Source organism: Burkholderia sp. BCC0397 (assembly GCF_902832865.1).
GTDB lineage: Bacteria > Pseudomonadota > Gammaproteobacteria > Burkholderiales > Burkholderiaceae > Burkholderia.
In genome coordinates this window covers 1-57,142 of sequence record NZ_CADFDL010000004.1, presented here as the reverse complement: position 1 = coordinate 57,142, position 57,142 = coordinate 1, and the positions used below count along the sequence as shown (strand labels likewise).

The window sequence follows — 57,142 nt, the reverse complement described above, 5'->3', positions numbered from 1 at the left end:
ACACACGCGGATGCGCGGACTCCGCAACCGAATCCAGCGCATTCTGCAGCAGGTTGTGAATCACCTGGCGCAATTGCGTCGCGTCGCCGCGAATCACCGGCAGCGACGGCGCGAGTTCGGCGACGATCGGGTTCTTGCCTTCGCCGACGCCGTACAGCCCGAGCACCTCGCTCGCCAGTTCGTTCAACTGCAGGTTCGCGAGCACCGCCGGCGGCGTGCGCGCGTATTCGCGGAAATCGTCGACCATCCGCTTCATCGCGGCCACCTGGTTCACGATCATCGTCGCGCCGCGCTTGAGCACGTCCGCATCGGACGGCGCGAGCTTGTCGGACAGCTTCATCTGCAGCCGCTCGGCCGACAGCTGGATCGGCGTCAGCGGATTCTTGATCTCGTGCGCGAGCCGCCGCGCAACCTCGCCCCACGCGACCGAACGCTGCGCGGAAATCACGTCGGAGATGTCGTCGAACACGACGACGTAACCGGACGTCTGCGGATCGTCGGCCTGCCCTTCGACCGTCGACACGAGACGCGTGCCGCGCACGAGCAGCGTCAGCGGCTCGGTTTCGCCCGGCACCTCGATCGCGAACTGCTGCTGCCAGTGACCGCGATCCCCACTGCCGCCGTCGGACGCCGCCTCGCGATCGGCGAACGCCTTGCGCACCATCGCGCCGAACCCGGCGGCCACGCCGATCCGGTCGAGCGTCGTGCCGATCAGCGAGTTGAACGGCTGCCGGAAGATCCGCTCGGCGCCGCGGTTGGCCGTCGTCAGCCGGAACTGGCGGTCGAGCACGAACACGCCGGCCGTCAGGTTCGCGAGGATGCTCTCGAGATACGTCTTCGAATGCTCGAGCGCGATGCGGTTCTTCTCGACCGCGAGCCGCGCCTCGGACAACTGGCGCGTCATCGCGTTGAACGACTGCGTGAGGAAGCCGAGCTCGTCGCGCGTCTTGATCTCGCGCTTCGGCGTGTAGTCGCCTTCCGTGATCTCCTTCGTGCCCTGCGCGAGCAGGAACAGCGGCCGCGCGAGCTGCTGGCCGAGCGCGAGCGCGAGCATCATCGCGATGAAGGTCGCGAGGAACAGCGCGAGCGTCAGCGTGCCGATGTACATCTTGCGCAGGCCCGTGCGGCCGAGCGACTTTTCCTGGTACTCGCGGTACGCGCGCTGCACGGCGTCCGCGTTGTGCGCGAGCCCGGGCGGCACCGGCTGCGTCAGCTGCAGGAATCGCTCCGCCGGCTGCAGCAGCGACGTCGTCGCATCGGGAATCGGCCGCACGACGCGCAGCCGCAGCGGGCCCTTCGCGCCATGCGCGCGCGGGTCGCCGTCGACTTCGCCCTCGATCGCCGCATACGCGCCGTGTTCGCGCGCTTGGCTCAGCATCAGCGGCGTCGGCAGGTCGTCCGGAATCAGCGCCGCGAAATTGCCCGACGCCTGCGCGACGATGTGCAGGTCGGGCGCCGCGCCCGAGCCGCCGCGGCTCGGCTCGACGATCGTCGCGTCCTGCATGCCGAACTGGTCGCGCAGCCGCAGCAGCGTGAGCGTCGTGCCGTTCGTGTTCGCATCGACGCTCGCGAGCTGGTCGGACATCAGCCGCGCCTTCGTCTGCAGATCGGACAGCGACGCATCGAGCATCCCGCGGCCGAGGTTCAGCCCGGCCGTCAGTGCCGTCTCGACGTTCACGTCGAACCACGATTCGATGCTGCGCGACACGAACTGGTACGACACGATGTAGATGATCCCGCCCGGCACCACGCCGACGAGCGCGAAGAACACCGCGAGCTTCGCGAGCAGCCGCGTGCCGAACTTGCCCTTCCTGAGGCGCACGACGATCATCCCGATCAGCCCGAGCACCACGAGCAGGAACACGAGCGCGACGACGATGTTCGTCGCGTACAGCCACGAGTAGTAACGGTCGAAGAATTCGGTGTTCGCGCTCGCGGCCGCGAGCAGCACGAGCAGCAGCAGCGCGGTCAGCGCGACGGTCGAGACGATCACGCGAATGAGGAGGCTCTTCCCGCTGGCCGCGCGGCGTACTTTATTTAGCACGTTCGGTCACCGTGAAGTTGAAGCGCTTCCAGTCCGACCCGAGCGTCCAGTCGCGGTTGTTCACGGCATCGACCTGGAACGGCTTCGGCATCAGCGCCGTATCGAGCTGCATCCGCACCGACGCCGTGTAGGTTTCGCCCGCGCGCACCTGGTTGCGGTCGATCACGTGCCACGACGTGATGTGGCGGATCACCGCGAGCGCATCCTTCAGCGACGGGAAGCCGAGTTGCAGGCCGCCCGTCGACACGCGGTACTCGCGCGTGAGCGGCTGGAACGACAGGCGGATCGTCTGCGTGACCGCCACCGGCTGCTCGTCGAACCAGTACCAGCGCGCGCGGCTCAGTTCGAAATCGGTCGTGAAGTAAAGCGGGATGCCCTTGTTGACGGCATCCTCGAGGTTCGGATTCAGCTCGAAGTCGAAACGCGCGTCCAGGCTCCAGCCGCTTCCGTCGGACTGGAGCGACGCGCGCTGCACGGCGATCGATTCGGCATGCGCCGGCCGGACGACGGCCAGGCACAGCGTCAACGCGACCAGCAAGACGGCCGCGAGCCGAAATGGAAAAAGGTGTTTGATCGTCACCGTTTCTGAAACCGCGCGTAGAAAAATCCGTCGTGATCGGTGTTCTGGTCGAGTGCGCCGGCGGCCGCCCGTCCCTGCACGCCGCCCGGCAGCAGTTGGCCGGGGGCGTCCAATCGTACCGCATCTTCGCAGGCCGCTTCAAACCAGCGGGCCTGCAATTCGCCTTCTTCGGGGAAGATCGAACAGGTCACATAAAGCAGTTCGCCGCCCGGCTTCACGAGCGGCCACAGCGCCGACAGGATGCGACGCTGCTCCGCGACGAGCGCCGGGATGTCGGCCTCGCGGCGCAGCCAGCGGATGTCGGGGTGCCGCCGCACGATGCCGGATGCCGAGCACGGCACGTCGGCCAGGATGCGATCGAATGGGCGCCCGTCGTACCACGCGTCCGGCGCGCCCGCGTCGCCGACGCACACGTTCGCCGCGAGCGACAGGCGCACGAGATTCTCGCCGATCCGCGCCGCACGCGTCGCGTCGCTTTCGAGCGCCACGACGTCCGCATCGGCGAGTTCGAGAATATGGCCGGTCTTGCCGCCGGGCGCCGCGCACGCGTCGAGCACGCGCATGCCGTCGCGCGCGCCGAGCCACTCGGCCGCGAGCTGCGCGCCGGCGTCCTGCACCGACACCACGCCGTCGGCGAATCCCGGAATGCGATCCACCGGCAGCGCCGACGCGAGCCGCACCGCATGCCGGCCGATCGCGGTCGCGTCGATCCCGCTCGCACGCAGCGTGTCGAGATACGTATCGACGCTCGCGCTGCGCGCATTCACGCGCAGCGTCAACGGCCCCTGACGCTCGCCGGCCGCGAGGATCGCCTGCCACGCGTCGGGCCAGGCGCGCTTCACCGCATCGACCCACCACGCACGGTAATTCCAGCGCGCGACCGGGTCGTCCTGCATCGCCGCGACGAGTGCGTCGCGCTCGCGCAGGAAACGGCGCAGCACCGCGTTGACCATTCCCTTCGCGAACGCGCATTCGCGCCGCGCACCGATGACGGTGACGGCCTGGTCGACCACCGTGAACGCCGGGTACGCGGCCTCGTCCGCCGGGTCGAGCAGCAGCGCGAACGCGCCGGCGAGCACCGCGTGCACGTGCGCGGGCGGCGCCTTGCTGACGAACTTGCCGATCAGCCAGTCCGCGCTGCCGAGGCGGCGCATCGTCCGGTAGGCGACGTCCTGCGTCGCGCCGCGCGCGAGTGCCTGCGCACCGGACGGCATCTGCACGAATACCGCCGACAGTGCCGCCGGCAACGCGGTGCCGCGTCGCACCGCATCGACCGCCTGCGCGGCCGCGTCGAGCGCGAAGCCGAGCGAATCGGGCGCCAGGTGCAGCGCGGCCAGGCGCGCCGGGCGGCCAGAAGAAGTCGGAGCGGAAGAACGGGGTCGTGTCATCGGTGCGGAATCGGCAAACAGGCGCGGCAATCGGGTGCGGCAAGCAAATGCGGCAAACGGCGGGATCGCAGCCGCCACATGGCCCTGCGATCCCAAACCGCGCATTGTAGCGTGCGGCCATGCTGTCCCTTTGGCCCCTTTACGGCGCGCACAAACGAAACACCCCGCAGCGCAAAGCATGCGGGGTGGCGGGGCGGCCCCCGCGCGGCAACGACCGCGCGGTACGCCGGGGGTCAATCGAAGCGGCCGGTGCGCGCCATCTCCATCAGGCGCGCGATGCGCTCCTCGGTGGCCGGGTGCGTCGAGAACAGGTTCTGCAGGCCGCCGCCATGCAGCGGGTTCATGATCATCATCTGCGCGGTGGCCGGATGCGCCTCGGCCGCCTGGAACGGGATGCCCGCCGCATAGCGATGGATCTTGTCGAGCGCGGTGGCCAGCGACTGCGGATCGCCGGAAATCTGCGCGCCGCCGCGGTCGGCCTCGAACTCGCGGGCCCGCGAAATCGCCATCTGGATCAGCGCGCCGGCGATCGGGGCGAGCAGCGCGACCGCGATACCGGCGATCGGGTTGGCCGGCCGGCCGTTCTCGTCGCGCCCGCCAAAGAACATCGCGAAGTTCGCGATCGCCGAGATCGCGCCCGCCATCGTCGCGGTGATCGTCGAGATCAGGATGTCGCGGTGCTTCACGTGGGCGAGCTCGTGCGCCATCACGCCGCGCATCTCGCGCTCCGACAGCACGCGCAGGATGCCCGTCGTCGCGGCGACCGCCGCGTGCTCGGGGTTGCGGCCCGTCGCGAACGCGTTCGGCGCATCCTCGTTGATCAGGTAGACGCGCGGCATCGGCAGGTTCGCGCGCGTGGCCAGCTCGCGCACCATCCGGTAGAACTGCGGCGCCGTGTTCTCGTCGACTTCCTGCGCGTTGTACATGCGCAGCACCATCTTGTCCGAGAACCAGTACGAGAAGAAATTCATGCCGAGCGCGAACAGCAGCGCGATCGTCATGCCGCGCGAGCCGCCGATCATCCCGCCGATCACGATGAACAGGGCCGTGATCCCGGCCATCAGCATCGCCGTTTTGACCCAATTGAACATACCCACTCCTTATCCGTCAGGGGACCCGCCGCGCTTTACAGCGCACGGCAGAAAATTGTAAGCGATTTGTTAGATAAGGTCTTGCCGGAAAAATTCAATCTCAATGTTGCGAGCTTGCAAGACGCAGGCCGAGGCCGACGAAAGCGCTGCCGACCGTGCGGTCGAGCCACTTCTTGACGCCCGGCTTGCCGGAAAAGCGCTGCGTGACGCTGCCCGCCACCCACGCAACGAGGCTCGTCCAGACCGTGCTCATCGCGACGAACACCGCGCCGAGGGTCAGGAACGCCCATGCCTTGTGCGGGCTATCGGCCGACACGAACTGCGGGAAGAACGACACGAAGAACAGCACGACCTTCGGATTCAGCACGTTGGTCCAGAAACCCTGCATGAACAGCTGGCGCAGCGGCTTGGCGGCCGCGGCCTGCGCGGCTTCGGCGCCCGACGGCGCGGCGGCCTGCTTCGCGATGATCATCCGCACGCCGAGATAGATCAGGTACGCGGCGCCGACCAGCTTGATCACCGTGAACGCGGTAGCCGACGCCGCCAGCAGCGCGGTCAGGCTGAATGCACATGCCAGCGCGTGGACGCAGCAGCCGGCCGAAATACCGAACGCCGACATCAGCCCCGCGCCGCGCCCCTGCGCGACGCTGCGGCCGACGATGTAGGCCGTATCGGGGCCGGGCGTGATGTTCAGCAGGAAAACCGCGAACACGAAGAAGCCGAAATGGGTGATGCCGAACATGAAAACCTCGAAACCGGAGAGCGCAGGGAAATTCTACGCGTGCCTGCGGCCCCGCGCGACTCGGCCGTCCGGCCAGTTGCGCGGCGCCGGCAAACCGGGTCGAATGGCACTCAGGCCGTGTCTCAGTCGACGTCGGGCAGCGCGAACCGCTGGCCCGCGGCGAGCGGCGAACCGGCGAGGAATTCGCGCGCGGGCAGCCGCTTGCCGCCCGGCTTCTGCAACTGGGTGACACGCAGCGCGCCGCTGCCGCATGCGACCACCACGCCTTCCGGCGCGGCTTCGACGATCGTGCCGGGCGCCGCGTCGCCGCGCGCCGCCACGGGCTCGGCCGCCCACAGCTTGATGGCCGCCCCGTCGAGCGTCGCGACGCCGCCCGGGAACGGATCGAACGCACGCACCTGGCGCGCGAGTACGTCGGCAGGCTTGCGCCAGTCGAGCGACGCTTCGTGCTTGCCGATCTTTTCCGCGTAGGTCACGCCGTCGGCCGGCTGCGGCGTCGCCGGCAGCGTGCCGTCGCGCTCGAGCCGCACGAGCGCGTCGACGATCAGCCGCGCGCCGTCGGCGGCGAGGCGGTCGTGCAGCGTCGCGGTCGTATCGTCGGGCGCGATCGCGATGCGCGCCTCCTCGATCATCGCGCCGGTGTCGAGGCCGACGTCCATCTGCATCAGCGTGACGCCCGTCTCGGCGTCGCCGGCCTCGATCGCACGATGGATCGGCGCAGCGCCGCGCCACCGCGGCAGCAGCGACGCGTGGATGTTGATGCAGCCGGCGCGCGGGATGTCGAGCACCTCCTGCGGCAGCAGCAGGCCGTACGCGGCCACCACCATCACGTCGTGCGGCGTCGTGCGCAGCAGCTCGATCGCGTCGGCCGCCTCCGCCGGGTACTTGCCCGCGCGGCGCAGCGACGGCGGCTGCGCGACGGTCATCCCGTGCTCGACGGCGTAGCGCTTCACGGCGCTCGCCTGGAGTTTCATCCCGCGCCCGGCCGGGCGATCGGGCTGGGTGAGCACGAGCGGCACCGGGAAACCGGCCTCGTGGATCGCGGCAAGGGCAGCCGCGGCGAATTCCGGCGTGCCGGCAAAAATCACGCGCAACGTATGGGTCATGACAGCGTTCGGGGTCGGGCTGAGCGTACGCGCATTACATCGCGCGTTCGAGTTTCTTCATCTTCGTCTTGATGCGCGTCTGCTTGAGCGGCGACAGGTATTCGACGAATACGCGGCCCATCAGGTGATCCATCTCGTGCTGGACGCACACGGCGAGCAGGCCTTCGCAGTCGAGCTCGAACGTCTCGCCCTGCTCGTTGAGCGCGCGCACGCGCACGTGGTCGGGGCGTTCGACTTCGTCGTAGATGCCGGGCACCGACAGGCAGCCCTCTTCATAGATCTGCTTCGCGTCGCTCGACCACACGATCTCCGGGTTGATGAACGCGCGCAGCTCGTTCTTCTCCTCGGAGATGTCGATCACGATCACGCGCTCGTGCACGTCGACCTGGGTGGCCGCCAGGCCGATGCCGGGCGCTGCGTACATGGTCTCGGCCATGTCGGCGACGAGCTTGCGGATCCGGTCGTCGACCTTGTCGACGGGCTTCGCGACCTTATGCAGCCGCTTGTCGGGGTAATGAAGAATATTGAGCAAAGCCATGGTGTTCGGTATTCGGTGGAGCGGCGTGCCGCATCGGCCATCCGGCCGGCTGGCGCCGCCGCCGGGATGCAATGAAGATGAGGCGGATGCGTGGCATATCAATGCCGCGGATCGCGCCTCCTGCAATCGGCCGGGCGCCTGTGCGCACGGCCCTGTCGAGTATTTCGGATGATGAAAATTTTATCATGGCGCCACGCACTCCGCTGGCCGCCGCATTCGAGGGCAGCCTCATGTCGCCGCAAGCGCTGACGCCCGCCGCGCTGCGCGCATGGCTGCAGCTCGCGCATGCGCCCGGCCTCCCGCCCGCCGTGCTGCAGGCGCTGCTCACGGCATTCGGCTCGCCGGCGGCGCTGCTGCGCGCGTCCGACGAGGCCATCGGCGCCGTGACCAGCCCCGCCGCCGCGCAAGCCGTGCGCGCGAGCGAGCGCGACGATCTCGATACGCGCACCGAGGCTGCGCTCGCCTGGCTCGACGGGCCGGGCAACGTGCTCGTCACGCTGAGCGATCCGGCCTACCCGCCGCGGCTGCGCGACCTGCACGATCCGCCGCCGCTGCTATATGTAAAGGGGCGGCTCGACCTGCTGCACGCACGCGGCCTCGCCGTGGTCGGCAGCCGCCATGCGACGCCGCAGGGGCTCGCCGACGCAACGCATTTCGCCCACGCGTTGTCCGACGCGGGTCTCGCGATCGTCTCGGGCCTCGCGCTCGGGATCGACGGCGCCGCGCATCGTGGCGGGCTCGACGGCCGGGCGGGCACCGTCGCGGTGATCGCGACGGGCGCCGATCTCGTCTATCCGGCGCGGCACCGCGCGCTCGCCCACGAGATCGCCGCGCACGGCGCGATCGTGTCGGAATGGCCGCTCGGCACGCCGGCCCGCGCCGCGCATTTTCCACAGCGCAACCGGCTGATCGCCGCGCTCGCGATCGGCGTGCTCGTCGTCGAGGCCGCCCCGCGCTCGGGCTCGCTGATCACCGCGCGGCTCGCGAACGAACTGGGGCGCGATGTGTTCGCGCTGCCCGGTTCGATCCACGCGCCGCTCGCGCAGGGCTGCCACGCGCTGATCCGCGACGGCGCAAAGCTCACCGCGGCGCCGCTCGACGTGCTCGAGGAATACGGGCTGGGCGAGCCGGCGGCGCACGCATCAGGCGGCGCGCTGCGGGCCGGCAACCGAGGCCCAAGCACCGGCGACAGCCGCGAATCCGAAGTTGCCGGCGTCGCGCAAGCGGATCGCGCCGTCGCGGCCGCCGCGCCGCCCCGAATCGCAGCCCCGCCACCGGGCGATCCATCGGAACAGGCGGTGCTCGCCGCCTTGGGATACGGCCCCGTGACGTACGAATGGCTCGCAGAGCACAGCGGCCTGTCCGACGACGTGCTGCATGGCGCGCTGCTCGCGCTGGAACTGGCCGGCCGCATCGCGAGCGTCGCCGGCGGACGCTTCGCGCGGCTTGACGCGGCGCCCCCCCCCTCCGCGCGGGGCGTGCTACATTCCCCGCCATAGGGGCGGCCCGGCCGCCGACGCTACCCAAGGAATTCCATGCCCGCGCTGAATCTCGACACCGATGCGGATCGGATCGCCGAGCGCCTCGCCGATCCCGGCACGTTGCTGGTCGCCTGCCTGTGCGCCGAGTGGTGCGGCACGTGCCGCGACTACCGGAGCGCCTTCGACCAGCTCGCCGACGCGCATCCGGACGCCTGCTTCGCCTGGATCGACATCGAAACCCATGCCGACCGGCTCGACGATCTCGACGTCGAAAACTTCCCGACCATCCTGATCGAGGATGCCCATACCGCACGCTTCTTCGGCACGGTGCTGCCGCACGCGGCGATCGTCGAGCGCATGCTGTCCGACCTGAGCGCGGTGCCCGGTGCGCCGCACGCACCGAAATTGCGCGACGTCCTGAACGTCGAAGCCTGAATTCGCGGGCCGGCGCGGCGGTCTTGCGCAGGTTTGCGCGCCCCGCCGCGCCGGGCGCTTGCCGCCGTTGCAGCCCCCCTCTATGATGAGCCGCTTTTTACACGCCGAGCCGCCGTCGCTGCCGCGTGTGCTATAAAGCCGTCGTAAAAGGGACCCACACCGGCGTACCCGGTCTACCAACACACACCTGTCATGTCCAAAGCACTGATCATTGCGGAAAAGCCTTCTGTCGCGAACGACATCGCACGCGCTTTGGGCGGCTTTACCAAGCATGACGAGTATTACGAGAGCGACGATTTCGTCCTTTCGTCCGCTGTCGGCCACTTGCTGGAAATCGCCGCCCCGGAGGAATACGAAGTCAAGCGCGGGAAATGGAGCTTCGCGCATCTGCCCGTCATTCCCCCGCATTTCGACCTGAACCCGATCGCAAAAAGCGAGTCGCGCCTCAAGGTGCTCACGAAGCTGATGAAGCGCAAGGACGTCGACCGCCTGATCAACGCATGTGACGCGGGGCGCGAAGGCGAGCTGATTTTCCGGCTGATCGCGCAGCATGCGAAGGCGAAGCAGCCGGTCCAGCGCCTGTGGCTGCAATCGATGACGCCGCAGGCGATCCGCGACGGTTTCGCGAACCTGCGCAGCGACTCGGACATGCAGCCGCTCGCCGACGCCGCACGCTGCCGCTCGGAAGCCGACTGGCTCGTCGGGATCAACGGCACGCGCGCGATGACCGCGTTCAACAGCAAGGGCGGCGGCTTCTTCCTGACCACCGTCGGCCGCGTTCAGACGCCAACGTTGTCGATCGTCGTCGAACGTGAAGAGAAAATCCGCCGCTTCATCCCGCGCGACTACTGGGAAGTGCGAGCGCAGTTCGTCTGCGCCGGCGGCTTCTACGAAGGCCGGTGGTACGACCCGAAATTCAAGCGTGACGAATTCGATCCGGAAAAGCGCGACTCCCGTCTGTGGAGCCTGCCCGCGGCCGAGACGATCGTCGCCGCGTGCCGCGACCACACGGGCACGGTCTCCGAGGAATCGAAGCCGTCGACGCAGCTGTCGCCGCTGCTGTTCGACCTGACGAGCCTGCAGCGCGAGGCGAACGGCCGCTTCGGCTTCTCCGCGAAGAACACGCTCGGCCTCGCCCAGGCGCTGTATGAAAAGCACAAGGTGCTGACCTACCCGCGTACCGACGCGCGGGCGCTGCCGGAAGACTACCTGTCGACGGTCGAGTCCACGCTCGAGATGCTCAAGGAGAGCAACAACTATCTGCCGCATGCGAAGCAGGTGCTCGACAAGGGCTGGGTGAAGCCGAACAAGCGGATCTTCGACAACTCGAAGATCAGCGACCACTTTGCAATCATCCCGACGCTGCAAGCGCCGAAATCGCTGTCCGAGCCGGAGCAGAAGCTGTACGACCTGGTCGTGAAGCGCTTCCTCGCGGTGTTCTTCCCGGCGGCCGAATTCCGCGTGACGACCCGGATCACCGAAGTCGCCGGCCATCACTTCAAGACCGAAGGCAAGGTGCTCGTCGAGCCGGGCTGGCTGCAGGTGTACGGCCGCGACGCCGAAGGCGCGGACGCGAACCTCGTGCCGGTGCAGAAGGACGAGAAGGTGAAGACGGACGAGATCGCCGCCGTCGCGCTGGTGACGAAGCCGCCCGCACGCTACTCGGAAGCGACGCTGCTGTCCGCGATGGAAGGCGCGGGCAAGCTGGTCGAGGACGACGAATTGCGCGAGGCGATGGCCGCGAAGGGCCTCGGCACGCCGGCGACGCGCGCGGCGATCATCGAAGGCCTGCTCGGCGAGAAGTACCTGCTGCGCGAGGGCCGCGAACTGATCCCGACCGCGAAGGCATTCCAGCTGATGACGCTGCTGCGCGGCCTCGGCGTGAAGGAACTCACGGCGCCCGAGCTCACCGGCGAATGGGAATACAAGCTGTCGCAGATGGAACGCGGCAATCTCGGCCGCGACGCGTTCATGCAGGAAATTGCCCGCATGACGCAGCAGATCGTCAAGCGCGCGAAGGAATACGATTCCGACACGATCCCCGGCGACTACGCGACCCTCCAGACGCCGTGCCCGAACTGCGGTGGCCAGGTGAAGGAAAACTACCGCCGCTTCGCGTGCACGAAGTGCGAGTTCTCGATCTCGAAGATCCCGGGCAGCCGGCAGTTCGAGATCCCGGAAGTCGAGGAGCTGCTGCAGAAGAAGGAAATCGGGCCGCTGTCCGGGTTCCGCAGCAAGATGGGCCGCCCGTTCTCGGCGATCCTCAAGCTGTCCTTCGACGACGAGACGAAGAACTACAAGCTCGAGTTCGATTTTGGCCAGGACCAGGGCGGCGAGGAAGGCGAAGCGCCCGACTTCTCCGCGCAGGAACCCGTCGGCGCGTGCCCGAAGTGCAAGGGCCGCGTGTTCGAGCACGGCATGAGCTACGTGTGCGAGCACTCGGTGGCGAACCCGAAGACCTGCGACTTCCGCTCGGGCAAGGTGATCCTGCAGCAGGAAATCACGCGCGAGCAGATGGGCAAGCTGCTTGCCGACGGCCGCACGGATCTGCTGCCGGGCTTCAAGTCGTCGCGTACCGGCCGCAACTTCAAGGCGTTCCTCGTGAAGCAGCCGGACGGCAAGATCGGCTTCGAGTTCGAGAAGAAGGAGCCGAAAGCCGCCGCCGCGAAGAAGACGGCCAAATCGGCGACGAAGGATGCCGATACCGTGACCGAAGGCGCCGAAGAGAAACCGGCACCGGCCCGCAAGACCGCCGCACGCAAGACGACGGCACGCAAGACGGGTTCGTGACGGCCCGGCCGCCGGGCGCCGCTTGCGGCGCGCCCGGCGCCGGCACGCAGCCATAAAAAAACGCGGATCGATCGATCCGCGTTTTTTGTTTGTGCCGGCCGTCGCGCTGCCGGCGCCGAGCCGTTACAGCGGCGACGGCACCGCCACGCGCGTGCGCGGCGAGCGCGCAAGACGCGGCTGCAGGTTCGGATCGGTCGATTCGGGCTGCTCGGCACGCATCTCGACGCCGATCGGCGGCAGCGTCGCGCCCTGCGCGGCCCACTGTTCGCCGATCGTCGCGTCGGTCGAGTGGCTGAAATGCTCGACGAGGTGGTCGATGAACGTGCGCACCTTCGCCGGCAGATGGCGCCGGCTCGGGTAGGCGATGTTGATCTCGACCTGCGGCAGCCGGAAATCCGGCAGCAGCCGCACGAGCGCGCCGCGCGCGATGTCGCTGCCGATCAGGTAGCTCGGCAGGATCGCGACGCCCATTCCGAGCAACGCGAACTGGCGCAGCATCGCGGTGTTGTTCGCGACGATCACGTTGGTCGGGCGCACGCGCACTTCGCCGTCCGGCCCCGTGAACACGCGCTCGTCGCCCCAGTATTCGGTCGGCAGGCTCAGGGCCGGATGCTCGGCGAGCTGCTCCGGATGAATCGGCACGCCGTGCTTCTCCAGATAGCTCGGCGTCGCGCACACGGTCATGCAACCGGTGGTCAGGCGCCGCGTGACGATGCTCGCGCTGCGCATCTGGCGCGTGACGACGATGCCGACGTCGAAGCCTTCCTCGACGAGATCGACCTGCCGGTCGACCAGCGTGAGATCCGGCACCACTTTCGGGAAATTCTCCGTGTACGACTGCAGCACCGGGGCGAGGTTGTGCAGGCCGAACACGACCGGCGCAACGATGCGCAGCGTGCCGACTGGCTCGTGATTGCGCGCGACGACCATCTGCTCGACATCCTCGAGCTCGTCGAGGATCTGGCGGGCACGCTCCAGATAGACCTGACCCGACTCCGTCAGGGAGAGGCTGCGCGTGGTGCGGTTAAGCAAACGCGTGCCGAGACGGCCTTCCAGATCGGCGACGTGGCGCGTCGCGACCGCGTTGGAGATATCCATTGCGCTCGCGGCCCGCGCGAAACTGCCGAGATCTGCAACCTTGACGAACACGCGCATCGACTGCAAATGATCCATAAATGACTCCTGCCGCTGTTACAACTTCAAAAAGATGAAGCAAATGCGTAATTCTCCTACGACAGCGGAAATGATGCAGAGTTGCTCAACAAGGGGCCGGTTGACGATAAAAATAGTCAAAAATCCTCGGCCTCTGCGGATAGTTGATCCAATTATTCTGCTTGCAGCAACAATTGGGTGAACCTCGTCGAGTAAGTGGCTGAATCAGGAAGGACGTGTTTGATGCGACACAACAGCGCACCCCTCTGCACGGCGCGCGAGCGGCGCCGGGGGTGGCTGGCGCCGATTGCGGCGGAGCGTAACAACCTGTTAAAAAGACACTACGCAGGCGGCCGACGTAGCATCATGTCGGCCCCGGCCGGGCGGAACGGGCGCGCAAGATGCGCCGCCGCCCCCGCCGCTTTCAACGCGCGACACCCCGTTCACCATGAAAATTGCCATCCTTGACGACTATCAGGACGCCGTCCGCAAGCTGAACTGCTTCGAGATGCTCGCCGACCACGACGTAAAGGTCTTCAACAATACGGTGCGCGGCCTGGGACAGCTCGCCAGCCGTCTGGCGGAAGTCGAGGCGCTCGTGCTGATTCGTGAACGAACCCCGATTACTTCACAGCTGCTCACCAAGCTGCCGAACCTGCGCATGATCAGCCAGACCGGCCGCGTGTCGAGCCACATCGATCTCGAAGCGTGTACCGACCGCGGCGTCGCGGTGCTCGAAGGCACCGGTTCGCCGGTCGCGCCCGCCGAGCTGACCTGGGCGCTCGTGATGGCCGCCCAGCGCCGCATTCCGCAATACGTCGCGAACCTGAAGCAGGGTGCGTGGCAGCAGTCGGGCCTGAAGACGTCGGCGATGCCGCCGAACTTCGGCCTCGGCCAGGTGCTGCGCGGCCAGACGCTCGGCATTTGGGGCTACGGCAAGATCGGCCGGCTCGTCGCCGGTTACGGCAAGGCATTCGGGATGAACGTGCTGATCTGGGGCCGCGAGCATTCGCTCGAAGCCGCGCGCGCCGACGGCTATACGGCCGCCGAGAGCCGCGAAGCACTGTTCGAGCAGAGCGACGTGCTGTCGCTGCACCTGCGCCTGCACGACGACACGCGCGGGATCGTGAAGCAGGAAGACCTGATGCGGATGAAACCGACGTCGCTGCTTGTCAACACGAGCCGCGCCGAGCTGCTCGAGGAAAACGCGCTCGTCAACGCGCTGTCGCACAACCGCCCGGGGATGGTCGCGATCGACGTGTTCGAAAGCGAGCCGATCCTGCAGGGCTACAGCCTGCTGCGGATGGAAAACGTGATCTGCACGCCACACATCGGCTACGTCGAACGCGAAAGCTACGAGCTGTATTTCAGTGCCGCATTCCGCAACATTCTCGCGTTCGACGACGGCGACATGTCGAGCGTCGCCAACCCGGAAGCGCTGACGCCGATCCGCAAGCGCTGACCGCACGGGCGGCGCACGTCGCGCGGCCCCGTTGCTTCATTCCCGATCGTCAGGCGGCCACGCGGCCGCCCGTCATCGCGGCGACACGCGTGAGGAAATGCTCGCCGTCGCGCCGCCCGAGATCGTACGCATGCCGCATCTGCGACGGGCTCGTGTAATCCCAGCTCGAAATCGGTACCTTGCTCGACGGCTGCACGTACAGCCGCCGCTGGTCGCCATGCGCGACCGTGAACATCTGCGGACGCGGATACAGCCGCGTGACGAGCACCAGCACGTCGCCCGGCGACGGGTCGAGCGCATCGACCGGCACGTTGTCGACCATCCCGCCGTCGAGCACCGGCCGGCCGCCGCGCCGCAGCACCGGCGTGAACGGCGGCGTGCAGGACGACTGCAGGATCAGGTCGGCGAGTTCGTCGACTTGCGTGCAGGCCTGCGCGCGCACGAATTCGGGCCGAAAGCCGAGCGTGCGCCCGAGCGTCGGGTGCAGCGTCTTGCGCACGTACTTTTCGATGTTGTACGCGACGAGGCCGGCGGCAACCGCGCTGCGCGCGCCGAGCCAGCGCGGCACGTGCGACACGCCGATGCGGATCTCCGGCGCCGCGGCGAGCTTCGCGAACGGCTCGCCGTAGATGTCGAGCAGCGCCTGGCGGTAGATCCGGTAATGCGGAAACACCGGCTCGCGCCCGAACAGGTTGCCCCAGTACGCGTTCTTCCGGTTGTGCCGCAGCGCCTCTTCGTAATAGCGCATCACCCACGCGGCGTCGCGCGTATACAGCATGCACGCGGTGGCCGCGCCGGCCGAGATGCCGGTGATCACGCGCGGGCGCAGGCCGAGGGCCGGTTGCGCTACGTCCCAGAAGCCGGCCTGCCACCAGCAGCGATTGCCGCCGCCCGCAAAGACGATCTGGTCGAACATCGCGCCGCTCAGCTGACGAGCGCGTAGGTCGACGTCGCATGGACGGCCATCTTGCCGTCCTCGTCGAACAGCTCGACTTCGCCGAACACGAGGTTGCGGCCCATCCGCAGCACGCGTGCGGTGACGAGCACGTCGCCCTTGCGCACGGGACGCATGAAGTTCGTGTTCAGCGACACCGTCGTCATCGGCCGGAATTCGCCGAGCGCGGCCGAGATCGCGACCACCATCGCGGTGTCGGCGGCCGCCGTGAACACCTGGCCGCAAATCACGCCGCCCGAATGGCGGAATTCGCCGGAAAACGGCAGGCGCAGCGTGACGCTGTCGTCGCCGATCGACACGGGGACCAGACCCAGCGAGCGGACCCACGGGGCCAGCAGGCGATCCAGCAATTCGCGGACTGCGTTTTCGTCCATCTTCGAATGTCCAGAAAACGTTGCGCGACCGCCGCGCAACGCGTGTGGCGTCATCATACCGGGAGCGCGCAAACTGCGGCCGCTCGTTACCGCGCCGGCAGCCGCCGCCGTCTTGACGAAATATTTTCAGGAAATTTGCAGAAAGGGCTTGCCAAGCCTGAAATACTCACGCATAATCTTTCTTCTGTTGGGGGCGTTAGCTCAGTTGGTAGAGCAGCGGACTCTTAATCCGTAGGTCGAGTGTTCGAGTCACTCACGCCCCACCAGGAATTCCAAAGGCCGGTCAGCGAAAGCTGACCGGCCTTTTCCGTTTGGGCGCGCCGCATTCGCCGCGCATGCCTTTCGCGGGCTATGCCATCGCACGCCCGTTGTGCATCGTTTCCGCTAGAATCGTCCGACAAATATCACACGACCGGCGCGCAGATATCGTCGTTTGCCCGCCGGCACTGAGAGAACATGGGACGTCAGACATGGAAGCATGTGAACGAGACGCGACCATTCAGAGGGCATGGTTGCGCCAATATCGGCCTGTCCGTCGCGATGGGCCGCTCACCCGGGCACACCCGAATCCGCGCGACGCACGAACCGGATCGCGTCATGCCGGGTAAGGACGCGCTGGTCGCGCTGATGATCGGTGTCGTCCTGTTCGTGCTGGCCGGCGTACTCGCCATCACGGCAAGCGGGGAACCCGGCCACCTGGTCCGCGCGCCGGGCACGGTCGTGCGCATCGTCCAGGACAGCGATGCGATACGCGCGTACCGGCCGATCGTCGCGTACCTCGCGAACGACGGCCAGCGCCGCGAAGTCGCCGGCAATTCCGCGTCGACGGTCCCCGCCTACGACATCGGCGAAAACGTCGACGTCCTGGTCGATCCCGACCACCCCGAGCGCCCCGCGCTGATCGACGATTTCACGCAACGCTGGTTTCCGGCGGCCGTGCCGGCGCTGCTCGCCGTCGCGTCGTTCGCGATCGGCGGGCTGCTGATTGCCGGCGAGCGCCGCCGCCGGCAATCGGAGCCGGCGCAGCCCCGCGCCGCCCGCCAGCCGGCACGGCGCCGCTGGGATGTCGCGATCGTGCTGATTCCGATCGCGATCGGCACAGGCTTCCTTGCCGGCGCCGGCGCGGCCGGCCTGCGTGAGTGGCAGATCGTCCACCACTATGCGCGTTCGACCGGCCATGTGGTCGAGATCGCGAAAAACGGGCGGTCGTCGCGGCCGCGCCCGTCGCTGTATTCGGCCGTCGTCGCGTTCACGACCGACAGCGGGCGGCTGATCACGTTCGCCCAGGGCTCGGCGTCGTCGCACCCGGGCCTGCACGAAGGCGACGCGGTCAGCGTGCTGTACGACCCCGTCACCCCCGAGCGTGCGCTCGTCGACCGCTTCTGGGATCGCTGGGGCCTCACGGCCATCCTGTTCGCGATCGGGGCGCCGTTCCTTGCAGCGGGGCTGTTCGTCGCCGCGACGCTATGGCCCGACCACCGGCCGCACGACACCGCTCAATGACGCACGCGCGGTGCGGCAACCGCCGCGACGCGCGCGTCACCGCTCCCTGAACGCCTCCACCTTCGCGCGATTCCCGCACGTGCGCATGTCGCACCACCGCCGCCCGACGCCGCGGCCGCGATCGACGAAAAACCACGTACACCGGCCGCACTGACGCACACGCGCGAAATCGTCGCTGCGCATCAGATGCTCGAAACCGAGCGCGACCGCATCGATCCAGCGCGACGCGGCACGCGCATCGGGCCGCCATGCGAAGCGGCCGCCGACCGCGTCGAACGCGCTGCGCCCGATCGCCTCGCGAATCGCCACCGCGAGCCGATCCGCCGCGCGCGCCCCCGCGCTGCCGCCGTCTTCGGCCGTCAGGTGCGCGATCGCGATGTACGCGTCGTCGCGAAAGCGGTGCAGCGCCGCCAGCTCGTCCGGGCCGTCCTGCCGCGGATGACGCAGCAGCCGTGCCAAATCGTCCGGCCCCAGCAACCCCGCTTTCCCGGCCCATGCGCGCACGGCCGACCAGTCGACGAGTTTCTCCTCGTCGCGCGTCTTGCCGGTGTCGGCCACCGTGTTGAGGAAGTCGAGCGCCGGATGGCCGCCGACGAAATCGGCCGCGCGCCATTCGTGCCCGTGTCGGGCCGGGTCGGATCGAGTAACCATTTATTTTCACCTATCGGTTTCACATCCGGACAATCCGGCGTAACCTGTTAACAACCAAAACAGGTTAGCACGGAGAAGCCGATGCTCGAACTCCCGAACCGCTTCAATTTCGAAGGCCACCGGATCGCATGGGGCACGCTCGGCGAAGGCCCGCCGCTGGTGCTCGTGCACGGCACGCCGTTTTCGTCGCAGGTATGGCGCCGGATCGCGCCGTGGCTCGCACGGCGCCATCGCGTGTATTTCTACGATCTACTCGGCTACGGCCAGTCCGACATGCCGGACGCGGACGTGTCGCTGGGCCGCCAGAACGCGCTGTTCGGCGCGCTGCTGAATGAATGGAAACTCGTGCGGCCGCGCGTGCTCGCGCACGACTACGGCGGCGCAACCGTGCTGCGCGCGCACTTTCTCGACGGCATCGCGTATGCGGATCTCACGCTCGTGAACCCGGTCGCGATCGCGCCGCAAGGCTCGCCGTTCGTGCGTCATGTCGCGCAGCACGAAGCCGCGTTCACCGGCTTGCCCGCGTATGCGCATCGCGCGCTCGTGTCGGCCTATCTCGGCAATGCGGTCGCGCGGCCGTTGAGCGACGACGCGCTGTCGATCTACCGTGCGCCGTGGCTCACGCCGGCCGGCCAGGCCGCGTTCTATCGTCAGATCGCGCAGATGCGCCAGCGCTACATCGAGGAAGCGGAGGCCCGCTACGCGCCGCCGGACTTTCCGGTGCGCATCGTGTGGGGCGAGGACGATGTGTGGATTCCGCTCGAACAAGGACAAACGCTGGCCGATCGCATCGCGAACGGCCAGCTGATCCGGGTCCCGCATGCGGGCCATCTGGTTCAGGAGGATGCGCCGGAAGCAATCGTCGCCGCCGTGCTCGACGGGTACGCGCCGGGCTGAGCCGGCACCGCATCACGCGTCAGAACGCCGGCACGCCTTGCGCGAGCGTCGCGACGAACTTCGCAGTGCGCGGGTCGCGCGGCCGGCCGAACAGGTCGCGCGATGCCCCGGCTTCGACGATGCGGCCGTCGGCGAGGAACACCGCATCGTGTGCGATCGACGCAGCGAGGCGCAGGTCGTGCGTGGCCATCAGCATCGTCGTGCCTTCGCGCGCGAGCTGGCGCAGCACCTCGACCACTTCGACGGACAATTCCGGATCGAGCGCCGACGTCGGCTCGTCGCACAGCAGCACCTGCGGAGACGGCGCGAGCGCCCGCGCGATCGCCACGCGCTGCTGCTGTCCGCCCGACAGCGTGGCCGGCCATGCGTCGGCCTTGTCCGCGATGCCGACCTTGTCGAGCAGCGCGAGTGCCCGCTGGCGCGCCTGCTCGCGCGGCCAGCGCTGCACGGTCACGAGCCCCTCCATCACGTTCTGCACGACGCTCAGGTGCGGAAACAACTGGAAGTTCTGGAACACCATGCCGGTCTGCTTGCGCACCGCAAATACCTCGTCGCGCGACGGCCGGCGCCCCGGCACGAAGTCGATGCGCGCCTCGCCGACCGTGAGTGTGCCTGTCTCCGGCACTTCGAGCAGGTTCACGCAGCGCAGCAGCGTGCTCTTGCCGCTGCCGGACGGGCCGATCAGCGCCGTCACGCCGCCCGGCTGCAACGCGAGGTCGATTCCGCTCAGCACGCGATGCGCGCCGAACGACTTGTCGATGCGTTCGAGGCGGATCATCGCAACTCCGCGTGGAACAGCGCATGCCGGCCGAAGCGGGTTTCGAGGCGACGTTGCAGCGTGGACAGCACCGAGCTGAACAGCAGATAGATCAGCGCGGCTTCGGTATAGAGAATCAGCGGCTCGTAGGTCACGGCCGCGATGCGCTGCGCGGCCTGGAAGATCTCGGGCACCGTCAGCACGGCCGCGAGCGACGTGTCCTTCACGAGCGAGATGAACGAGTTCGACAGCGCGGGCAGCGCGACGCGCGCGGCCTGTGGCAGGATTGCGCGGCGCAACGCCTGCGCGCGCGTCATCGACATCGAGTACGCGGCTTCCCACTGCCCCTTCGGCATCGACTCGATCACGCCGCGGATCACCTCGGCGTTGTACGCGCCGACGTTCAGCGAGAAACCGATCACGGCGGCCGTCAGCGGATCGAGCACGATGCCGACGCTCGGCAATCCGTAGAAGATCACGAACAACTGCACGAGCAACGGCGAGCCGCGGAACAGCCAGATATAGAACCGCACGGCGGCCTGCGCCCAGCGCGGCCCGAACAGCCGCACGAGCGCCGCGCCGAACGCGAGCAACAGGCCGATCGCGAACGACGCGAGCGTGAGCGGGACCGTAAACACGAGCCCCGCGACCAGCAGGGGGCGCAGCGATTCCGCCATCAGGTGCAGCCAGGCCGGCATCGTTCAGCTCCGCGTCACGGCTGCGACACGTCGCGGCCGAAGTACTTCTGCGAGATCTTCGCGTAAGTGCCGTCCGCCTTGATGTCCGCGAGCGCCTTGTCGATCGCGGCCACCAGCGCGGGGCTGCCCTTGCGCAGCAGCACGCCGGACGCGTCGCCCGCGCCGGCCTTGTCGGTCGCCGCGATCTTCAGTTTCGCGTCGGGCTTGTGCTTGCGGAAATCGAGGTACGACAGCGAATCGTTGATCGTCGCATCGACGCGCCCCGACGTCAGCAGGTCGATCGATTCGTTGAAGCCCTGCACGGGCACCACGTCCGCGCCGTGCGCGGCCGCGAGCTTGCCGAAATTGCTGGTCAGCGTATTCGCGGATTTCTTGCCCTTCAGGTCGTCGAACGAGCGGATCGTCGTGTTGTCCGCGCGCACGATCAGCACCGCGTGCGACGTGATGTACGGCGTCGAGAAATCGTATTTCGCCTCGCGCGCATCGGTGATCGACACTTCGTTGACGACCGCGTCGTAACGGTTCACATCGAGGCCCGCGATCAGCCCGTCCCATTTGCCTTCGACGAACTGCGGCTTCACGCCGAGACGCTGCGCGACCGCGGTCGCGATGTCGACGTCGAAGCCCGTCAGCTTGCCGGTTTCGTCGTGGTACGTGAACGGCGCGTAGGTACCTTCGGTGCCGACCCGGAACACGCCGGCCGACTTGATCTGCGCGAGATCGTCGGCGGCGAATGCGCTCGTGGCCGCGACAGCCTGCAGCAGCGCGACGAGCAGAATGGAGCGGAGGAATTTCATGGTGCGGACCCCGAACGATGAAAGGGAGTGAACCCGCCGGCCCGAGCGGCCGCGCGAGAGGTCCGCGAATTCTACCGACGCGCCGATGCCCGGCAAAAACGCAAATCCGCTAACGATATGAGCGCGTCGAATAACGCGCGGGCAGCCGCTCATTGCGCAGACGAAATCCGTCGCGATTCAACGCGACAATCGTCCGACAATTCGTTACCGGCGGTTACAGAAGCGACATTGCGGTATCACCCATTCGGCACGCGCTACGTACCATGAAAACATGATGAACCGACAGGTCGCGGGTTTGGCTCCCCACGATCGGAGTGAACGGCAAATGAAACGCATCCTGTTGCCCTGTGCCCTCGGCATCGCGGCTGCCTGCCAGTCGGCAGGCGCGTTCGCGCACACCGACGTCGGCGTGTACCTGGGCGTGCCGGGGCCGGTGATCGAGGCGCCGCCGCCGGTCTACTACACGCCGCCGCCCGTCGTGTACGAGCCGGCGCCCGCCTATTACGGCCCGTACTACGGCGAATATCGCTACCGCCGTTACCGGCACGACAACGGCTGGCATCGCGGCTGGCGACATCACCGCGGCGACGACGATTGACGGTCGCTCGGCCGCATCCCGGCCGAGGACATTCCACGCGCCGGCCTCCGCGCCGGCGCGTCCGCATCACTCCGCCGCTTACCAGGGCAGCGAATACGTCTTCGTATTCGTGAAGCTCTTCATCGCCTCCTGCACGCCCTCCTTGTACCCGAGCCCCGAATCCTTCACGCCGCCGAACGGCGTCAGTTCCAGTCGATAGCCGGGCACTTCGCGCACGTTCACGCTGCCGACCTCCAGCTCGGTGATGAAGCGCGTGATGTGGTCGAAGCGGTTCGTGCACACCGACGACGACAGCGCGTAGTCGGTGCTGTTCGACATCCGGATCGCTTCGTCGATGTCGCGAAAGCGCATGATCGGCGACACCGGGCCGAAGGTTTCATGCTTCACCAGCGGCATGTCGGGCGTCACGCGATCGACGACGGTCGGCGAATACAGCGCGCCGTCACGCACGTTGCCGACCAGCAGCCGCGCCCCGCGCGCGATCGCATCATTTACCTGCTGCTCGCAGAACTTCGCGGCCGCTTCGTCGATCACCGTGCCCATGTCGACCGACGGGTCGGACGGATTGCCATACGACCATGCGCGCGTCTTCTCGACAACCAGCGCCGTGAAGCGATCGGCCACCGACTCGTGCACGAGCATCCGCTTGATCGCCGTGCAGCGCTGCCCCGAATTCTTGTACGAGCCCGACACCGCGAGCGTGCTCGCCTCGTCGAGATCGGCGTCTTCCATCACGATGATCGGATCGTTGCCGCCGAGTTCGAGCACCGCGCGCCGGTAGCCCATTCGCGCAGCGATCGACTTGCCGATCGACACGCCGCCGGTAAACGTGATCATGTCGATCGCCGGGTTCGTGATCAGCTCGTCGGCGATTTCCTTCGGGTCGCCGGTGATCACCTGCAGCATCTGCGGCGGCAAGCCGGCTTCGTACAGGATGTCCGCGAACAGGTAGCACGACAGCGGCACCTTCTCCGACGGCTTCACGACGATCCGGTTGTTGGTCGCCACCGACGGCACGATCTTGTGCGCAACCTGATTCATCGGGTGATTGAACGGCGTGATCGCCGAAATCACGCCGAGCAGCGGGTCGCGCTGCGTGTACACGCGGCGCTTCTTGCCGTGCGGCGTCAGATCGCACGAGAAGATCTGCCCGTCGTCCTTCAGCACTTCGCCCGCGCCGAACGTCAGCACATCGGCCACGCGGCCGGCTTCGTACGTCGAATCCTTGATGCACAACCCGGCCTCGGCCGTGATCAGCGCCGCGATCTCCGCGGTGCGCGCACGCACGATGTCGGCCGCGCGGCGCAGGATCGCCGCGCGATCGTGGCGCGTGAGCGTCGGCCGGTACGCACGTGCGACCGCGAACGCGCGGCGCACGTCGTCGAGCGTCGCCTTCGGCACGGTGCCGACCAGCGCGCCGTCGTACGGGTTGCGCACGTCGATCACCGCATCCCGCTGAATCCGTTCGCCGTCGATTCGCAGTGCTTCGCGACGAATCTCGCGGACGGCCGTCGATGCTGCAATGGCGTTCATGACTGTATCCCCCAAGGATGCGCGTGCATCACTGCAGATGGTTGAGCGCGATGTCGATGATGTCGAAGTTGCGCAGCCGCGCCCGGCCGGTGACGTCGGTCGCGACCGGCTTGCTGAAGATCAGCGGCACGATCTGCTCGGAGATCCCGCCGTGCGAGCGCAGCGGCACGTCGAGGCCCGACAGGTCGTGCTTGATGCGGCGCGTGCCGAGCACGACGTCCTGCTTCGAGATCACGATCAGGTCGCCCATCCGCGCGGGCGGCAGCTCGAAGCGCGCGCAGCCTTCGGCGCCCGTCAGCACGACCTCGATGCCGTCGACCGCGGCGAGCCGCGCACGCAGCGCATCGTTGTCGGCCGTCGCCGGCACGTAGACGGTCGCGAACGAACCGAGCGCACCGTGGTGCACGACGTACGGATCGGTGATCGGCAGGATCACGCGCGCCGCATCGTGGCCGAGCCATTCGTCGAACAGCTCCTGCAGGTAGATCACGTTCGGCTCGCCGGTCTCGTCGTCGTGCTTCGCGTTCATCCCGTGATCGGCCGTGATCGCGACGATCGCGCCGAGCGCGTCGAGGCGCTGCAGGTAGGTGTCCATCATCGCGTAGAACGCGTTCGCGCCGGGCGTGCCGGGCGCGCACTTGTGCTGCACGTAGTCGGTGGTCGACAGGTACATCAGGTCGATCGGGCGCGTCTCGAGCAGGCGCACGCCGGCGGCGAACACGAACTCCGACAGGTCCGCGCTGTACACGCTCGGCACCGGCTTGCCGACCAGCTCGAGCACGTTGTCGATGCCGTTTTCGTCGACGCTCGCCTCGTCGGCCTTTTCCGACGAGAAGCAGATGCCCTTCAGCCCCTTGCCGAGCAGGCGGCGCAGCTTGTCCTTCGCGGTGACGACCGCGACGCGCGCGCCCTGTTCGGCGAAGGTCGCGAGCACGGTGGGGGCCACGAGGTACTTCGGATCGTTCATCAGCACCTCGGCACCGGTGTCGCGATCGTAGAAGTAGTTGCCGCTGATCCCGTGGATCGCCGGCGGCACGCCGGTCACGATCGACAGGTTGTTCGGGTTCGTGAAGCTCGGCACCACGCACTCGCCCTTGAGCGCCGTGCCCGGCTTCAGCAGCGTGCGCAGGAACGGCGCGACGCCGGCCTCGGCCGCCATCTCGAGATATTCATAGGCGCAGCCGTCGACGCAGACCACCACCACGGGGCGGCTCATCCAGTTGTAGCGGCGGCCGTTCACTTCCACGGATACAGGCGTTTCAGTCATGACGTTCAGTCTTTTCGGTTCGAAGGGACGGGTCGTCGGCGCTCGCGCCGAGGGGTGCTTCCACGCTTGACATTAAAATGGACTGTTTGTAGATTGTCAACAACATGCAGCGAACAGAATGCAAAGTGTGTCGTGCAGCGGAGGCCGGCGCCGCTCATACGGCGCGTGTGACGCGCCTTGAAGACGATCGTGGGCCCGGTGATCCCTGCGCCGGACGATGAGGACAACGGCGTCAAAGCGTTTTATCGAGCGGTCAAAAAGCGCGACTACATTGCGTACCTGGGCACGCGCATCAGGTCGATACGTTTCGCATCGGCTGGGTCGGCGAGGCCGGCGTTCAGGACGCGATCGCCGACACGCTGACGGCGATGGTCGTGCGTCGCGGGTCCGTAGAAGCGGCGGCCTGACGCGATCCGCCCGGCGACGCGCGGCCCACCGCGCGTCGCCGTGAGGCGGTCTCATTTTCATTTCCCCGCCGCGCGCGGCACGACCTACCGACCTTTACTGGCACGACATCCGATGCGACCCTTCTGGATCGAACAAGCGCTGTTCAACGACGGCGATCTCTCCCCCGCGCTGCAGGGTGCGACGCAGGCCGACGTGTGCATCGTCGGCGGCGGCTTCACAGGCCTCTGGACCGCGATCCAGGCGAAGCAGCAGAACCCGGCGCTCGACATCGCGATCCTCGAAGCCGACCTGTGCGGCGCCGGCGCGAGCGGCCGCAACGGCGGCTGCCTGCTCACGTGGTCCGCGAAATTCCTGACGCTGCGGCGCCTGTTCGGCGAAGCCGAGGCGATCCGGCTCGTGAAGGCATCGGAAGCGGCCGTCCAGCACATCGCCGATTTCTGCCGCGCGCACGGCATCGATGCCGAATTGCGGCTCGACGGCACGCTGTACACCGCGACGTCGCGCGCGCAGGTCGGCACGCTCGCGCCGGTGCTCGACGCGCTCGCCGCGTGCGGCATCCACAGCTACGAGCCGCTGCCGCCCGCCGAAGTCGCGCGCCGCTCGGGCTCCGCGCGCAATCTCGACGGCGTCTACTCGCCCATCGCCGCGACCGTGCATCCCGGCAAGCTCGTGCGCGGGCTGCGCCGCGTCGCGCTCGCGATGGGCATCCGGATCTACGAGCGCACGCCGATGCTCGACTTCACGCCCGGCCAGCCGGCCGTCGTGCGCACGCCGTCCGGCAGCGTCACGGCGGGCAAGCTCGTGTTCGCGATCAATGCGTGGATGGCGAGCCGCTTCCCGCAGTTCGAACGCACGATCGCGGTCGTGTCGAGCGACATGGTCATCACCGAGAAATGCCCGGAACTGCTCGAGAAGACCGGGCTCGTGGACGGCGTGTCAGTGCTCGATTCACGGATCTTCGTCTATTACTACCGCACGACCGCCGACGGGCGGCTGATGCTCGGCAAGGGCGGCAACACGTTCTCGTGGCGCAGCCGCATCGCGCCGGTGTTCGACCGCCGCTCGCCGTACGAGGCGCAGCTCACGCACAGCCTGCGCGAATTCTTCCCGTCGCTTGCGGGCGTGCCGGTCACCGCAAGCTGGAACGGGCCGTCGGATCGTTCGGTGACGGGCTTCCCGTTCTTCGGCCGCCTCGATAACGCGCCGAACGTGTTCTACGGCTTCGGCTATTCGGGCAACGGCGTCGGGCCGACCTACATGGGCGGGCAGATCCTGTCGTCGCTGGTGCTCGGCCTCGACAACGCGTGGACGCGCAGCCCGATCGTGCGCGGCCCGCTCGGCCATTTCCCGCCGGAGCCGATCCGCTATGTCGGCGCGCACGTCGTGCGCAACGCGATCCGCCGCAAGGAGCGTGCGGAGGATGAGGGCCGGCAACCGTCGGCTATCGATACGTGGCTCGCGAAGTTTGCGAGCGCGGCGGGGAAGGCCGACAAGGCGTAATTACATCATTCAGATAACGTATCGAATCACCTGCCCTGCCGGCAGACCGCGTTGCGTCACGGTACGATTGGCGATCTCGCCAATACATCTGAAGAAATGCTGCGCTTTCTGCTACTGGCCGCACTGACCGTGATGATCGGCGCGTGCTCGAAATTTAGAGATGGGAAATGGACGGCGCTTCGGGATATGCCGGCCTTCGCCGAACCAAACGACGATAGAACCCACCCGATCTTCACGGTCAGGACAGGTGAATCTTGCGTCCCCGTGACGGATCGGGCTGCAAAGATCTATGCATATACGCAAGTGCGCTGTGAATCCGGAACCGGCTGGGTACTGGACGATTTCTTCGATAAACAGCGCGGCAAATGATCAGTTGCCGGCGATCACCACCTTCGATCGGACATCTCAACGTCGCGCGAAGCGACGGCCGTCCTACTCGACTGCACGAGCGGGCCATGTGCAAGCTGGCGACTCGACCACGAAAGGCCGTGATCCAGCCGCTCCGCGGCCTTTCGTCGTCAACGTGCGGGACAGGTAACGTGTCCACTCACGCGCCGGCCTTCTCCCGCGCCGCCTTGCCCGTCGCGGGCAGCCCCTGCTCGTGCATGCGGCGCATCCGCGCGAGGCCGTGTGCGACGTGCTCGCGCACGAGCGCGACGGCCCTCTCCTCGTCGCCGGCCGCGAGCGCCTGCACGATCTTGTCGTGCTCGGCCGCCGACACCGCGATCGCATCCTCCTCGGCCTCGATCGCCGCCTGGCGCAGCAGGCCAAGCTGGCGCACGAGCCGCCGGTAGGTGTCGATGAGATGCGTATTGCCGACGCCGACCACCATCGCGTCGTGGAACTGCACGTTCAGCTCGGTGTAGCGCGTGACGTCGTGCGTCTTCGCGGCGGCCTTCATCGACTGGATGATGCCCTTCAGCACCTTCAGCGTATCGGGCGAGCTACGCTTCGCGAGCGCGCGCGCGACCGATTCGTCGAGCATCGCGCGCACTTCGTAGATTTCCTCGGCCTCGCGCAGCGGCACGACGCGCACCGTCACGCCGCGATTCTTCTCGTTGCGCAGCAGCCCGGCCTGTTCGAGCGCGCGGAATGCTTCGCGCACTGGGCCGCGCGACACGTTCAGCTTCGTCGCGATATCGACTTCGTTGAGTTTCTCGCCGGGCGCGTATTCGCCGGACACGATCGCGCGCTCGAGCATGTCCTGGACGATCATCGCGAGCGACTGGCTTTGCAGGAGTTCGATGGCGTTGAGCGCGTTCGAGGCAGTCATGGAGCGGCAGGCAGCAACGCTGCGAGTGAAAACGAGGGCGCCATATCGGCGAATGATCGTTGTATACCCTCGGCCCCAAATATTGTCAACAGTTTTCAGTTTCCAAAATCCAATCCTGCGGGCCGGCGCGCAACCGGTATCCAGCCGGCACGCGGCAGTCGCGCGGTGCGGAGGCACTGCCCCGCTTCGCGCGACGCCTGCGCCTCCGTCAGGCCGTGTGCTTCACCGGCCCCGGATCGCTCTGGCTCGGCCGACCCGTCTCGACGTGGCCCGCGAAGCGGCGCACGACCTTGTCGCCGCCGCCGCGCAGCGTCGTCGCGGTGATCGTCAGATCGTACCAGCCGTGGCTTGACGACAGCTCGAAGTGCCCTTCGACGCGCTCGCCCGGCTCCAGCGTGTAGGTGCGCGCATGCGCATGGCTGTACGCGTTGTCGACCGTCACGCGGCACGTCGCGCGCCCGCTGTTGCGCAGTTGCAGGTACACGTGGCGATTGCGCACGTCGTAGCCGATCTTCGCTTCGGGGTTCGCGTGGCGGCCGTCCGCGGCGAGCCGCGTGTTGCCCTGGAATTCGCACAGATAACCGTTCGGGCCGTAGGCGGCGAGATGGTACTCGCCGCGCGCGGCCGACGTGCTCCACGTATCGACGAAGCGGTCGCGCGCGGACACCGCGTAGCGGCGCGGCGGCGTCGCCGGGTTGCGGCGGTCGTACACGTAGAACGCGGCGCCCGCGTCGCCGGTGTTCGCGAAGTCGAGCGACACGGTGTCGTCATGCGCGCTCACGCGGCTGTGCACGAACAGCTCGTACGGCAGCGCACGCGCCGGACGCGTGCCGGGCTCCTGCGCCGGCATCGACTGCTGCGCGGGCACCTGGTACGCCTGGCCGGCCGTCGCGATATGCTGCGGCACCGTGAAGCTCACCGTGCGCGTGTCGGGCCGCGCGGAGAAGTCGAACGCCGACGTGAGGTCGCCGCAGATCGACCGGCGCCACGCGCTGATGTTCGGCTCCTTCACGCCGAAACGCGCTTCGAGGAAACGCAGCACCGACGTATGGTCGAACGTCTCCGAGCAGACCCAGCCGCCCTTCGTCCACGGCGAGATGATGATCAGCGGCACGCGCGGCCCGAGGCCGATCGGCTGAATGCCGCCCGGGTCGGCGCCCGGCACCAGCGGGCTCATTTCGCCCGGGTACTTGTTCAGGTCGAGCAATTCGTCGCCGAGGTTCGACAGCAGGTTCGACGACACGATGCCCTGGCCGCCCACGCCGCTCGTGACGGGCGGCACCGGCGGCACGACGTGGTCGAACAGCCCGTCGTTCTCGTCGTAGTTCAGGATGAACACCGTCTTCGCCCACACTTCGGGGTTCGACGTCAGCGCCTCGAGCACCATGTTGATGTAGAACGCGCCGTCGGTCGGCGACGCCTGCGGGTGCTCGCTGTACTTGTACGGCGACACGATCCACGACACCTGCGGCAGCCGGTTGGCCTGCACGTCGGCCTTCAGTTCGGCGAGCGTGTGGTTCGATGCGCCCTTGTCGACCAGCGGGCCGCTCGCGCCTTCCTTCACCTGGAAGCGCTTGAAGAACATCAGCGAGTTGTCGGTGTAGTTGTCGGTCGGGTCACCCGGGATGCCGGTGCCGCCCTGGTACACCTTCCAGCTGATCTTCGCGTTCTCGAGGCGTTCGGCGTAGGTCGTCCACGTATAGCCGTTCACGTCGTTGCGCTCGCCGATGCCCGGGCCGTTCGGCTGCGTGCCGTACACGTTGCGCGAATCGACCGTGCCGGTCCACAGGTAGATGCGGTTCGGCGCGGTGTCGGCGTGCGCGGAGCAGAAGTACGAATCGCAGATCGTGAACGCGTCGGCCAGCGCGTAGTGGTACGTGAGATCCTGGCGCTTCAGGTAGCCCATCGTCAGCACGTCCTGCTTCTGGTTCACCCACTGGTCCCACTGGCCGTTGTTCCAGGACAGGTGGCCGCTGCTCCAGCCGTGGTTGGTACCCGGCTGGAATTCGGTCGTCTGCTTCGGATCGAGGTAGAACGGCAGCACGTACGGCGCCGACGGATCGAGCCCGCGCGAATGGTAGTTCTTCGTGAACACCGATGCCGGCGGCTGCTGCCACACCGGTGCGCCGTTCGGCAGCAGGTGCGGACGCGGGTCGTCGAAGCCGCGCACGCCGCGCAGCCCGCCGAAGTAATGGTCGAACGAACGGTTTTCCTGCATGAAGATCACGACGTGCTCCACGTCGCGGATCGTGCCGGTGCGATAGGCGGCCGGCATCGCCAGCGCATTGCGGATCGCGGGCGGGAAGCCCGCGTAGGCGGCCATCGCGCCGGCCGACTGCGCGGCGAGGCGCAGGAAATCGCGTCGATTGTTCGAGGACATGAAGAGAACCCTGTGGTCGGTGGGAGTGGGGTCGCCGGGCGAGCGGGGCCGGCGATCTGCGTCGCCGCTATTACCCCGCACCGGCATGTCCCCGCCGTGACCGGTTCCCGCAGGTTTCTTGCGGTCACCCCCAGCTTTTTTTCGAAGTCGCGCCCGACGCGCCTTTCATCCGGCCGACACATGCGTGCGCTACGCTGACGCGCGATGAAGAGGGGGGAGAAGCCGAGTCGTGTTCGATCAGCTGAAGGCGTTCCACGCGACCGTCCGGCAGGGCAGCATCACGCGCGCCGCGCGCCACCTGGGCGTGAGCCAGCCGACGATTGCCGCGCAGATCCGGCAGGTCGAGCAGGTGTACGGCGTCGAGCTGTTCTACCGCAGCGGCCGCAAGCTCGAGGTGACCGAGACGGGCATCGAGCTGCTGCCGCTCGTCGAGAAGATGATCGCGCTCGAGGCGCAGGCCGACATCATGCTGCGCAACGTCGGCGGCCTGTTCGAAGGTCACCTGCGGATCGGCGCGACGGGCCCGTACTACATCATGGACGCGGTCGGCCGCTTCTCGAGCGCGCATCCGTCGATCGCGCTCACGTGCCGGATCGGCAACTCCGAGGAAATCCTGCAGGCGCTGCAGGAATTCCGCATCGATCTCGCGGTCTCGTCGCAGCGCAACGACGCCGACGGCCTCGAGCGCAAGGTGATCTCGACCGATCCGCTCGTGCTCGTCGTGCATCGCCATCATCCGCTCGCGCGGTTCGATTCGATCGACCCGGCGCAGCTCGCCGACGTGCGGTTGCTGATCCGCGAGGAAGGTTCGGTCACGCGCCGCTGCACGGAGACGATCCTCGCAACGGCCGGCGTCGCGGCCACCTCGGTCGCCGAGATCGGCAGCCGCGAAGCGATTCGCGAGGCGATCCTGCATGGGGTGGGCGGAAGCCTCTTTCCGCTCGGCGAGGCCGAGCGCCATCCTGACCTGCGCGTGATCGCGCTGCGCGGCGTCGACACGACCATCGACGAATACGTGTACTACCTGAAAGCGCGCCGCCAGAGCCCCGCGATCGACGCGTTCCTCGCGTGCATCCTGCCGGACGGCGGCGAAGCGGCCGATGCGGTCGAAACCGGACGAACGATGCGGCGGGTGAACGCACGCTGAGCCGCCGCGCGTTCACCGCTTCCGCACACTATCTGGCGCTGTTCCCGCGCCTTCCCTCGTCGTTGTCCTCGTGCCTTCCTTCCGTCGTGGCGCCGTGCGTCACTTCGGCAGCGCCGGGATCATCCAGGTCAGCACGTGCTGCTGCAGGAACACCAGCACGCCGAGCAACAGCGTGAGGATCACGCTGTGCCAGAAGGTGCGCGCGAACACGACGCCTTCCTGCCCTTTCAGATCCGTCGTCGACACGCCCGTCGCGATGTTCTGCGGCGAGATCATCTTGCCCATCACGCCGCCCGACGAGTTGGTCGCGGCCATCAGCACCGGATCGAGGCCGAGCTGCCGGGCGGCGACGACCTGCAGGTTGCCGAACAGCGCGTTGCCCGACGTGTCGCTGCCGGACAGGAACACCGCGATCCAGCCGAGCGACGCCGACACGAGCGGGAACAGCGCGCCCGTCGACGCGACGCCGGTGCCGAGCGTGTAGCTGATGCCGGAGTAGTTCAGCAGGTACGCGAGCCCGACGATCATCATCACCGTGACGATCGCGATCCACGTCTGCCGCCACGTCTTCACCACGCATTCGACGAACGCGCCGGGGCCGGTGCGCGTCAGCGCGGCCGTGATGATCGCCGACAGCAGGATCGCGGTGCCCGTGCCGAGCGGCTGGAAATCCCAGATCGCCGCATACGGCTTGTGGTACAGCGACACGTACACGGCGTTGTGCAGGCCCGGCCACTTGATCTTCACGTCGCCGATCGCCGCGATGTTCGCGTGCACCCAGACGATCACGACCACCGACACGACGAGCCACGGCAGCCAGCCGCCGAAGCCTGCGCGCGCGGCGCCGGCGGCGGCCGGCACGCTGCGCGCGAGCGCATATTGCGGATCGGGCTGCGGCTTCCACACCTGCAGGAAGCCGATCGTCACGATCAGCGACGAAAGCGACGACAGCACGTCGGTGAGCTGGTAGCCGAGGAAGTTCGACGTGACGAACTGGGCGATCGCGAAACTGGCGCCCGACACGAGCAGCGCGGGCCACAGCTTCGCGATCGAGCGCAGGCCGCCATACGCGCCGACCACGTAGAACGGCAGCAGCAGCGCGAAGAACGGCAACTGGCGCCCGACCATCTGCGCGAGCGTCGCGGGCGGCAGCGACGTGACCGCGCCGAGCACGGTGATCGGCACGCCGAGCGCGCCGAACGCGACCGGCGCCGTGTTGAACAGCAGCGTATAGGTGAGCGCTTCGAGCGCGGGGAAGCCGAGCGCGATCAGCAGCGCGCTCGTGATTGCGACCGGCGTGCCGAATCCGGAGATCCCTTCGAGCAGACAGCCGAACGAGAACGCGACGACGAGCAGCACGAGGCGGCGGTCGTCGGGCAGGTTGTCGAGCATCCACTGCCGGAACTGGTCGAAGCGGCCCGACTTCACCGCGATGTTGTACAGCAGCAGCGCGTTGAAGACGATCCACATCACCGGCACGACCGCGAGCGCCATGCCGGCGCCGACCGCGTTGAACGCGAGCCCGGCCGGCATCCCCCACGCGCCGATCGCGACCGCGAGGCCCGCGACGAGCCCGGCGAGCGACGCCTGCCACGCGGGGCGGCGCAGCACGCCGAGCGCGATCAGCGCGACCGCGATCGGGATCGCCGCGACGAGGAACGACAGGAGCAGCGAGTGCGCGACCGGCGTCAACGGTTGCGCGAAGACGATGCCGGGCGGTAGGGCGTCGGTGGGATTCATCGTGTCTCCAGAGTCGACCCGGGTTCGCATGTCGATGCGCCGGGTTCGGTACAAGGCGATGTCCTGCAGTCACGACCGCGCTCGGGCGTTTGCGTACGCAACGACGTTGCGCGGCCAACCGATCGGTCGCTTAAAAGAGGTTAGGAGGCGCGACGCGCTTGTACAAGGGGGAGAAGCCCGATGCGGGCGAGCCGATGCGAACCGGCCACCGCGCGATGACCGGCAGATGGCGCGCAGCTGTCGCGTTCGACAGAAAACCCGTCGCAGCCGGCTCACCGGTGGCCGCGCAATGTTGCGCGACCGGAAAAGGTGACTGCCAGCCGCGAGGATGTTTCGTTTGGCGTCCGAAGCCTAGACTGGCTGCATCGTTTCCGGCCGCGCCGGCGATGGCGCGGCACCGGAACCTCACGGAGCAAACACGATGAAGACGATGAAACACGCGGCATGCGCGTTCATGCTGATCGGCGCGGCGTTCGCCGCTCACGCACAAGCCGCGTCGACGCTCACGCGCGCGCAGGTCCGCCAGGAACTCGTGGAACTGCAGGCCGCCGGCTACCGGACGAGCCTCGCAAGCAGTCCCGACTTTCCGGGGAACATGCAGGCGATCATGCAGCGTGCCGCTCAGGCGCGCGGTGAGGGCGTCGCCGCCGGTTACGGCAGCGACGGCCGGGCCAACGCGGAATCGGGCAAGCCGGCGCTGCCGCACGCGGCCGATCGCGGCACGTACGCGCATCACTGATCATTGACCACTGACGAAACCGGATTGCAATCGCATCGCGGCACGGCGCACCCTGCGCCGGCCGCATGCGCGATCGTCACACGCTGAAGCGGTTCAGCGTATAGGCGCGATAGGCGGCGACGAACGCGTCGAACGATCCGGCCTCCTTCGCTTCGAGCTCGGCCTGCTCGGCCAGCGACTTCGCGGCCAGCGCCTGCTCGGCGCGCAGCGTCTCGGCCGACGGCGGATGCGCGCGGAAATGCGCGGCATGCGCTTCGCTCTGCGCGAGCGCGAACGCGAGGAACGACTGGCCGTTCTCGCGCATCGTGCGCAGCACGCGCGCGGACGGCGTGCGCTCCGGATCGGCGAGCTTCTCGCGCTGCACGGCAATCGCGCGCGCATGCTCGTCGCCGCCGCGGATTTCGTCGAGCCGGCGGCCGACGATTTCGATATCGGCCATCAGCGCGTCCGCCCACGCCTGCAGCGTGACCGGCTGGCCATCGCGCGTCAGCGTGAGCCCCGGCTTGCGGCCGTCCAGCGTCACGCTGCCGAAGTTCGCGTTCGCTTCCTTGTACGCGTCGCAGTCGAGCGGCGCGCTTTCGTCGAGCGCGCAGGCGAGCAGGAACGCGTCGATGAAGCGCGCGGTCTCCAGCGCGATGCCGGTCGGCTCGAACGGATCGATGTCGAGACAGCGCACTTCGATGTACTGCACGCCGCGCGACGCGAGCGCATGCAGCGGCCGCTCGCCCGAATAGGTGACGCGCTTGGGCCGGATCGTCGAGTAGAACTCGTTCTCGATCTGCAGCACGTTCGTGTTGATCTGGATCCACTCGCCGTCGCGATGCGTGCCGATCGCCTCGTACGCCGGATACGGCTCGCTCACGGCCTTCGACAGCGCGTCGAGATAGCCGGGCAGCGTGTTGTAGTCGACGTGCAGCGCGGCCTGGGCCGTCGTGTTCGAGTAGCCGAGATCGCTCATCCGCAGGCTGGTCGCATACGGCCGGTACAGCGTATCGGCGTCGAACGTGTCGAGCTTGTGGGGCTTGCCGCGCAGGAACTTCGTGTCGAGCACCGGCGACGCGCCGAACAGGTACATCAGCAGCCAGCTGCGGCGGCGGAAGTTGCGGATCTGCGCGAGATAGCGTTCCGACTGGTAATCGACGAGCGTCGCCGTCGACCCTTCTTCCGCATGCAGGCGCCGCCACACTTCCTCGTGCAGCGAGTAGTTGTAGTGGATGCCGGCGATGCACTGCATCGTGCGGCCGTAACGGTACGCGAGACCGCGCCGGTACACCGTCTTCAGGCGGCCGATGTTCGACGTGCCGTAGTTGGCGATCGGGATCTGGTCGTCGGCCGGCAGCAGGCCCGGCATCGACTCGTTCCACAGCATCTCGTCGCCGAGCGATGCATACACATAGCGATGCAGATCGTCGAGGCGTTCGAGCGTGAGCGCGGCGTCGCGCTCCGCGGGCGTGATCAGTTCGATCAGCGCTTCGGAATAGTCGGTCGTCAGCGCCGGATGCGTGAGCGCCGAACCGAGCGCGCGCGGATGCGGCGTGAACGCGATCATCCCGTCGCGCGTCACGCGCAGGCTTTCCTTTTCGATGCCGCGCAGGCCGTCGGGCAGATGCTGCCGCGTCTGGCCCGAGCTCAGCGCGTCGAGGCGATTCAGCAGCAGTTCGGACTGGCGGTGAGTCATGGTGTTCGACATGGAGACGCAAGTGCGTGACGGCCGCGCGCAGAACGCCGCGCGCGGCCGGCTGGATTGTTGGTCGCTTCGTTGGTAGCGGGCACTTTAACATCTCGCCGAAAGCCGCGCTTGAGGTGGCTCCGGGCACGGCGCGCGGGCCTGAGCGGGCCATCGGACAGGCCGGGCGCGGGCAGTCCCGGCCGGTATCACCGGTTCCGGGCGAAGCCGATCGGCACGCCGGTCGGCGGAATTCGTCGGACGGAACGCGAACGGCAAACGGGTGGCGGCAGGTGCAACCGTGCCGCTGAATGGATCGCGAAACGACGCGTGTGCAGGCATCGCACGCGCGACATCCGGCCGGCGCCGGATACGTGGAATCACCGTGACGGGCCGCGTCACGCCGGCGCTTGCCGCATGCCGGCACCGCTTGCGCAACGGGTTGCAGCGCTGCCGCCTTGCGGTCGCACCCGGCCGCGGGCCGCCGCGCTTACCCGCCGCGCGCGCCGCCCGCCCGGTCCGCCACTTCGTTCCACAGATGCAGCGCCGCATACGCGCGCCACGGCCGCCAGCCCTCCGTGCGGCGCTTCTGGCTGGTGAGCCGGTCGAGCGCCGGGTCGCGCGTGGCGATCGACTGCATCAGCACGAGATCGGAGGCCGGCCATGCGTCCGGGTCGCGCCATGCGCGCATCGCGATGTATTCGACGGTCCACGGGCCGATGCCGGGCAGATCGAGCCACGCGCTGCGCAGCGTCGCGAGATCGGCATGCGCGCGATCGACCGGCACGTTGCCGGCCGCCACCGCGCGCGCCACGCCGGTCAGCGCCGCCACGCGCTTGCCGGGCATCCCGATCTTGTCGAGATCGCACGCGGCCAGCGCGTCGGGCGTCGGAAAACGCCACGCGGGCGCGCCGTCGTCTTCAGGAATCACGCGCTCGCCGGCCCGTTCGACGAGCCGGCCGACGATCGTCGTCGCGGCCTTCACGCTCACCTGCTGGCCGACGATCGCGCGCACGGCCAGCTCGAACCCCGACCACGCGCCCGGCACGCGCAGCCCCGGCGCGGCCTCGACGAGCGGCGCGAACCACGGATCGCGCGCGAGCCCGCCGCCGATCGCGGCCGGATCGGCGCCGAGGTCGAACATCGTCGCGACGTGCGCGGCGAACGCATCGTCGACATGGCGCGCGACCGCTCCTTCGACGGTCGCGATCAGGCAATGCTTGCGCGGGTGTTTCGTGACGGTGAGCCGGCCCGCATCGCCGTGCAGATCGACGATGCGGCGATACACGCCGTCGGCGACCTGCTCGACGCCCGGAATCGCGCGCCCGCTGAAGAAGCGCAGCACGCGCGCCCAGTCGTACGGCGCCTTGTAGCGCAGTTCCATCTGCGCGGACGGCGGCACGAGGCCGCCGTTCGCGAGGGACGTAATCGTTGTCGTCTCGATGCTCAAACCGCACTGCCCTCCGTCTCGGCTTCGGCTTCATCGTTGTGAACATGACGCGCCTCGGCCGCGAGCAGCGTCGCCTTGCGGCGCACGCCCCAGCGATAGCCGGCGAGCGCGCCGCCCTTTTGCACGACGCGGTGGCACGGGATCGCGAGCGCGACCGGATTCGACGCGCACGCGGACGCGACCGCCCGCACCGCGCGCGGCGAGCCGAGCGCCTCGGCGATCTCCGAATAGCTGCGCGTTTCGCCGTACGGGATATGCGTCAGCGCTTCCCACACGCGCTGCTGGAACGCGGTCGGCGCGATGTCGAGCGGCAGGTCGAATGCATGCCGCGTGCCGTCGAGGTACGCGCGGATCTGCGTGACGAACGGCGCGAGTCGCGCCGACGATTCGACCAGTTCGGCCCGCGCGAATGCGTCCTTCAGCTCGCCGACGAGCGACGCCGCGTCGTCGCCGAACGCGATCCGGCAGATGCCCTGTTCGGTGGCGGCGACGAGCACCGTGCCGAGCGACGTCGGCGCGGTCGCATAGTCGATCCGCAGGCCGGCGCCCTGGCGGCGGAATGCGGACGGCGCCATCCCGAGCTCGCGCGGCACCGACGCATACAACCGCGACGGCGAGTTGAAACCCGCGTCGACGGCCGCCTGCGTGACCGGCTGCCCGCTTTGCAGCGCCTGCCGCAGCGCTGCGCCGCGCTGCGCGGCCTGGTACTGCCGCGGCGACACGCCGACCACGCGCTTGAAGAGCCGCTGCAGGTGGAACGGGCTCACGTGCACGGCATCGCTCAACTGCTGCAGCGTGAGCCGCTCGGCGTGCGCATCGAGCACCGCGCACGCGCGATTGACGATTTCCAGCTCGCGCGGCAGCCCTTCCGGCTGGCAACGCTTGCAGGGCCGGAAGCCGGCCGCGCGCGCGGCCGCCGGATCGGCAAAAAAGGACACGTTCTCGCGGCGCGGCTGCCGCGACGCGCAGGTCGGGCGGCAGAACACGCCGGTCGTGCTGACCGCATAGAAGAACGCGCCGTCCGCATGCGGATCGCGTTCGGTCACGGCGCCCCAGCAGGCATCGTCGGTCGGATAGGCGGTTTTCATCTGAACCTCGCACTCTCTAGTGTAGATGGTGCCTACTCTAGACATCGGCACATGCCGTCGCGCCCTGAATCTTGCTCTGTGATTCGTGCCGGCGAATCGGGGCCGCATCCATAAAAACACATCCGACGAAACCCGCGCGGCGGCCGCTCCAGCGCGGTTTTCGTCATCGTTTCGTCACCATTTTGCTGCAGTGCGGATGCGACAAATCGTCGTCCTGACGTTTTTTTGCAATCGGAATATTGCGTCGCACCATCGCCGTGTGTATAGTTGGAACTGTCTCCTCCATGTCTCCTCCTGATATGGATTAAGCCCGTTCCGCTCTGCGTGAACGGGCTTTTTTTCGTCCGTCGATTGTGCCGCGTTCCGGCCGGCAGCGCAGGCGCGATGCGTCTACACTCGATGCTCGTCGACTGCGAAGGAGTCCCGCCCATGAAGCCCGCCATCCGCGGAATCGACCACATCGTGCTGCGCGTGACCGACATGGCGGCAATGACGCGCTTTTACTGCGACGCCGTCGGTTGCCATGTGGAGAAGGAACAGCCCGATCTGGGCCTCGTGCAACTGCGCGCGGGCGACGCGCTGATCGACCTGCTGACGGTCGGCGGCCCGATCGACCGCCCCGACAGCGGGCCGCCCGGCACCGGGCGCAATCTCGATCACCTGTGCCTGCGCGTCGAGCCGTTCGATCCCGACGCACTGATCGCCCATTTCGCCGCGCATGGCGCGCGGCCGGGCGCGCCGGCGGAACGCTACGGCGCCGGCGGCTACGGGCCGTCGATCTACCTGTTCGACCCCGAAGGCAACATGGTCGAATTCAAGGGGCCGCCGGCCGCGCTCGGCTGAACGCGGCTGGCGCGCGAGCCGTCACGCGTTGGCGCGCGCCTTCAGCACCGTCCACTCGACCGCGATCGGATCGTGGTCGGCGCTCGAGATCCATGCGGTGCCGTCCTGCACCGTGCACTGCAGGCGCATCGTGCGCTCCGCGAGCTGCCCGAGCGCCGCCGCGACGCCGTCGTCGAGCGACAGCACCTGCACGTTGCGCAGCCGTTCGACCTTGCTGCGCACGCCCTGCCACCAGATCTCCGACGTCTTGCCGCCGTACGCGATCACCGTGACCTGCCCGGCACGGCCGGCCGCCTTCGAGATGCGCCGTTCGTCCGGCTGGCCGGCCTCGATCCACACGTCGATCGCGCCCGTCAGGTCCTTCTGCCACAGGTCCGGCTCGTCGACGTCCGACAGTCCCTTGCAGAATTCGAGCCGCTCGTGCGCGAACAGCGCGAACGCGACGATGCGCACCATCATCCGGTCGTCGGTTTCCGACGGGTGGCGCGCCACCGTCAGCGCGTGATCGGCGTAGTAATGCCGATCCATGTCGGCGATTTGCAGTTCGGCTTTGTAGATCGTGGATTTCAGCGCCATGCGGATGCGGCCCGGGCGGGCATTCGGTTCGGTCGGGCCGTGATGATACCGAATGCGCGCCGTCCGGCGTGCGTCATGCGCGATTCACAGCGCAACGGCCCGGCATGGGCCGGGCCGTGTTCGGTTCGCGCCGCCGGCTCGTCGGGCCGGCGCGCTCGCGCGTCGTGCGACGGCGCGGTGAATGGACGATTACTGCTTGACGAAGCGCGAATCGGCCCAAAGGCCTTGCTGGTCGCTGTTGTCGGCGCTGACGAACTGCACGTCGCCCTGGTCGACCGACACCACGCGGAAGCGCTGGCCTTCCGGCACCGACAGGCAGCGGAAGTCGTCGAAGTACTGCTGCTTCGCCTGCGACTTGCCGTCACGTTCGTGACTCAGTACGGAGTCCAGATTGTCTTTCGACAGGCAGCCCCATGCATTCTTCGTCAGCTGGATTTCCTGCTTCGGCTTGACGGCCGAATCGCCGCCGGCCTGGGCGATCGACACAGCACAAAATGCGCCGACAAGGGCAAAAAGGACACCGGTACGCTTCATCATGTTCTGTCTCCAGGCTTGCGGGCACCAGGCTGGGTTAGCTATGTGTTTAAAGGTGATCGTGAACCCACATTTTTCACTTTAGGGGACCGGCAAACGATAGCAAGCACATTTGTTGTGCGACCGCAATAGCGGCGGATTGTCGCACCCCGTGCGCAGCCCGCTTTTGGTGCGATGCGCGCGGGCGGCAAGCGCTGCCGAACGACGCGCCAGCCCGCGCCGCCGGGCGGAAAGCATTACCCGGCAAGGCTTTCAGCAGAATTACAATGCGACGATTGAACGGTTTGGATAATCCATTTCACTATCCTGACCATTTTGATGCGTTGCACATAAAGTCATCCGAAACGATTCGACTTTACCGCAGCGCGGAATCGCATTTACCTGATACAAGAAAAATGCCAGGTATAAGCGCATCCGTATTTATCCGTAGTTCCCCGCATCCATTCGGCGCCCGCGAAGCCCAGCCGCAAGCGCCTTTTACCCGTGTGGCGTTTACCCTGCTTTATTCAGCCCGGTTTGCTGGTGCTCGAAATAATCGCGCTGGAAGATGCACATGCGATAAGCGTTGTGATACGCGCCATTCCCGAAAAATTCTTCCTTCAATTCGGCTTCGTGCTGGAATCCGCATTTCTCGTACACATGGATCGCCGCCGCATTCGACGTATCCACAATCAGGTACAGCTTGCGCATGTTCAGCACCTTGAACGCGTACTCGATCGCGAGGCGCGTCGCCTGGCCCGCGTAGCCGCGCCCCTGGCACTGCGGCGCGATGATGATCTGGAACTCGCCGCGGCGATGGATGTAGTCGAGCTCGATCAGCTCGACGAGGCCGACCAGTTCGTCTTGCGCATCGACCGCGACGAACCGGCGCTCGCGCTGGTCGTGCACGTGGCGGTCATACAGTTGCGACAGTTCCGAGAAGGTTTCGTACGGCTCCTCGAACCAGTAGCGCATGATCTTCGCGTCGTTGTTCAGCTCGTGGACGAAGCGCAGGTCCTGGCGCTCCAGCGGCCGCAGCGCGAGCGTGTTGGTATCGTTCTGGAGTTGCATGTTCATGTCCTTTTTGATGCCGGCGCGCGTGCGGAACACCCGCGCGGCGCGGCCGCGTTCGGGCGCGTTTCGCACTGTAAGAAATTGAACGCGGGCGCAGTTCAGAGCCTAGAATGGGAGCAAGGGTTCCTGCCACCGCAAGGAGGCTATCGTGTTCGAGCAAGTCATACTCGGAATTTTCCTCGTGCTGCCGCTCGTCATCGTGGCAGCGCTGTTTTCCGACGAACTCTGGCAGGAGCATCGCCGCCAGCATCCGCGCGACGAGAACGCACCGCACATCGACTGGAAGCATCCGTGGCGCCACGTGCGACGCGGGCATTGACTTCGATCATCGTCGATCCGCAGCACGCGCCGGCCGGGCCACCCCGGGCCGGGTAACAGGCGGTGCACGCCCCTTGCGCTTCGACCCGATTCCCGCCCAACCCGCGAGACGCCGACGTGAACGACAAGCCCGACCTCCCTCCGCACGATATCCCGAACGAAACGATCGACCTGCAGATCGCCGATGTGCTGGCGGCCGTCCGCTATCCGGCGAACAAGGATGCGATCGTCGACGCCGCACGCGATGCCGGCGCCAGCAACGAGGTGCTGTCGATGCTCGACGGCCTGCCCGAACAGGATTACGCGGACGTCGACGCCGTCACGCGCTGCGTCGCCGGCAACTTCGGTCCGGGGCTCGGCATTTGAGCGGATGCCAATAACGAGATAGGATCGGACCGCACCGGTCGCGCCGCGATCGGATGCGTGCCGCCCGGCGCAAGATCGGGCGTTTCCGCTCGCGTGTCCGGGGGACTCCATGGAAGGCATCCTGATCCAGCACACGACGCAACGTCAGCTGTGGTTCGGCGCGCTGACGGCGCTCGTCATCCTGCTCACGCTCGGGATCGCCGCGCCGCACGCGAACGTCGCGCTGCCGGCCGTCGAACCGTTCATGCCGATGTGCGCGCTCACCGTGTTCACGACCGCGAGCATCGCGGCGTTCTTCCTCGGCGCGCAGTTCACCGTGACACGCCAGCCCGTGCTCGGTGCGCTCGGCGGCGCCTATGCGTTCACCGCGCTCGCCGTCGCGCTGCAGTTGCTCACCTTTCCCGGCGTGTTCGCGCCGCATGGCCTGCTCGGCGCGCGCCCGCAAAGCGCCGCATGGATGTGGATCTTCTGGCATGCCGGCTTTCCGTGCTTCGTGATGGCCGCGCTGTTCGCACGCGAGCGGCTGACGCGCGCACCGGTCGGCGAGAAAGAGACGCGCCGCTGGACGGTCGCGCTCGTCGGCGGCCCGGCCGTCGCGGCGGCGCTCCTGTGCGCGCTCGCGCTGAACGTGTCGCTGCCGCCCGCGTTCCATCCGCCTCGCGACGCAGCCGTGCTGCCCGTCAACGGCATCGCGCTCGTCGTATGGATCCTCAACGTGCTCGCGCTCGTGGCCGTGCTGGTCACGGGCCGGCTGCGCACGACGCTCGACCTGTGGCTCGCGATCGCGGTGCTCGCGTGCCTCACCGACACGACGCTGAACCTGCTGAGCACCAACCGCTTCACGGTCGGCTGGTATGTCGCGCGCGTGTTCAGCATGTTCACGCCCGGCGTGCTCGTGTGCGTGCTGGCGTGGGAAGTGACGATGCTGTATCAGCAGTTGTTCGAAGCGCACGCGACGCTGATCCGCTCTTCCGCGCGCGACGGGCTCACGGGCGCGTTCAACCGCAGCCACTTCAACGACCATTTCCACACGCTGTTCCTGCAGGCGCGGCGGCAGGGCGAACCGCTGTCGCTGCTGATGGTCGACGTCGATCACTTCAAGGCGTACAACGACGCGTTCGGTCACGTGAAGGGCGATGCATGCCTGATCGCCGTCGCGAATGCACTGGCAGGCGCGGTGCGGCGGCCGTCCGATATCGTCGCGCGCTACGGCGGCGAGGAGTTCGCGATCGTGCTGCCGAACACGGGCGCGCGCGGTGCGCGGGTGGTGGCCGACGAAGTGCGCGAAGCCGTGCTGCGGCTCGACCTCGCGATGCCCGACTCGCCGGCCGGGCGCGTGAGCGTCAGCGTCGGCTGCGCGACCGTATCGGCCGACGATCTGTCGACAACGGACGCGTTGATCGAAGCCGCCGATGCTGCGCTGTATCGGGCGAAGGATACGGGGCGAAACCGGGTCGTCGTCGCCTGAAACGTCTGCTGTTTTGGCTAATTGTTACGGTCATTGTGACCGGAATAATCCGCCGTTACGGATTGCGGCGCGGGGAAACGATCGCTTACAGCCTGGGCCGGGGCCGCTCGCTATGCTGGGTTTCATATTGAACCCGAGCAGGTGAACGCGATGAAGAAGGCCCTTTTACTGATTGCCGGCGTCGCCGTGTTGTTGAGCGGCTGTATCGTCGTGCCTGACGGTGGCGGGTATTACGGTGGGGGTGGGTATTACCATCATCATCGTCATTGGGATTGATGGCGGTTTTGGATTTTGCGCAGATAAGGTAGTAGCGGTCGAAGTAGGCTCGTTGTCGCCGAAGATCTGGATGCTTCGGAAGTTGTCTTTTTTAACGACGTCCTGAACCGAACCGCGGGCGGAGCAACCCTCGTGGGCGCCCAGCATTTCTCAGGAACCATCGCAGCACGGAAAGCGATTTGGTGCAGGCCTCGCAGAACACCCCTTCTATCAGTCCGCAAGCCATGCAACTGAGCGGATACGGTGTATCGGAGGCCGCTCGCCCCATAGTCGAGCGCTGTTGATACGTGGCGGCGACCGGAAATCACCCCCGCACGATACTTCGTTGATCCCATTCGTATTGCTCCGCCCCCGATTCGGGACTGACGGCGCTACGAGATGTTCATCTCAACGCTCGCTCCCATTTTAAAATAACAACATCAAGAAATAACGACTCTGATCCTCGTATTCATACGGATGACGAATCACATCTGCATAGTTATTGCGCGACAGACGCGATCTCGCAATACCTAACCAATTTCACATCCACGACACCAGAATTTCGAACTAGTCCGATTGATTTTAGTCGCCTGGCTGCGCTACCGTGGTGGGCGCAATTCAAGCCTCCCAACATCAATCGGAATCGAAAACTGAAATGTCCTCAAGCAATGAAAAAATTCCATATTTCACAATCAATAGATTTTTCTGGCAATGGCGTCTTCATGACGGGGCAGACGGATGCAAGATTGTCCCGAACATAGCGGTGTCGATGGACAAACCCGCACCACTGCCTCCAGCGCAACCGAAACCGAACGCGACAAAAAGTAAACCCATACCCGCAGCCCCAAAGCGCGATTCGCTTGATAAATTGGTGGATGATATAGAAAGAGCAGGCAGGGCACTAGCACGCTTTCAAGCGTGGCTCAATGCGCCAAACCCGCCAAATCCTGTTGCAGCAATAAAATTAAAAAATGACACCTCCCCCCCCCGCGTTCGACATCCAAGAAATACCCGCGGCGATGCGCAAGCTATATCTCCCCGTCTCTGCTCGACTCATGGATCGATGGTTTTCCGGCGAGTTAAATTATTCACCAACCACCGCAGACGAGCGAGCCGAAATCAATCAGAGCGGGAAACCTTACCCGGCTGACATGTATGACACGTCCACCGTCAAATTGGATTGGATTCTTCATTTTCCACGAGCAAAAACACAATTCGACCTTCTAGTCAATGAGCTCATTCAACGCCCCAACTCACGAGATGAGCTCTACAAGCAGCTACTCCCGCACAAGGATGGCCCCCCGAGACTCTATACCGAAGACATCTGCGGAAACGACATACGCGAGCTACATCGCCGCTTTCAATTCCAGTACGCGAGGGTTGATGGTACGTTTGGGCAAAAAATAGGAACTCTGTTGGACGCACGACTTCGCAACAATGGGGCACCCGACGATTTGTCTGGGGCACTCGGATCATTCAATATATATGCGGCGCTCGGAAGCGCCCGCTTTTCGTGGGACGTAGAATCACGCAGAACAACAGCAGAAGTGACTGGCGTATGGGTGTATGTAAAAGATAACTATACATTCACAGACAAACCCGACGAACCGTCTCAATACTTGGGCCACTGGAGCAGCAATGGCGTCATTGTCGTACCATATACTGTCGCCGCAGCGCTCTTGAATTCAGAATACCTTCCATATGTTAAATACGCCGTAGCCAGAGGCGACCCACTGAGCAAAGGAAATGTCTACTATCCAGTCGAGAATCGTGATTTTAGAAAATGGGCCAAGTTGCACAACAGGGGAGGTGATTTTGTCATTTATTCCGACAAACGATACATACCGATTTCCCCAACCATAAAAATCCATCTATGATCAACAACACGGCAAAAAAAGATCAACGCCCTCGAGAATTATGACGAAATTTTTCAAATCGATTCGCACATTGTCTATTATGGCGCTCATTGGATTCTTTCTCTTTGATCGAACGCCTCGCGGTAACGAGTGCACAGGATCGACATCCCCCGATGGAACATATACTGCCGAACTATGCCTTCTAACTCGGGTTCCGGGCGGAAATTCACGATACGTTGCCCGTGTATACCGGGCAACAACCGGTAAATTGCTGGCACAGCATACATTTGACACGCCTACTCCAGAAATATCTTGGCATAGCTATAGCGACGTATACGTGTCCTTTTCAAAAGGCGATGGCGGCGATACCTCTGTTTATGTATCACTGCCCCCGTCGCTCGTCGATAGACTATTAGCAGTCCGTCCACACCTGTGAAAGCGCTCTGTCACGGCTCGCGTAAAGGTCGACATCCCGAGGTCGACACGTTCACCTTTGGAAAAGGTTGTGGCGCTCTCGACCCACTATCTTTTCTTTTTTTTACTTCCCGATACAAAACCTGCTGAAAATCACCCCCAGCAGATCATCCGACGTGAACTCCCCGGTAATCGCATTCAGCTGTTCCTGCGCAAGCCGAAGCTCTTCGGCAAACAGGTCAAGCGACTGAGCGCGTTGCTCCGCATGATCCGCCGCCTGCGCGAGATGCTCCTGCGCGGCCCGCAGCGCGATCAGATGCCGCTCGCGCGCGAGATACACCCCCTCGGCGCCCGCCTGCCACCCCGCAATCCGCAACAGCTCCGCGCGCAGCATGTCGATCCCGTCGCCGCGCTTCGCCGACAAATGCACCTCGGTCAGGTCACCTTCCGCCGCCGGATGCTCGACGCTCGCCGCCACGCCGGTCAGATCCGTCTTGTTCAGCACACGCACCACCGGCACGCCGGCCGGAAACCGCGCCGCGATCGTCCCGTCGTCCGGCGTCATCCCCGTACGCGAATCGAGCAGATGCAGCACGACATCCGCGCGCTCGATCTCGCTCCACGTGCGCGCAATCCCGATCCGCTCGACTTCATCCTCCGTCTCGCGCAACCCGGCAGTATCGATGATGTGCAGCGGAATCCCTTCGACCTGGATCGTCTGCGCCACCTTGTCGCGCGTCGTGCCGGCGATCGGCGTGACGATCGCCAGCTCGGCGCCCGCCAGCGCATTCAGCAGCGACGACTTGCCGACGTTCGGCTGCCCCGCGAGCACGACCGACAGCCCTTCGCGCAACAGCGCGCCCTGCCGCGCATCGCCGAGCACGTGCGCGAGTTGTTCGCGGATCCTAGCGAGCTTGCCGCGCGCGTCGGCCGCTTCGAGGAAGTCGATTTCCTCTTCCGGAAAATCGAGCGTCGCTTCGACCAGCATCCGCAACGTGATCACGTCCTCGACGAGCGCATGGATCTGCCGCGAGAACGCGCCGTCGAGCGAACGCCCGGCCGAGCGCGCCGCCGCCTCGGTGCTCGCCTCGATCAGGTCGGCGACGGCCTCGGCCTGCGCGAGGTCGAGCTTGTCGTTCAGGAACGCGCGCCGCGTGAACTCGCCCGGCTCCGCGAGCCGCAGCCCGAAGCCGCGCCCCGCATCCAGGCAGCGCTGCAGCAGCAGCTGCATCACGATCGGCCCGCCATGCCCCTGCAGCTCGAGCACGTGCTCGCCGGTGTACGAATGCGGCGCCGGGAAATACAGCGCGATCCCGCGGTCGAGCGGCGCGCCGTACGCGTCGAGGAACGGCACGTAGCTCGCATGACGCGGCGCGAGCTTCTGCCCGCACAACGCGTCGATCAGCGGCAGCGCGGCCGCCTCGCCGCCGCGCCCGAACGACACGCGGACGACCCCGATGCCGCCCCGGCCGGCAGCAGTGGCAATGGCGACGATCGGATCGGAATCGGTAGCGAGCATGGGAATCGGAGAAATCGGGTAATCAGCGAGTCAATGGTGCGCCCGCGCAACAGTTCGGGCATCGGAACGCCGGCATTGTAGCGTGCCGGCTCACACGCCACCGGCCGCAACGCCGGATTCGGACTCGCCCGAATTTATCCCGCCGGGGATAAGCCGAGTATGAGTCCGATGTCGTGGCACCCCGGCCATTTCGGACGAGTATGCGTGCCGGAGGGGCTTGGCACTGCGTCCCCCAATTTCATTCCGCATCCTGACCAAGGGCGGGATTCGTCCGAATAGGATATGTTTATCCCATATGGTTGTCTGAGACGCGGCGATGGAATTGCACAATCTCCTCATGCCGACATCCGAAGAAAAAGCCGCGTTCTCGGAACGCCTGAAATTCGCCCTGCGGCGCAGCCCGGAGAAGGTCACGGGCGCGACGGAGCTGGCGAACCGATTCAATCTGCGCCACCGCGGAACGCATCCCGTTTCGCCGCAAACCGCGCACAAATGGCTGACGGGCCGCACGATCCCGACGTCGGACAAACTCGAAACGCTTGCCGAATGGTTGCGCGTCGAAGTGCACTGGCTGCATTACGGGCCGTCGCCGAGCGTGATCGAACATCCGACGCCGCAACCGCTGCCGCGCGACGAACGCTATCCGCCGACACCCGAGACGATCGAACTCGCGTCGAAGATCGAGGCATTGTCTCCACACCAGCGCTACCTCGTACAGGAACTGGTCGAGCAGTTCTACGGCGATCCGAAACTCGAAGCGAAGAAGGCCTGAACGGCAGCAACCGCACGCGAGCCGCCGTCACCAGGAAACAAAAAGCCGCATGGTCATGAACCATGCGGCTTTTTTTGCGAGCATCGCGGGCGGCTGGCCGCCCGCGAATGCGACGGGCGTCAGGCCGGCTTCTTCTTGACGCCGCCGAGCTTGCGCGTGATGTAGTACTGCTGCGCGATCGACAGCACGTTGTTCACGACGTAGTACAGCACCAGGCCGGCCGGGAAGAAGAAGAACATCACCGAGAACGCGATCGGCATGAACTTCATCATCTTCGCCTGGACCGGGTCCGGCGGCGTCGGGTTCAGGCTCGTCTGCACGAACATCGACACGGCCATCAGCACCGGCAGGATGAAGAACGGATCGCGCTGCGACAGGTCGTGAATCCACAGAATCCACGGCGCGCCGCGCATTTCGACCGAGGCGAGCAGCACCCAGTACAGCGAGATGAACACCGGGATCTGGATCACGACCGGCAGGCAGCCGCCGAACGGATTGACCTTCTCGGTCTTGTACAGCTCCATCAGCGCCGAATTCATCTTCTGCGGATCGCTCTTGAAGCGTTCGCGCAGCGCCTGCATGCGCGGCGTGATTTCCTTCATCCGCGCCATCGACTTGTAGCTCGCGGCCGACAGCGGGAAGAACACGGCCTTGATCAGCACCGTCAGCAGCACGATCGCCCAGCCCCAGTTGCCGACATAGCTATGAATCTTCTCGAGCAGCCAGAACAGCGGCTTCGCGATGATCGTCACCCAGCCGTAGTCCTTCACGAGTTCCAGGCCGGGCGCGATGCCTTCGAGCATGCGCTCTTCTTCCGGACCGGCGAACAGGCGTGCCTGCACATCGGCCGACTGGCCCGGCGCGATCGCGGCGACCGGCTGCTTCACGCCGACGCGGTACAGCGTCGGATCGATCTTTTCAGCGTAGATGTCGCGCTTCACGCCCTGCTGCGGGATCCAGGCCGACGCGAAGTAGTGCTGCACCATCGCGACCCAACCGTTGTCGGCGGCCTTCTCGAAGTTCGCCTTGTTCTTGTCGAGGTCGCTGAAGTCGATCTTCTGGAAGTGCTTCGCGTCCGTATAGACCGCCGGCCCGAGGAACGTGTGCGAGAACATCGGCGTTTCGACGGCCGTGTTGTCGCGCACCAGTTCCATGTAGACCGTCGGCGTGACGGGCGCCGTGCCGACGTTGTCGATCTTGGTGTCGACGCCGATCACGTAGCTGCCGCGCGTGAACGTGTAGGTCTTCACGACCTTCACGCCGCCCTTCACCGGCGATTCGAACGACAGCTTCAGCGTGTTCTGGTCACCCGTCAGCGACGTCGGGCCCGCATTGAGCTGCGTGTAGACGTCGTTGTGGTTCGGGAAGTCGCCGCCGAGCAGGCCCGTGCGTGCGAGGTACGTGTGGCCGGCCGTGTGGTCGAACAGCGTGATGTACAGGTCGGGCTGCTTGCCGTCGCCCTGCTTCTTCAGCGTCAGCTTCGCGAGCGTGCCGCCGCGCGTGTCGATTTCGCCGTCGTACACGTCGGTCGAGAATTTCACGAGCTGCGCCTGGGCGGCCGGGGCCGTCGTCGACGGTGCGGCGCCGGCTGCGGCGGCAGGCGCGTCACCTGCGGTCGTCGTCGCGCCCGTGCCCGATGCGCCGCCGGCAACGGCCGGGGCCGTGTGCGTGGCGCTCGGGAAGAACATCGACGGGCGTCCATGGTCCCGCTGCCAGTTGTCGTACAGCATGACAGCTGACATGAAGAAGATCACCCATAGGACGGTGCGTTTGATATCCATGCGTTGTCTCAGAGTCGATGGGACCGCGCGTCGGCTTCGCCGCGAGCGCGAGTGTCGGAGTTGGGCGGCGGGACGAGGTCGATGCCGCCCGCGGAAAACGGATGGCATCGGCACACGCGCCTGACGGCGAGATACGTGCCGCGCGCGGCGCCATGATACTGGATTGCCTCGCGCGCGTAATCCGAACAGGAAGGATAAAAACGGCAACGGTTGCCGAGCATCGGGCTCACGGCAACCTTGTAGAAGCGCAGCAAGGCGATCAATACCGTTTCCATACCTTGGGCGGCGCCGTACGACGCCGCGTCAAAACCGGCCGGGCAGGCGCGAACGCCGCACCGGGCACGGATGCGTCACTCGGACGCGGGCTTCGACGCACGGCGGGCGATTTCCCGAACTGCCCTGTCGAGCAGTTCGCGGATCTCGGCCGCGCACATCGCCGCGAGCGGGGCGGAAGCCGCGCTCGGCAGCGCTTTCTTGTCGAAGCGCGTGTGCTGCCGCAGCAGCAGGTCGTAACCGGCGAACTCGGCGCGGCGCAAGCGAAACGCATCGCGCGCCAGCCGCTTCACGAGGTTACGGGTTACCGCTCGCGGCGCATACTTCTTGCCGATGACGAGCCCCAGACGCGCGGGCTGACCGGTCGGCTTGCCGTAAATCACGAAGTGCGCGGAACGCCGCCAGGGGCGCAAACGAAAAACGGATGAAAATTCATCCGTTTTCAGAAGTCGCGCAGCTTTCGGGAAGGCGGCTTTCGTCTGCGACGGATTCGCACCCGGCTCGACGGCACCTTCCGCAGGACTGCGGACGGCGGACACAGCGCGCAACCTGCCTTAGATGGCGAGGCGCTTGCGGCCCTTCGCGCGGCGAGCGTTGATGACCTTGCGGCCACCTGCCGTCTTCATGCGGACACGGAAGCCATGGGTGCGCTTGCGGCGCGTCACGGACGGTTGGTAAGTACGTTTCATGATGTTCTCACTTGTTCGAGAATGTCGAAATTCAGGGGACCGCGTGCCCTTAACCGGAGGCATTCGGGCGAACGCAATCGCCGGGAATACAGGATTGGTTTTCGCGGAACCCGCTATTTAAACCGTTTTTCTCTTGACGGTCAATACCTTAGGAGTCGGCCGCCTGTGCACGCCCCAGGCGATCCGGCCCCGCGACCCACACAACCAGCCTGTGGATAAGTCCCGCTGTGGCCGCGTTTGGCGTTAGAATCTCGCCTTATCTCCAAGAATCCCGCACGCCGCTTCGGCCCGCGCCTGCCCGTCCAGGACTGTGACGCAGGCGTCCGACGCACGCTCGCACGACCGCTTCGGGCCTTGTTGCGCGACCGCGACAAGGGCGCCGGCGAGCCGCGCTGTGCACGCAAAAAACGACAGCTACTTGATGAACGATTTCTGGCAACACTGTTCCGCACTGCTGGAGCGCGAGATGACGCCCCAGCAGTACGTGACGTGGATCAAACCCTTGGCCCCGGTGGCCTTCGATGCGTCGGCGAACACGCTGTCCATCGCCGCGCCGAACCGCTTCAAGCTGGACTGGGTCAAGAGCCAGTTTTCGGGGCGGATCGCCGATCTGGCCCGCGAATTCTGGAACACGCCGATCGAAGTCCAGTTCGTTCTCGATCCGAAAGCCGGCATGCGCAGCGCCGCAGCGAGCGCCGCACCGGCTGCGCCGCGCGCGCCGCTGACTCCCGGCGGCCCGGCCGCGACGGTCGCCGCGATCGCCGCCAACCTGACCGCACATGCCGCCGCGGCGCCCAGCGCGCCGGCCGACGTGCCGATGACGCCGTCGGCGGCCGCCGCACACCACCTGAACGCCGACGACGCCGACATCGACCTGCCGAGCCTGCCCGCACACGAAGCGGCGGCCGGCCGCCGCACGTGGCGTCCGGGCCCCGGCGCCGCACCCGCGAACGGCGGCGAAGCCGATTCGATGTACGAACGTTCGAAGCTGAACCCGGTGCTCACGTTCGACAACTTCGTGACCGGTAAGGCGAACCAGCTCGCGCGCGCCGCCGCGATCCAGGTCGCGGACAACCCGGGCATCTCGTACAACCCGCTGTTCCTGTACGGCGGCGTCGGCCTCGGCAAGACCCACCTGATCCACGCGATCGGCAACCAGCTGCTGCTCGACAAGGCCGGCGCGCGGATCCGCTACATCCACGCCGAGCAATACGTGTCCGACGTGGTGAAGGCGTACCAGCGCAAGGCGTTCGACGACTTCAAGCGTTACTACCACTCGCTCGACCTGCTGCTGATCGACGATATCCAGTTCTTCTCCGGCAAGTCGCGCACGCAAGAGGAATTCTTCTACGCGTTCGAGGCGCTCGTCGCGAACAAGGCGCAGGTGATCATCACCAGCGACACGTATCCGAAGGAAATCTCGGGCATCGACGATCGTCTGATCTCGCGCTTCGACTCGGGCCTCACCGTCGCGATCGAGCCCCCTGAGCTGGAAATGCGCGTCGCGATCCTGATGCGCAAGGCGCAGTCGGAAGGCGTGAACCTGTCGGAAGACGTCGCGTTCTTCGTCGCGAAGCACCTGCGCTCGAACGTGCGCGAACTCGAAGGCGCGCTGCGCAAGATCCTCGCGTATTCGAAGTTCCACGGCCGCGAGATCTCGATCGAGCTGACCAAGGAAGCGCTGAAGGACCTGCTGACCGTGCAGAACCGGCAGATTTCGGTCGAGAACATCCAGAAGACCGTCGCCGATTTCTACAACATCAAGGTCGCCGACATGTATTCGAAGAAGCGCCCCGCGAACATCGCGCGGCCGCGGCAGATCGCGATGTACCTGGCGAAGGAACTCACGCAGAAGAGCCTGCCGGAAATCGGCGAGCTGTTCGGCGGGCGCGATCACACCACCGTGCTGCACGCGGTGCGCAAGATCGCCGACGAGCGCAGCAAGGACGCGCAGCTCAACCACGAGCTGCACGTGCTGGAACAGACGCTGAAGGGCTGAGCGCGCGGGCGCGCTTGATAATTCGGCCTCCGCCCCAATTTAAGGGGGGCGGTTCGGTTTTGAGGCACAATACTGGTTTGACCGCCCCGGTGGTGGCGGGCCAAGAGCCCGGCCGGCGGGGCGCTGCGAGGCTGCTGCGCTGCAGGCCGTTACTCAACGAAGGAACTCTATGCAACTGGTCAAGACCGAACGAGACACCCTCCTCAGGCCGCTGCAAACGGTCAGCGGCATCGTCGAACGCCGCCATACGTTGCCGATCCTTGCCAACCTGCTGATCACCAAGAACGGCCCGGACGTTTCATTCCTGTCGACCGACCTGGAGCTGCAGATCACCACGCGCGCCGATTTCGGCGTCGGCGGCGACCAGATCGCGACCACCGTCGCGGCCCGCAAGCTGCTCGACATCCTGCGCGCGATGCCTGACGGCCAGGTCACGCTGTCGCTCGCCGACAAGCGCCTCACCGTTCAATCGGGCAAGAGCCGTTTCGCACTGCAGACGCTGGCGGCCGACGAGTTCCCGACCGTCGCGCAGGCGAAGGATTTCGGCGCAACGCTCACCGTCCCGCAGAAGTCGTTCCGCCAGTTGCTCGGCATGGTGCACTTCGCGATGGCGCAGCAGGACATCCGCTACTACCTGAACGGCATGCTGCTCGTCGTCGACGGCGACCAGCTGATGGCCGTGGCCACCGACGGCCACCGCCTCGCGTTCTCGTCGATGAAGCTCGAAGGCGGCACGTTCGGCCGCCAGGAAGTCATCGTGCCGCGCAAGACGATTCTCGAGCTGCAGCGCCTGCTCGAAGACATCGACGACACCGTCACCATCGACATCGCGCAAACCCAGGCCAAGTTCACGTTCGGCCAGGTCGAGCTCGTGTCGAAACTCGTCGAGGGCAAGTTCCCCGACTTCCAGCGCGTGATCCCGAAGGCGCACAAGAACACGTTCGAGATCGGCCGTGAAGAACTGCAGCGCTCGCTGCAGCGCGCGGCGATCCTGACCTCGGACAAATTCAAGGGCGTGCGCTGCATCATCGCGCCGGGCCAGCTGAAGATCATGTCGACCAACGCCGATCAGGAAGAGGCGCAGGAAGAACTCGAAATCGCCTACCAGGGCGATACCGTCGACATCGGCTTCAACGTCACGTATCTGCTCGACGTGCTCGCGAACCTGAAGGTCGACACCGTGCAGGTGAGCCTCGGCGACGCCAGCTCGAGCGCACTGATCACCGTGCCCGAGAACGAAGAGTTCAAGTATGTCGTGATGCCGATGCGCATCTGACGCGCTCGACATCGCGACACACACCAGGGGGCGGCAAGCCCCTTTGGCGTTTTTATGGCGAACCGACAACCCGTCCCTAAGGTGCCTTCCCGGCACCTCGGACGGGCCAGGAAACTGGAGCGGCCTGGCGATTTCCCTCGCTGAAACGCACCGCGCCGCCACAAGAGTGGCCTCGCAGAACCGGAAGATATCCATGAGTGAACAGCACAATTCGCAACCCGATAACAGCAGCTACGGCGCTTCGTCGATCCAGATCCTCGAGGGGCTGGAAGCGGTGCGCAAGCGCCCCGGGATGTACATCGGCGACACGTCGGACGGCACCGGTCTGCACCACCTCGTGTTCGAGGTGCTCGACAACTCGATCGACGAAGCGTTGGCCGGGTACTGCAACGACATCCACGTGACGATTCACGCCGACAACTCGATTTCCGTGACCGACAACGGCCGCGGGATTCCGACCGACGTGAAGATGAACGACAAGCACGAGCCGAAGCGCAGCGCCGCCGAGATCGTGATGACCGAGCTGCACGCCGGCGGCAAGTTCGACCAGAACAGCTATAAGGTATCGGGCGGCCTGCACGGCGTGGGCGTGTCGTGCGTGAACGCGCTGTCGAGCTGGCTGCGCCTCACCGTGCGCCGCGGCGGCAAGAAACGCTTCATGGAGTTCCATCGCGGCGTCGCGCAGGATCGCGTGCTCGAAGTAGTGGACGGCGTGGAAGTGTCGCCGATGCTCGTCACCGGCGACACCGAGAACCGCGGCACCGAAGTGCACTTCATGGCCGATCCGACCATTTTCGGCACGGTCGAGTATCACTACGACATCCTCGCGAAGCGGATGCGCGAGCTTTCGTTCCTGAACAACGGCGTGCGGATTCGTCTTACGGATCTGCGCTCGGGCAAGGAAGACGATTTCGCGTTCGCCGGCGGTGTGAAGGGCTTCGTCGAGTACATCAACAAGACGAAGACCAACCTGCACCCGACGGTGTTCTTCGCCACCGGCGAGAAGGACGGCGTGGGCGTCGAAGTCGCGATGCAGTGGAACGACAGCTACAACGAGAACGTGCTGTGCTTCACGAACAACATTCCGCAGCGCGACGGCGGCACGCACCTGACCGGCCTGCGGGCCGCGATGACGCGCGTCATCAACAAGTACATCACCGACAACGAAATCGCGAAGAAGGCGAAGGTCGAGACGACCGGCGACGACATGCGCGAAGGGCTGTCGTGCGTGCTGTCCGTGAAGGTGCCGGAGCCGAAGTTCAGCTCACAGACGAAGGACAAGCTGGTGTCGTCCGAAGTGCGCGCGCCGGTTGAGGAAGTTGTCGCGAAGGCGCTGGAAGAGTTCCTGCTGGAGACGCCGATCGACGCGAAGATCATCTGCGGGAAGATCGTTGAGGCTGCGCGTGCGCGTGATGCGGCTCGGAAGGCGCGTGAGATGACGCGCCGCAAGGGTGTGCTCGATGGCGTTGGTCTGCCAGGCAAGCTCGCGGACTGCCAGGAGAAAGACCCGGCGAAGTGCGAAATCTACATCGTCGAGGGTGACTCGGCAGGCGGGTCGGCCAAGCAAGGGCGTGACCGGAAGTTCCAGGCAATCCTGCCGCTGCGCGGCAAGGTGCTGAACGTCGAGAAGGCGCGCTACGACAAGCTGCTGTCGTCGGAGCAGATCGTCACGCTCGTGACCGCGCTTGGGTGCGGCATCGGCAAGGAAGACTACAACCTCGACAAGCTGCGCTATCACCGCATCATCATCATGACCGACGCGGACGTCGACGGTGCGCACATCCGGACGCTGCTGCTCACGTTCCTGTATCGCCAGATGCCGGACATGATCGAGCGCGGGTACGTGTATATCGCGCAGCCGCCGCTTTACAAGATCAAGGCGGGTAAGGATGAGCGGTATCTGAAGGATGACGTGGAGCTGAACGCGCATATGCTGCGGTTGGCGCTGCAAGGGTCGGAGCTGGTGCCGGGTGAGAATGCGGCGGCGATTTCGGGTGATGCGCTTGGGGAGCTGGCGCGGTCGTACCTGCTGTCGAAGAGCGTGATCGAGCGGTTGAGCCGGTTGTATGACCCGGCCGCGCTCGAGGCCGTCATGGATGGCGTGGCGATCGATCTCTCCAACGAGGCTTCTACCGAGGCTTCGGCGAAAGCGCTGCACGCTGCGTTGCATGATGAAGCGCTGAAGAACGAAGTGCGTGTGGTGCCTTCGTATGACCCGGTTCGCGAACAGCGGGCGCTGAATGTCGAGCGGACGCATCACGGCAATGTGCGGGTTTCGGTCATCGACCAGGAATTCCAGCACACGGCGGATTATCAGCAACTCGTGACCACCGCGAATACGTTCAAGGGGCTTATTGGGGAAGGTGCGGTTATCAAGCGCGGTGAGCGCAGCATGGCCGTGGGCGACTTCAAGAGTGCGATGAAGTGGCTGCTGGCCGATGCTGAACGCAACGTCTCCAAGCAACGCTATAAGGGGCTCGGCGAGATGAACCCCGGGCAGCTGTGGGAAACGACGATGGATCCGGCAGTGCGGCGTCTGCTGCGTGTGCAGATCGAAGACGCGATTGCTGCGGATGGGATCTTTACTACCCTCATGGGGGATGATGTCGAGCCGCGGCGGGCATTTATCGAGTCGAATGCGTTGCGGGCGGGGAATATTGACGTTTGATTTTTTCGGACCTATCCGTCATTTTGTGGGCGGGGCATATCATGAGAGGCAAAAGTCATGGATATGTCGATGAAGAAGAAGAGGCAAACCGTAGCGCGTCAGGCAGCGGCCCGCGGGCCGCTGCCTGAACTGCCCAAGGAGCTGCTGGACCAACTGGTCAAGGGGCCGATGACGCCGACCGAGGTCCAGGATTTGATGCTGGCGTTCAACAAAGCAGTCATCGAACGCGCGATGGGCGCCGAGATGAATATG

The 57,142-nt window shown here is 66.1% G+C and carries 51 protein-coding genes, 1 tRNA gene and 1 pseudogene (1 of these 53 cut by a window edge); 23 read left to right on the top strand and 30 right to left on the bottom strand.

Annotation, left to right across the window (positions count from 1 at the left end):
• The 7 genes from esaS to def form a co-directional block, all read right to left on the bottom strand.
• On the bottom strand, positions 1–2,044 hold the 5' portion of the coding sequence (gene esaS / locus HWX03_RS14355) for a sensor histidine kinase EsaS (protein ID WP_175871652.1). It extends 371 nt beyond the left edge of the window; only the first 2,044 of its 2,415 coding nucleotides appear in the window; its start codon is at positions 2,042–2,044; the stop codon falls past the left edge of the window.
• Positions 2,034–2,624, bottom strand: a complete 591-nt coding sequence (locus HWX03_RS14350) for a DUF4390 domain-containing protein (protein WP_175823026.1) — start codon at positions 2,622–2,624, stop codon at positions 2,034–2,036. The genes esaS and HWX03_RS14350 overlap by 11 nt, the downstream gene beginning before the upstream one ends.
• A complete protein-coding gene (rsmB, locus tag HWX03_RS14345; protein ID WP_175871651.1) occupies positions 2,621–4,012 on the bottom strand; it encodes a 16S rRNA (cytosine(967)-C(5))-methyltransferase RsmB in 1,392 nt (463 codons plus the stop codon). The genes HWX03_RS14350 and rsmB overlap by 4 nt, the downstream gene beginning before the upstream one ends.
• A 233-nt stretch (positions 4,013–4,245) precedes the next feature.
• Positions 4,246–5,103 carry a zinc metalloprotease HtpX gene (gene htpX / locus HWX03_RS14340; protein WP_174388628.1) on the bottom strand — a complete coding sequence of 286 codons (858 nt, stop codon included), beginning with the start codon at positions 5,101–5,103 and terminating at the stop codon, positions 4,246–4,248.
• Between the two features lie 100 nt (positions 5,104–5,203).
• Complete coding sequence (locus tag HWX03_RS14335) at positions 5,204–5,845, bottom strand: LysE family translocator (RefSeq protein ID WP_175871650.1); 642 nt, start codon at positions 5,843–5,845, stop codon at positions 5,204–5,206.
• 122 nt (positions 5,846–5,967) lie between these two features.
• Positions 5,968–6,951, bottom strand: coding sequence for a methionyl-tRNA formyltransferase (fmt, locus tag HWX03_RS14330; RefSeq protein ID WP_175823029.1), 984 nt, complete (start codon positions 6,949–6,951; stop codon positions 5,968–5,970).
• Between the two features lie 34 nt (positions 6,952–6,985).
• Complete coding sequence (gene def / locus HWX03_RS14325) at positions 6,986–7,489, bottom strand: peptide deformylase (protein ID WP_174388625.1); 504 nt, start codon at positions 7,487–7,489, stop codon at positions 6,986–6,988.
• A 185-nt stretch (positions 7,490–7,674) separates the two neighbouring features.
• On the opposite strand from def, the gene dprA reads away from it, so the two are divergent.
• From dprA to HWX03_RS14310, 3 genes are all read left to right on the top strand, one after another.
• A complete protein-coding gene (dprA, locus tag HWX03_RS14320; RefSeq protein ID WP_175871649.1) occupies positions 7,675–8,988 on the top strand; it encodes a DNA-processing protein DprA in 1,314 nt (437 codons plus the stop codon).
• Positions 8,989–9,024: 36 nt separating this feature from the next.
• Positions 9,025–9,405 (top strand): thioredoxin family protein, encoded by a 381-nt coding sequence (locus tag HWX03_RS14315; protein WP_174388623.1) that lies wholly within the window; start codon positions 9,025–9,027, stop codon positions 9,403–9,405.
• Between the two features lie 192 nt (positions 9,406–9,597).
• A complete protein-coding gene (locus tag HWX03_RS14310) occupies positions 9,598–12,195 on the top strand; it encodes a DNA topoisomerase III (protein WP_175871648.1) in 2,598 nt (865 codons plus the stop codon).
• Between the two features lie 123 nt (positions 12,196–12,318).
• Here HWX03_RS14310 and HWX03_RS14305 read toward each other — a convergent pair whose 3' ends face one another.
• Positions 12,319–13,368 (bottom strand): LysR family transcriptional regulator, encoded by a 1,050-nt coding sequence (locus HWX03_RS14305; protein ID WP_175823032.1) that lies wholly within the window; start codon positions 13,366–13,368, stop codon positions 12,319–12,321.
• A gap of 427 nt (positions 13,369–13,795) precedes the next feature.
• On the opposite strand from HWX03_RS14305, the gene HWX03_RS14300 reads away from it, so the two are divergent.
• Positions 13,796–14,809: a D-2-hydroxyacid dehydrogenase family protein gene (locus HWX03_RS14300; RefSeq protein ID WP_175823033.1), complete on the top strand. Its 1,014-nt coding sequence runs from the start codon at positions 13,796–13,798 to the stop codon at positions 14,807–14,809.
• Between the two features lie 49 nt (positions 14,810–14,858).
• Here the strand turns inward: HWX03_RS14300 and HWX03_RS14295 are convergent, their stop codons facing one another.
• Both HWX03_RS14295 and HWX03_RS14290 read right to left on the bottom strand, forming a co-directional pair.
• Positions 14,859–15,725 (bottom strand): patatin-like phospholipase family protein, encoded by an 867-nt coding sequence (locus tag HWX03_RS14295; protein WP_175871647.1) that lies wholly within the window; start codon positions 15,723–15,725, stop codon positions 14,859–14,861.
• Between the two features lie 8 nt (positions 15,726–15,733).
• Positions 15,734–16,138, bottom strand: a complete 405-nt coding sequence (locus HWX03_RS14290) for a PaaI family thioesterase (RefSeq protein ID WP_027785770.1) — start codon at positions 16,136–16,138, stop codon at positions 15,734–15,736.
• Between the two features lie 190 nt (positions 16,139–16,328).
• Between HWX03_RS14290 and HWX03_RS14285 the strand changes: the two genes are divergently transcribed.
• Both HWX03_RS14285 and HWX03_RS14280 read left to right on the top strand, forming a co-directional pair.
• Positions 16,329–16,404 (top strand) — tRNA-Lys (locus HWX03_RS14285).
• Between the two features lie 190 nt (positions 16,405–16,594).
• Positions 16,595–17,641: a DUF3592 domain-containing protein gene (locus tag HWX03_RS14280; RefSeq protein WP_175871646.1), complete on the top strand. Its 1,047-nt coding sequence runs from the start codon at positions 16,595–16,597 to the stop codon at positions 17,639–17,641.
• Positions 17,642–17,677: 36 nt separating this feature from the next.
• Here HWX03_RS14280 and HWX03_RS14275 read toward each other — a convergent pair whose 3' ends face one another.
• Positions 17,678–18,292 (bottom strand): CGNR zinc finger domain-containing protein, encoded by a 615-nt coding sequence (locus HWX03_RS14275; RefSeq protein ID WP_175871645.1) that lies wholly within the window; start codon positions 18,290–18,292, stop codon positions 17,678–17,680.
• 81 nt (positions 18,293–18,373) lie between these two features.
• On the opposite strand from HWX03_RS14275, the gene HWX03_RS14270 reads away from it, so the two are divergent.
• The gene (locus HWX03_RS14270; RefSeq protein WP_175871644.1) at positions 18,374–19,189 is read left to right on the top strand and encodes an alpha/beta fold hydrolase; all 816 of its coding nucleotides are present in this window, start codon (positions 18,374–18,376) and stop codon (positions 19,187–19,189) included.
• A 19-nt stretch (positions 19,190–19,208) separates the two neighbouring features.
• Here the strand turns inward: HWX03_RS14270 and HWX03_RS14265 are convergent, their stop codons facing one another.
• The 3 genes from HWX03_RS14265 to HWX03_RS14255 are packed head-to-tail and all read right to left on the bottom strand — an operon-like array spanning position 19,209 to position 21,441.
• The gene (locus HWX03_RS14265) at positions 19,209–19,967 is read right to left on the bottom strand and encodes an amino acid ABC transporter ATP-binding protein (protein WP_175871643.1); all 759 of its coding nucleotides are present in this window, start codon (positions 19,965–19,967) and stop codon (positions 19,209–19,211) included.
• Positions 19,964–20,644: an amino acid ABC transporter permease gene (locus HWX03_RS14260; protein ID WP_174391015.1), complete on the bottom strand. Its 681-nt coding sequence runs from the start codon at positions 20,642–20,644 to the stop codon at positions 19,964–19,966. The genes HWX03_RS14265 and HWX03_RS14260 overlap by 4 nt, the downstream gene beginning before the upstream one ends.
• A gap of 14 nt (positions 20,645–20,658) precedes the next feature.
• Positions 20,659–21,441, bottom strand: a complete 783-nt coding sequence (locus HWX03_RS14255; RefSeq protein WP_175871642.1) for an amino acid ABC transporter substrate-binding protein — start codon at positions 21,439–21,441, stop codon at positions 20,659–20,661.
• A 325-nt stretch (positions 21,442–21,766) separates the two neighbouring features.
• Here HWX03_RS14255 and HWX03_RS14250 point away from each other — a divergent pair, with 325 nt between their 5' ends.
• Positions 21,767–22,039: a hypothetical protein gene (locus tag HWX03_RS14250; protein WP_174391013.1), complete on the top strand. Its 273-nt coding sequence runs from the start codon at positions 21,767–21,769 to the stop codon at positions 22,037–22,039.
• Positions 22,040–22,117: 78 nt separating this feature from the next.
• Here the strand turns inward: HWX03_RS14250 and phnY are convergent, their stop codons facing one another.
• Together phnY and phnA are read right to left on the bottom strand one after the other, a co-directional pair.
• Positions 22,118–23,572, bottom strand: a complete 1,455-nt coding sequence (gene phnY / locus HWX03_RS14245) for a phosphonoacetaldehyde dehydrogenase (RefSeq protein WP_175871641.1) — start codon at positions 23,570–23,572, stop codon at positions 22,118–22,120.
• A gap of 28 nt (positions 23,573–23,600) precedes the next feature.
• A complete protein-coding gene (phnA, locus tag HWX03_RS14240) occupies positions 23,601–24,839 on the bottom strand; it encodes a phosphonoacetate hydrolase (RefSeq protein ID WP_175871640.1) in 1,239 nt (412 codons plus the stop codon).
• A 519-nt stretch (positions 24,840–25,358) separates the two neighbouring features.
• Between phnA and HWX03_RS14235 the strand changes: the two genes are divergently transcribed.
• Both HWX03_RS14235 and HWX03_RS14230 read left to right on the top strand, forming a co-directional pair.
• Positions 25,359–26,747 carry an FAD-dependent oxidoreductase gene (locus HWX03_RS14235; RefSeq protein ID WP_175871639.1) on the top strand — a complete coding sequence of 463 codons (1,389 nt, stop codon included), beginning with the start codon at positions 25,359–25,361 and terminating at the stop codon, positions 26,745–26,747.
• Between the two features lie 51 nt (positions 26,748–26,798).
• The gene (locus HWX03_RS14230) at positions 26,799–27,116 is read left to right on the top strand and encodes a hypothetical protein (protein ID WP_175871638.1); all 318 of its coding nucleotides are present in this window, start codon (positions 26,799–26,801) and stop codon (positions 27,114–27,116) included.
• 178 nt (positions 27,117–27,294) lie between these two features.
• Here the strand turns inward: HWX03_RS14230 and HWX03_RS14225 are convergent, their stop codons facing one another.
• Both HWX03_RS14225 and HWX03_RS14220 read right to left on the bottom strand, forming a co-directional pair.
• The gene (locus HWX03_RS14225) at positions 27,295–28,020 is read right to left on the bottom strand and encodes a phosphonate utilization associated transcriptional regulator (RefSeq protein ID WP_175871637.1); all 726 of its coding nucleotides are present in this window, start codon (positions 28,018–28,020) and stop codon (positions 27,295–27,297) included.
• A gap of 208 nt (positions 28,021–28,228) precedes the next feature.
• Positions 28,229–30,400: a phospholipase C, phosphocholine-specific gene (locus HWX03_RS14220; RefSeq protein ID WP_175871636.1), complete on the bottom strand. Its 2,172-nt coding sequence runs from the start codon at positions 30,398–30,400 to the stop codon at positions 28,229–28,231.
• 229 nt (positions 30,401–30,629) lie between these two features.
• Here HWX03_RS14220 and HWX03_RS14215 point away from each other — a divergent pair, with 229 nt between their 5' ends.
• Positions 30,630–31,547, top strand: a complete 918-nt coding sequence (locus HWX03_RS14215) for a LysR family transcriptional regulator (RefSeq protein WP_175871635.1) — start codon at positions 30,630–30,632, stop codon at positions 31,545–31,547.
• 99 nt (positions 31,548–31,646) lie between these two features.
• Here HWX03_RS14215 and HWX03_RS14210 read toward each other — a convergent pair whose 3' ends face one another.
• Complete coding sequence (locus tag HWX03_RS14210; RefSeq protein WP_174390270.1) at positions 31,647–33,287, bottom strand: L-lactate permease; 1,641 nt, start codon at positions 33,285–33,287, stop codon at positions 31,647–31,649.
• A 421-nt stretch (positions 33,288–33,708) separates the two neighbouring features.
• On the opposite strand from HWX03_RS14210, the gene HWX03_RS14205 reads away from it, so the two are divergent.
• Positions 33,709–34,026 (top strand): DUF4148 domain-containing protein, encoded by a 318-nt coding sequence (locus HWX03_RS14205; protein ID WP_175871634.1) that lies wholly within the window; start codon positions 33,709–33,711, stop codon positions 34,024–34,026.
• A 76-nt stretch (positions 34,027–34,102) separates the two neighbouring features.
• Here the strand turns inward: HWX03_RS14205 and gshA are convergent, their stop codons facing one another.
• The 3 genes from gshA to ada form a co-directional block, all read right to left on the bottom strand.
• Complete coding sequence (gene gshA / locus HWX03_RS14200) at positions 34,103–35,716, bottom strand: glutamate--cysteine ligase (RefSeq protein ID WP_175871633.1); 1,614 nt, start codon at positions 35,714–35,716, stop codon at positions 34,103–34,105.
• Between the two features lie 466 nt (positions 35,717–36,182).
• Positions 36,183–37,142 carry an AlkA N-terminal domain-containing protein gene (locus HWX03_RS14195; RefSeq protein WP_175871632.1) on the bottom strand — a complete coding sequence of 320 codons (960 nt, stop codon included), beginning with the start codon at positions 37,140–37,142 and terminating at the stop codon, positions 36,183–36,185.
• Positions 37,139–38,230 (bottom strand): bifunctional DNA-binding transcriptional regulator/O6-methylguanine-DNA methyltransferase Ada, encoded by a 1,092-nt coding sequence (ada, locus tag HWX03_RS14190; RefSeq protein ID WP_175871631.1) that lies wholly within the window; start codon positions 38,228–38,230, stop codon positions 37,139–37,141. The genes HWX03_RS14195 and ada overlap by 4 nt, the downstream gene beginning before the upstream one ends.
• A 429-nt stretch (positions 38,231–38,659) precedes the next feature.
• Between ada and HWX03_RS14185 the strand changes: the two genes are divergently transcribed.
• Positions 38,660–39,073 (top strand): VOC family protein, encoded by a 414-nt coding sequence (locus tag HWX03_RS14185; protein ID WP_174430698.1) that lies wholly within the window; start codon positions 38,660–38,662, stop codon positions 39,071–39,073.
• A gap of 21 nt (positions 39,074–39,094) precedes the next feature.
• On the opposite strand, the gene HWX03_RS14180 is transcribed toward HWX03_RS14185, so the two are convergent.
• The 3 genes from HWX03_RS14180 to speG all read right to left on the bottom strand — a co-directional run bounded on the left by HWX03_RS14180 (position 39,095) and on the right by speG (position 41,233).
• Positions 39,095–39,649 (bottom strand): YaeQ family protein, encoded by a 555-nt coding sequence (locus HWX03_RS14180; RefSeq protein ID WP_174430697.1) that lies wholly within the window; start codon positions 39,647–39,649, stop codon positions 39,095–39,097.
• A 189-nt stretch (positions 39,650–39,838) separates the two neighbouring features.
• Positions 39,839–40,186, bottom strand: a complete 348-nt coding sequence (locus tag HWX03_RS14175; protein WP_175823053.1) for a hypothetical protein — start codon at positions 40,184–40,186, stop codon at positions 39,839–39,841.
• Positions 40,187–40,675: 489 nt separating this feature from the next.
• A complete protein-coding gene (gene speG / locus HWX03_RS14170; RefSeq protein ID WP_174390278.1) occupies positions 40,676–41,233 on the bottom strand; it encodes a spermidine N1-acetyltransferase in 558 nt (185 codons plus the stop codon).
• Positions 41,234–41,384: 151 nt separating this feature from the next.
• Here speG and HWX03_RS14165 point away from each other — a divergent pair, with 151 nt between their 5' ends.
• The 5 genes from HWX03_RS14165 to HWX03_RS14150 all read left to right on the top strand — a co-directional run bounded on the left by HWX03_RS14165 (position 41,385) and on the right by HWX03_RS14150 (position 45,520).
• Positions 41,385–41,555, top strand: coding sequence for a hypothetical protein (locus HWX03_RS14165; protein WP_174390279.1), 171 nt, complete (start codon positions 41,385–41,387; stop codon positions 41,553–41,555).
• Between the two features lie 116 nt (positions 41,556–41,671).
• Positions 41,672–41,920 carry a DUF2795 domain-containing protein gene (locus tag HWX03_RS14160; RefSeq protein ID WP_174430695.1) on the top strand — a complete coding sequence of 83 codons (249 nt, stop codon included), beginning with the start codon at positions 41,672–41,674 and terminating at the stop codon, positions 41,918–41,920.
• 109 nt (positions 41,921–42,029) lie between these two features.
• Positions 42,030–43,388: a sensor domain-containing diguanylate cyclase gene (locus HWX03_RS14155; protein ID WP_175871630.1), complete on the top strand. Its 1,359-nt coding sequence runs from the start codon at positions 42,030–42,032 to the stop codon at positions 43,386–43,388.
• Between the two features lie 150 nt (positions 43,389–43,538).
• A complete protein-coding gene (locus HWX03_RS37225) occupies positions 43,539–43,664 on the top strand; it encodes a hypothetical protein (protein WP_256097665.1) in 126 nt (41 codons plus the stop codon).
• A 998-nt stretch (positions 43,665–44,662) separates the two neighbouring features.
• Positions 44,663–45,520 carry a DUF6402 family protein gene (locus HWX03_RS14150; RefSeq protein WP_175871629.1) on the top strand — a complete coding sequence of 286 codons (858 nt, stop codon included), beginning with the start codon at positions 44,663–44,665 and terminating at the stop codon, positions 45,518–45,520.
• Between the two features lie 517 nt (positions 45,521–46,037).
• Here the strand turns inward: HWX03_RS14150 and mnmE are convergent.
• A complete protein-coding gene (gene mnmE / locus HWX03_RS14145; RefSeq protein ID WP_175871628.1) occupies positions 46,038–47,432 on the bottom strand; it encodes a tRNA uridine-5-carboxymethylaminomethyl(34) synthesis GTPase MnmE in 1,395 nt (464 codons plus the stop codon).
• 337 nt (positions 47,433–47,769) lie between these two features.
• Here mnmE and HWX03_RS14140 point away from each other — a divergent pair, with 337 nt between their 5' ends.
• Entirely contained in the window at positions 47,770–48,204 is a 435-nt protein-coding gene (locus tag HWX03_RS14140) for a transcriptional regulator (protein WP_006489946.1), read from the top strand.
• Positions 48,205–48,323: 119 nt separating this feature from the next.
• Here the strand turns inward: HWX03_RS14140 and yidC are convergent, their stop codons facing one another.
• From yidC to rpmH, 4 genes are all read right to left on the bottom strand, one after another.
• Positions 48,324–49,985, bottom strand: a complete 1,662-nt coding sequence (gene yidC / locus HWX03_RS14135) for a membrane protein insertase YidC (RefSeq protein WP_175871627.1) — start codon at positions 49,983–49,985, stop codon at positions 48,324–48,326.
• An 8-nt stretch (positions 49,986–49,993) separates the two neighbouring features.
• The gene (yidD, locus tag HWX03_RS14130) at positions 49,994–50,260 is read right to left on the bottom strand and encodes a membrane protein insertion efficiency factor YidD (RefSeq protein ID WP_006750110.1); all 267 of its coding nucleotides are present in this window, start codon (positions 50,258–50,260) and stop codon (positions 49,994–49,996) included.
• Between the two features lie 75 nt (positions 50,261–50,335).
• Positions 50,336–50,797: a ribonuclease P protein component gene (rnpA, locus tag HWX03_RS14125; protein WP_031401531.1), complete on the bottom strand. Its 462-nt coding sequence runs from the start codon at positions 50,795–50,797 to the stop codon at positions 50,336–50,338.
• Between the two features lie 15 nt (positions 50,798–50,812).
• Complete coding sequence (rpmH, locus tag HWX03_RS14120; protein WP_004198824.1) at positions 50,813–50,947, bottom strand: 50S ribosomal protein L34; 135 nt, start codon at positions 50,945–50,947, stop codon at positions 50,813–50,815.
• A gap of 421 nt (positions 50,948–51,368) precedes the next feature.
• Between rpmH and dnaA the strand changes: the two genes are divergently transcribed.
• From dnaA to HWX03_RS14100, 4 genes and pseudogenes are all read left to right on the top strand, one after another.
• Entirely contained in the window at positions 51,369–52,946 is a 1,578-nt protein-coding gene (gene dnaA, locus HWX03_RS14115) for a chromosomal replication initiator protein DnaA (protein WP_217445451.1), read from the top strand.
• A 169-nt stretch (positions 52,947–53,115) separates the two neighbouring features.
• Entirely contained in the window at positions 53,116–54,222 is a 1,107-nt protein-coding gene (dnaN, locus tag HWX03_RS14110) for a DNA polymerase III subunit beta (protein ID WP_059232862.1), read from the top strand.
• Between the two features lie 193 nt (positions 54,223–54,415).
• Positions 54,416–56,890 (top strand): DNA topoisomerase (ATP-hydrolyzing) subunit B, encoded by a 2,475-nt coding sequence (gyrB, locus tag HWX03_RS14105; RefSeq protein WP_175823064.1) that lies wholly within the window; start codon positions 54,416–54,418, stop codon positions 56,888–56,890.
• Positions 56,891–56,959: 69 nt separating this feature from the next.
• Positions 56,960–57,142 (top strand): annotated as a pseudogene (locus HWX03_RS14100) (IS256 family transposase); the annotation flags it as partial.

Bases quoted from the DNA above. Each gene is read 5' to 3' on its own strand.
- rsmB (WP_175871651.1), bottom strand. From the start codon at position 4,012: ATGACACGACCCCGTTCTTCCGCTCCGACTTCTTCTGGCCGCCCGGCG.
- htpX (WP_174388628.1), bottom strand. From the start codon at position 5,103: ATGTTCAATTGGGTCAAAACGGCGATGCTGATGGCCGGGATCACGGCC.
- HWX03_RS14335 (WP_175871650.1), bottom strand. From the start codon at position 5,845: ATGTTCGGCATCACCCATTTCGGCTTCTTCGTGTTCGCGGTTTTCCTG.
- fmt (WP_175823029.1), bottom strand. From the start codon at position 6,951: ATGACCCATACGTTGCGCGTGATTTTTGCCGGCACGCCGGAATTCGCC.
- def (WP_174388625.1), bottom strand. From the start codon at position 7,489: ATGGCTTTGCTCAATATTCTTCATTACCCCGACAAGCGGCTGCATAAG.
- dprA (WP_175871649.1), top strand. From the start codon at position 7,675: ATGGCGCCACGCACTCCGCTGGCCGCCGCATTCGAGGGCAGCCTCATG.
- HWX03_RS14315 (WP_174388623.1), top strand. From the start codon at position 9,025: ATGCCCGCGCTGAATCTCGACACCGATGCGGATCGGATCGCCGAGCGC.
- HWX03_RS14310 (WP_175871648.1), top strand. From the start codon at position 9,598: ATGTCCAAAGCACTGATCATTGCGGAAAAGCCTTCTGTCGCGAACGAC.
- HWX03_RS14305 (WP_175823032.1), bottom strand. From the start codon at position 13,368: ATGGATCATTTGCAGTCGATGCGCGTGTTCGTCAAGGTTGCAGATCTC.
- HWX03_RS14300 (WP_175823033.1), top strand. From the start codon at position 13,796: ATGAAAATTGCCATCCTTGACGACTATCAGGACGCCGTCCGCAAGCTG.
- HWX03_RS14295 (WP_175871647.1), bottom strand. From the start codon at position 15,725: ATGTTCGACCAGATCGTCTTTGCGGGCGGCGGCAATCGCTGCTGGTGG.
- HWX03_RS14290 (WP_027785770.1), bottom strand. From the start codon at position 16,138: ATGGACGAAAACGCAGTCCGCGAATTGCTGGATCGCCTGCTGGCCCCG.
- HWX03_RS14280 (WP_175871646.1), top strand. From the start codon at position 16,595: ATGGGACGTCAGACATGGAAGCATGTGAACGAGACGCGACCATTCAGA.
- HWX03_RS14275 (WP_175871645.1), bottom strand. From the start codon at position 18,292: ATGGTTACTCGATCCGACCCGGCCCGACACGGGCACGAATGGCGCGCG.
- HWX03_RS14270 (WP_175871644.1), top strand. From the start codon at position 18,374: ATGCTCGAACTCCCGAACCGCTTCAATTTCGAAGGCCACCGGATCGCA.
- HWX03_RS14265 (WP_175871643.1), bottom strand. From the start codon at position 19,967: ATGATCCGCCTCGAACGCATCGACAAGTCGTTCGGCGCGCATCGCGTG.
- HWX03_RS14260 (WP_174391015.1), bottom strand. From the start codon at position 20,644: ATGCCGGCCTGGCTGCACCTGATGGCGGAATCGCTGCGCCCCCTGCTG.
- HWX03_RS14255 (WP_175871642.1), bottom strand. From the start codon at position 21,441: ATGAAATTCCTCCGCTCCATTCTGCTCGTCGCGCTGCTGCAGGCTGTC.
- HWX03_RS14250 (WP_174391013.1), top strand. From the start codon at position 21,767: ATGAAACGCATCCTGTTGCCCTGTGCCCTCGGCATCGCGGCTGCCTGC.
- phnY (WP_175871641.1), bottom strand. From the start codon at position 23,572: ATGAACGCCATTGCAGCATCGACGGCCGTCCGCGAGATTCGTCGCGAA.
- phnA (WP_175871640.1), bottom strand. From the start codon at position 24,839: ATGACTGAAACGCCTGTATCCGTGGAAGTGAACGGCCGCCGCTACAAC.
- HWX03_RS14235 (WP_175871639.1), top strand. From the start codon at position 25,359: ATGCGACCCTTCTGGATCGAACAAGCGCTGTTCAACGACGGCGATCTC.
- HWX03_RS14225 (WP_175871637.1), bottom strand. From the start codon at position 28,020: ATGACTGCCTCGAACGCGCTCAACGCCATCGAACTCCTGCAAAGCCAG.
- HWX03_RS14220 (WP_175871636.1), bottom strand. From the start codon at position 30,400: ATGTCCTCGAACAATCGACGCGATTTCCTGCGCCTCGCCGCGCAGTCG.
- HWX03_RS14210 (WP_174390270.1), bottom strand. From the start codon at position 33,287: ATGAATCCCACCGACGCCCTACCGCCCGGCATCGTCTTCGCGCAACCG.
- HWX03_RS14205 (WP_175871634.1), top strand. From the start codon at position 33,709: ATGAAGACGATGAAACACGCGGCATGCGCGTTCATGCTGATCGGCGCG.
- gshA (WP_175871633.1), bottom strand. From the start codon at position 35,716: ATGTCGAACACCATGACTCACCGCCAGTCCGAACTGCTGCTGAATCGC.
- ada (WP_175871631.1), bottom strand. From the start codon at position 38,230: ATGAAAACCGCCTATCCGACCGACGATGCCTGCTGGGGCGCCGTGACC.
- HWX03_RS14185 (WP_174430698.1), top strand. From the start codon at position 38,660: ATGAAGCCCGCCATCCGCGGAATCGACCACATCGTGCTGCGCGTGACC.
- HWX03_RS14180 (WP_174430697.1), bottom strand. From the start codon at position 39,649: ATGGCGCTGAAATCCACGATCTACAAAGCCGAACTGCAAATCGCCGAC.
- HWX03_RS14175 (WP_175823053.1), bottom strand. From the start codon at position 40,186: ATGATGAAGCGTACCGGTGTCCTTTTTGCCCTTGTCGGCGCATTTTGT.
- speG (WP_174390278.1), bottom strand. From the start codon at position 41,233: ATGCAACTCCAGAACGATACCAACACGCTCGCGCTGCGGCCGCTGGAG.
- HWX03_RS14155 (WP_175871630.1), top strand. From the start codon at position 42,030: ATGGAAGGCATCCTGATCCAGCACACGACGCAACGTCAGCTGTGGTTC.
- HWX03_RS37225 (WP_256097665.1), top strand. From the start codon at position 43,539: ATGAAGAAGGCCCTTTTACTGATTGCCGGCGTCGCCGTGTTGTTGAGC.
- HWX03_RS14150 (WP_175871629.1), top strand. From the start codon at position 44,663: ATGCGCAAGCTATATCTCCCCGTCTCTGCTCGACTCATGGATCGATGG.
- mnmE (WP_175871628.1), bottom strand. From the start codon at position 47,432: ATGCTCGCTACCGATTCCGATCCGATCGTCGCCATTGCCACTGCTGCC.
- HWX03_RS14140 (WP_006489946.1), top strand. From the start codon at position 47,770: ATGCCGACATCCGAAGAAAAAGCCGCGTTCTCGGAACGCCTGAAATTC.
- yidC (WP_175871627.1), bottom strand. From the start codon at position 49,985: ATGGATATCAAACGCACCGTCCTATGGGTGATCTTCTTCATGTCAGCT.
- yidD (WP_006750110.1), bottom strand. From the start codon at position 50,260: ATGGAAACGGTATTGATCGCCTTGCTGCGCTTCTACAAGGTTGCCGTG.
- rpmH (WP_004198824.1), bottom strand. From the start codon at position 50,947: ATGAAACGTACTTACCAACCGTCCGTGACGCGCCGCAAGCGCACCCAT.
- dnaA (WP_217445451.1), top strand. From the start codon at position 51,369: ATGAACGATTTCTGGCAACACTGTTCCGCACTGCTGGAGCGCGAGATG.
- dnaN (WP_059232862.1), top strand. From the start codon at position 53,116: ATGCAACTGGTCAAGACCGAACGAGACACCCTCCTCAGGCCGCTGCAA.
- gyrB (WP_175823064.1), top strand. From the start codon at position 54,416: ATGAGTGAACAGCACAATTCGCAACCCGATAACAGCAGCTACGGCGCT.